Below are 55,667 nucleotides of genomic sequence, written 5' to 3'. Positions count from 1 at the left end.
GCGACCAGGCCGAAGCCAAGCCAGCCATGCGCGACACATGGCCGGCACGATGTCAGGAGCATCGCGCATGACGCCATTGCTCGCCGAGTGGCCGCGAACTCACTATGCGCCGGGCGGCAACGACCCGTTCCTGATCTACATCGTCTATGGCTGGGTGGATCTCGATCGGCCGCTGTCGAGGAGCGCCTATCGGTCGAGCGGCGTGCCTGACGGCATCGACCTGCTGTCCTACGGTCCGACCGAGCATCCCGACGTCGTGACGCGCTTTCGCACCGGCCATCCCTGGACCCGGCTCATCGCCGAAGATCCCGATCTGGCGGCGATCGTGGCCGCGCAGGACTGCTGCCTGGTGGTGAAAGGCGACATCGCCGATCCGCCGACGCTGAGCTATTTCCGCGACGTGATCGGCCTCCTGGCCTTCTGCCTGGATGTGGGCGGCGTCGCGATCTACGACCCGCAGATGCTGAAATGGTGGAGTCCGACCGAATGGCGCACGCGTGCCTTCAATGTCGGGCATTGCGCGCCGCGGCATCACGTCGTGACCCTGATCTCTCGGGACGGAGACGGCACGGAATGGATCCACACCCGCGGCATGCGCAAGTTCGGCCGTCCCGACATCAGCGTCCACCGGGTCCGCACCGAGCATCGCGAGGCCATTCTCGACCTCGTCAACCGCTTCATCGACCTGCTCGCCTTCGGCGCGCGGGTGCCGGACGGCCAGCCGATCCGGCTGGCTAGGCTGCCGGCCGGCATGACCTGCTGGCGGCGCGGCGACGAGAACGACCCCGACTTCAACAACGAGCATATCGAGATCGTATGGCCCGATCATGAGGCTGGCACGGGCGCGGCCGCCCGGTCGCCTCACGCCTCGCGATAATCGAGCAGGATCAGCCCGACCAGCACGAAGGCGACCGGCCAGACCCAGGCGGCGGCGCGGCTGATCCGCCCGTCCATGCGCAATTCCAGCCAGCGCGCCCAGCCGGCGGTGATGCCGCACAGCGCCAGCGGCGTGTGGCTCATCTCGATCAAGAGCTGATCCTTGATGTTGGCGATGGCGTGCGAATGCGTCAGCAGCAGCGCGCCGCCGGCGGCAACCGTCAGCGGAAACACCAGCGCCGCGCGCCCGGCTTGTTGCCCGCGCAGCCGCACTCGCCATTCGAACAGGCCGAACAGGATGATCAGCACCACAAACAGCCGGTGCTGCGCCACTTCGGGATCGCGCCACGAGGCCCAGAAGCCGATCGGGCCGAGCGGCCAGGCCATCTCGTCGGCGCGGAAGAACAGGAACGCCGCCATCACCAGGAACAGCAGCGGCCAATGCCGCGCCCACCGGCCCCAGGAGAAGCGCTCGATCAGCGCGAGCACGCCGATCAGCGCGACGAAGATGCCGGCCCAATGGTGGTTGTATTCCGACCAGGCAATGTCGGCGGCGCTGCGCGGCAGGATCACGCCCTCGCCCGGCACATAGGCCTGCGGCGCGGTCACGCGCTGGGCGTCGGCGGCGTCGATTTTGGCCTGCAGCTGGGAGATCGTCAGCTGGTCCACCGAGGGGCTGGAGAGCCGCGGCCATTGCGGCGTGGCGCGCTCGACGATCTCGCTCCAGCTCAGCCGGTCCTGGCTAAGGTCGATGCCCGGCGGCAGCGAGGTCAGCGATCCCGCGGTGAGCAGCACCGTGAGCCCGATGCCGAGCTCGACCTCGACGAATCGCTTCATCCGCAGCAGCGGTGCTGCGGGATCGCGGCGGCGCAGGCGCTCGACGGCGAGGAAATTGCCGGCGCCGAGCGCCAGCAGCATCAGCAGCATGGCCACCTTGGCCGAGGTCATCACGCCATAGGCGGTGCCATAGATCGCCGCGAACGAGCCGAGATAGGCGATCGCCATGATGGTGCCGCCGAGCACGATGGCGGCGACCGAGGCCATCGACATCAGCGAGTAGCGCCGCCCGATCCGGCGCTGGTCGTCATCAGACCTGCAACCGTTCAGCGCCAGCAGGAAATACGGCAGGCCGCCGATCCAGATCCCGGCGCCGAGCATGTGGAGGAAGTCGGCGGCGAGCAGCGGCCAGCGCACGTCGAGCCGGCTCGCCGCATGGGTGAGATTGAGCTGCATCGCGAGCGCGAGACCAGCGAGCGCGACCAGCATCATCGCGCGCGCTCTCCCCCAATGGCCGGTCCGAGCAAGCAGCGCGATGCCGAGCGCACAGGCCGCGACGGCGAAACCGGAGCGCGCGAAATCGGCGCCTGCGGCCTCGCCCAGCGAGAGCTCCAGCGTGCCGGTGAGCGCCGCCATGTTGACCGCAAGCGCGGCCAGCACGATGGCGAACCACCCGAACGCACTGAGGCGCAGCAGCCGCTGGCCGCGCTTGCCGACGACGAGCGCCTCGGCGGAGAGCTTGGCCTGCAGCGGCCGCATCAGCAGGAGCTGGAACGCGAGACCGCCGATGGTGAAGGATTGCGCCAGCAGCGTCAGCCCGCGCAGCACCACCGAGAGATAGCCGAAAATGTCGAGGAACAGCGCCATGGCGCGCTCAGCGCACGTTGAACGGGATGTCGCCGCGGGTGATGTGGCCGTCGACGCTCAGCACCTGCCATTGCAGGTGCCAGGCGCCGGGGCGGAGCGCCCGGGCCTCGGCATCGATCTCGTCGGCCGGCGCGTCCGCGGCCGGAATCAGCGCCTGCTCCGCGCCGTCGGGCGCGCGCAGCTTGAGCCGCGACCGGGCGTGATCGATGCGGCTGTTGAAGCGCAGCCGGATCGCGACCGCGTCCTTGTCGATGGTCGCGCCCGATGCGGGCTGCGAGGTGACGATGATGGCGTGCGCGGACGCCGTGCCGGGACAGGCCAGCAGCAGTGCGGCCATAACGGGCAGATGAAGGGATCGGATGATGCACGACATGGGATCAAGCGACTGGGCTCAAACGGGTGGTTTCAAGAGGCTGGAGTCAAACGACCGAGGCTGATGGCGGAGCTGTCCGGCTTTCCCGGCCAGGAACAGAACCGCTCCGTTCTAATGTACGGTGTGCGCGCGTTCCACAAATAGGCACAAAGTTGTGACCACGCCGCCAGCCTGTGGACGGCCGCCGCCGGACAGGCGGGCAGCGGGCCACCCGCCCTGCCCGCCCGGCATCCCCGATGCGGCGAAATTTAGGGTCGAATCGTCAAGGACTTCGCTGTATGCCTCGCGGCGTCCTTGGCCGGACGGCGGCCGTGGCCTGCTGCCCGCCTGTCCGGACCAACATTGCCTGTTCTCGAGGAACGCCTGAGGAAACCGTCATGCCCGCCTATCGCTCCCGCACCTCCACCCATGGCCGCAACATGGCCGGCGCCCGCGGCCTGTGGCGCGCCACCGGCATGACCAATGAGGATTTCGGCAAGCCGATCATCGCCGTCGTCAACTCCTTCACGCAGTTCGTGCCCGGCCACGTGCATCTGAAAGATCTCGGCCAGCTGGTCGCCCGCGAGATCGAGAAGGCCGGCGGCGTCGCCAAGGAGTTCAACACGATCGCGGTCGATGACGGCATCGCGATGGGCCATGACGGCATGCTCTACAGCCTGCCGTCGCGCGAACTGATCGCCGACAGCACCGAATACATGGTCAACGCGCATTGCGCCGACGCCATGGTCTGCATCTCCAATTGCGACAAGATCACGCCTGGCATGCTGATGGCCGCGATGCGGCTCAACATCCCCGCGGTGTTCGTCTCGGGCGGGCCGATGGAGGCCGGCAAGGTCAACATCCAGGGCAAGCTGCGCAAGGTCGACCTGATCGACGCGATGATCGTGGCCGCCGACGACAAGGTCTCGGACGCCGATGTCGAGGTGATGGAGCGCTCGGCCTGCCCGACCTGCGGCTCCTGCTCGGGCATGTTCACCGCCAACTCGATGAACTGCCTGACCGAGGCGCTCGGCCTGTCGCTGCCCGGCAACGGCTCGGTGCTGGCGACGCATGCCGACCGCCGCGGCCTGTTCGTCGAGGCCGGTCATCTGATCGTCGATCTCGCCCGCCGCTATTACGAGCAGGACGATGCGAGCGTGCTGCCGCGCAACATCGCCAACTTCAAGGCGTTCGAGAACGCGATGAGCATGGACATCGCGATGGGCGGCTCGACCAACACCGTGCTGCATCTGCTCGCCGCCGCGCATGAGGGCGAAATCCCCTTCACCATGACCGACATCGATCGCCTCTCGCGCAAGGTCCCCTGCCTGTGCAAGGTCGCGCCCGCTGTCGCCGACGTGCATATGGAGGACGTGCATCGCGCCGGCGGCGTGATGGGCATCCTCGGCGAGCTCGCCCGCGCCGGCCTGCTGCACACCGAATTGCCGAGCGTGCATGCGACCTCGCTGGAGGCTGCGCTGGAGCGCTGGGACATCCGCCGCACGGCCAGCGACAGCGTCAAGAATTTCTACATGGCCGCCCCCGGCGGCGTGCCCACGCAAGTCGCCTTCAGCCAGGACCGCCGTTACCAGGAGCTCGATCTCGACCGCGAGACAGGCTGCATCCGCGACCTCGCGCATGCCTATTCGAAGGACGGCGGCCTCGCGGTGCTGACCGGCAACATCGCGCGCGACGGCTGCATCGTGAAGACCGCGGGCGTCGATGCCTCGATCCTGAAATTCGCCGGTCCGGCGCGCGTCATGGAGAGCCAGGACGCCGCGGTGGAGGCGATCCTCACCAACAAGGTCAAGGAAGGCGACGTGGTCGTCATCATCTATGAAGGCCCGCGCGGCGGCCCCGGCATGCAGGAGATGCTGTATCCGACCAGCTATCTGAAATCGAAGGGCCTGGGCAAAGCCTGCGCGCTGATCACCGACGGCCGCTTCTCCGGCGGCACCTCGGGTCTGTCGATCGGCCACGTCTCGCCCGAAGCCGCCGAAGGCGGCCTGATCGGGCTGGTGCAGGACGGCGACCGCATCGAGATCGACATTCCCAACCGCACCATCCATCTCGCGGTGCCGGATGAGGAGCTGGCCAGGCGCCGCGCCGCGATGGAGGCCAAAGGCGACCAGGCCTGGAAGCCGAAGACGCGCGCCCGCAAGGTCTCGACCGCGCTCAAGGCCTATGCGGCCTTCGCCTCCAGCGCCGCCAAGGGCGCCGTGCGCATCGTCAAGGACTGACACGCGACTGCGTTCCGTTGCGCGCGATCTCAGTGGGGAGATGGCTCAGGCCATCTCCCCACAGGGGCCGGACGACAGTGAGAGGACGACGCCGCGCGCCTGCAGCCCGGCTTGGTCGAACAGTGAGACAACCGGCGCGATCTGGCATCACCGCCGAAACCCGCTCACAATGCGCCCCACCCAGAGGGAGGCGCGCATGCTGTTCATGGTCATCGAACGTTTCAAGGACCGCGATCCGATCCCGGTCTATCGCCGGGTGCGCGATCCCGGAATCAAATTTCCCGACGGGCTGAAATATCTCGGCAGTTGGATCGAGCCGAATTTCGACCGCTGCTTCCAGCTGATGGAATGCGACGACGCGCGGCTGTTGCAGCAATGGATTCTCGCCAATGCCCGCGACACCGGCATGACCTTCGAGATCGTGCCGGTGGTCACCAGCGCCGAGACCCGCGAGGTGGTGGCGCCGTATCTGGATGAGAGTTGAGGGCGAGCTGAGCATGCGCGATTTTCGTTAGTTGAACCCGGATGTCGCTGCGCTCATCCGGGCTACGCGCATCCCTACCCCTCATACGAAAACAGCTCGATCGGCTCGCTGAAGCCGCGCACCGGGTATTCGCCGACGCGCTCCAGCGCGAACTCGCCCTCAAGATGCTCGGCGAAGGCGCGCGACAGCAGCACGTTGCGGCCGACCTGCTTGGTCAGCGCCTCCATGCGCGAGGCCATGTTCACCGCGGGGCCGATGACCGTGAAATCGAGCCGGCTGAGCGAGCCGATATTGCCGTACATGACGTCGCCGAGATGCACGCCGATGCCGTAGTTCAGCGGCGCGCGGCCGATCTCGGCATTGCGCGCGTTCAGCGCCGCCATCGCCTTGCGCGCATCGGTCACCGCATAGAGCAGCTTGGCACAGGCCTGCGGGTCGCTGAGCGGGAAGATCGCGAGCAGGCCGTCGCCGATGAATTTCAGGATCTCGCCGCCATGCTGGGTGATCGGCTCCACCATCGCATCGAAATAGCTGTTGAGGAGATCGATGACGTCGTCGCGCGGCCAATTGTCGGAGATCCTGGTGAAGTCGCGCAGATCGCAGATCATGATCGCGGCGCGCACCGTGGTGCCGCTGCCGCGCCGCGTGGCGCCGGCGAGCACCATCTCGCCGGCATGCGGCCCGACATAGGTTTCGAGCAGGGTGCGCGCCAGCCGGTTCTTGATGCGGATCTCGCTGACCAGCGCCAGCACCGGCAGCAGCCGCTTCAACGCATCGATGTCGGCATCATCGAAACCGCCGCGGCGGTCGGTCGCGAAGGTGACGCAGTGCCGCTTGCCGAGCGTGTGGAAGATCGGCCAGGCGACATAGTCGGTCAGCCCCTGCGCCCGCATGTCGTCATAGACCGCATGCTGGCGGCCGAGCACGCGGTCGCGCGTCAGGTTCTCGCGGATCTCGTCGGCCCCGTGATAGATCTCGCTCACCGGGCTGCCGATGAATTCGGACCGCGCGCCGACGTCGTAGTCGATGCGGACGATCTCGGAGCCCTCCATGCCGTCGCTCCACAGCATGCGTGCGCCGAGCCAGAGCGGATGATTGATCTGGACGTGCAGCGAGGCGCGCTTCACCGGAATGCCGCTGCGCTGCAGCCGGATGCACATCTGGGCGAAGATATTGTCGATGAAGCGCTCGTCGCGGGTGCCGTTGGTGAGCCAGTCCACGACCTCGTCACCCCGGCGTTGGTCGGGAACCAGTTGACCGGGAACGAGATGGGCGTCTGAAACGGTCATGCGCTCTCCTGGGACTTGCGCTCGGCGGTCCAGGAGATGTCGTGCCGCAGTGCGGAAGAGTCAATCGGCGTCCGCGCATCGCGCCCCTGCCCGGATGGGCAGCCCGTCGCGGGCTGACGCCGCGGGGCAAGGGAACGCTCCAGCGCCGCTGAGGGGCGGATATGGCCATCCGCCCCTCGATCGAGCATCAGATCAGAAGTGGACCACGGTGCGCAGGCCGAGCACCACGGCATTGTTGGTCTTCACGCCGGCGCCGTTGAAGCCGCGACCGCCGGGATTGATGACATATTGCGCGTCGAACTTGATGTTCATCCAGCCGGTCGCCTGCCAGCCATACCAGGCTTCGAGCGGGATCTCGTTGCCGCCGGCATTCGGCGTCAGCGCCGCCGAGTTCACATGCGTCGTGCCCACCGCGAAGCCGACCTCGTCCTCGGGACGGAACGAGAAGGTGCCGGTGTGCTTGATGCCCCAGGCGATCTGGTAGTCCTGGTACGAGGTGCGGTGATCGGCGACGCTGGTGTTGAGGAAGGTGTACCAGCCCTGTGCCTTGGGCCCATCGACCGTCAGGCGCTGCAGGATCGATTCGTAGAAGCCGTAGCGGCCGCGCTGGCTGCTGAGGTTCTGGTCGCCGACGCCGGGGCCTCCGCGGACAACGCCGATGATGCCGGGCAGGCCACCGTCGATCGACGAGGCGCTGTCATACCAGCCGCCGAAGCGCCAGGTGCCGTTCAGCGGACCGCTCGGCTCCCACACCACTTCGACCGGCACCAGCACGCCCGCGGCCGGGTTCGAGCGCGGAATGCCCGGCGCCAGGTAGACGCCCGCATCGGACGTCGTCAGATAGTTCGGATTGGCGTCGTAGACGCCGACCGACAGCTTCCACTCCTTGGTGAAGTTGTAGTGCACGACGCCGGCCCATTGGCTGACCGGCCAGTTGTAGATGTAGCCGCCCTGGATGTTGCCGGGCTGGCCGCCGCAGAAGGTCAGGTTGATGAACTCGCACTGGCCGAAAAAGAAGTCCGAGCCGACCGGCAGCCGGCCGCGCCTTCAATTCGAGGCGATCGCCGAGCAGCTTCTGAGAGTAGTAGAACTCGGTCAGGCGCAGGATGTTGCCGCGGCCGAACACCTCGTTGGTCAGTTGCAGCGCCGGGATGCCGGCCTCGCTGTTGAGGTTCTTGCCGAAGCGGTCGACCAGCGTGATGCCGATCGTTCCGCCGGGGATGCCGGCGAGCTTGGCCATGTCGAACTTGGCCTGGAACCACAATTGCCCGGCATTGGCCGAGGTGTTGCGCGAGCCGCCGGAGAGATTGGTGACAGCTTCGTCGCCGAGGGTGAGCGCGAGCGAGATGCCCTGCTCCTTCAATTTGGTCCGGCCGAGATCGCCGAACAGATATGGCCGCGTCCAGAAATCATCGACACCGGCGTAGGGAATCGGCGCCTTGGCCGGCATATCCGCCGCATACGCCCCACACCCCACCAGAGACAAGGCAACACCCACGCCGCACATGCGTGCGGACGTCACAAACCCATTCATCTTTTCTGCTCCTCGCAGCGCCCCAGGCTCTGGTTGTTTTTATGTCGCGCCCCGGCCCCAAAGCCTTCGTCCCGGTTCGCGCTTCCCCTCGGCTCAATCCCGGCGTCGCTCATTAGCTGAGCAGATTCATCAACCTGAGATTGGACCGCGACCCTAGCAAGCGCCGAGATGCCTTTGAATAGTCATATTATATTTGGGAGTCGGTATAAAAGTAACTGTGACATCGGTGTCACATGCTGCGATGCGGAATATTTGGCAGTCAGATCCAGCGACGGGAGCATCTCCGGCCGTATGTCGCTGCACTCGTGCGCGCCACGTACGTCTCGCTTGGAAGCCCGGTGTTTCCGCGCGTCATTGCGAGCGAAGCGAAGCAATCCAGACTGCCTCTCCCGATCGACTCTGGATTGCATCGCTTCGCTCGCAATGACGCGGAGAGAGCACGTCGCCCACGTGAGTCCGACTGCGTTGAGATGCAATAGATCTGCTTGCCATCGACGACGATCTCATCGGTCGCGACACGCGCGATCAGCCAAGACATCGATCTGTCCGTCGAAATTGCGGTTGGAGTTCATCTCATCAGCTCCAATCATCAGCTCCAAGCTCCCTCACCGGCGCCGCAACCCGTCCCGCATGCGTCACGACTGCACCGCGCTGCGGAAGGCGGCCACCAGGGCATCGAGCGCCGCGCGCGCCCGGCCGTCCCGCACCCGTGTGTGCAGCAGGACCGGCAGCCGGGGCAGTTCCGGCAGTCCGAGCCTTGCGCCGACATCGACCGCGCCCGATGGCAGCATGCGTGGCGCGAGTGCGGCGACGCCGAGCCCGGCCGTAACGGCGGCCACGACCGCCGCAACGCCGCCGCCGACGAAGATTTCGGTCCAGGACATGCCGGCGGCGTCGAGATGCTGTGCGGCCATCGCACGCACGCCGCAGGGCTCCGCCATGGTCGCAACCGGCAACGGCTCGCCCGCGCGCGGCTGCCAGTCCGGGTCGGCGAACCAGCCGAACTTTTCCTCGGCCACGAGGTCGCCATCGCTGCGCCCGGCATGCAGGCGGACGATCACCGCCTCGAGCTCGCGCCGGTCGTAGCCCTGCAGCAGGTCGTCCGACGATCCGATGCGGATCTCGACCACGAGATGCGGATCAAGGTCGTTCATGCGCGCGATCAGCGCCGGCAGCTCGGGCCCGGCGACATGGTCGCTGATGCCGATGATCAGGCGCTGCCGCACGCCGGCAAACGCCGCGAGCGCGTGGTCGTGGGCTGCCAGCAGCTGACGGGCCGGATCGAGAAAGACCCTGCCCCGCTCCGACAGCTGCACATGCCGCGGCGTGCGCTCGATCAGCCGGCACCCCAGCCGGTTCTCGAGCCGCCGCAGCTTCAGGCTGATCGCGGCCTGGGTCGTCTGCATCGCCTCGGCGGCGCGGGTGAAGCTGCCGAGCTCGGCGATGCGGACGAAGGCCTGGACCTCGTCCAGGTCGAGCGGGTGTTCGGTCATTTCCAGCCATTATGACTGATATCTCGATCCCCAGCATACCCGAACCGCACGGCCGCATCTAACCTCTCAGCCGACATCACGGATGAAAGGACCAGGGATGCCGCTGCTTCACATCTCGCTGCGTGCGGGCAAGCCGGAGGCCTACCGGCAGGCGGTCTTCGATAGCCTCTACCGGGCGATGCGCGAGGCGCTCGACGTGCCGGAGGACGATCAGTTCATGACCATCACCGAGCACGATCCCTCCAACTTCCGCTATGGCAACGCCTTCGGCGTCAACCGCAGCGACGATCTCGTCTACATCCAGATCACCGTCTTCAACACCCGCACGCGAGAGCAGAAGAAAGCGCTGTTCCGGCGCATCGCCGAGCTGCTCGGGGAGAGCCCCGGCATCCGGCCCGAGGACGTGTTCATGACCATCCTCGACGCCGCCAAGGAGAACTGGTCGGTCGGCCACGGCCTCGCGCAGTTCGCATGAGGCGACGGATCACGGGCGGCTTGCCTGGAAGGACGATGTCTCCGCGCGTCATTGCGAGCGCATGCGAAGCAATCCAGAATCCCTCAGGAGAGACGGTCTGGGCTGCCTCGCTGCTGCGCTCGCGATGACAAGGAGAGCGCGTCGTTGGAACGGCGGCATGCTGGGTAAATCCTCTGGAGTCAGGGACAGCTAATTCAGTCTCCATTGAAGATGAGGAGCGGTCTTGGACTGAGGCGTCGTCCTAGCGAGGCTGCGCATCCTGAACGATGGCATTCCACTCATCGCGGACGGCGCCCCGAAGCAGACCAGGAGGAATCGCGCCGATATTTTCTGGCGCAAGATCACTGGGCGGTGGGCCGTATGTCGCGATGAAGATGCTCACGGCGTACTTCCGCTGCGGACCGAGAGGCCCGAGATGGATCAAAGCGCCCTTGGTCTCCGGGTGTGAAGCCCGCGTTTGCGACGTCCGCAGCGGATCAACAACAGAAATCGTCCAACCGCGACGCCATTGTTGCGCTCAAAAGCTGGGCCCCGCGACCCGCTGAACTCGCGACCACACGTCGTCGGCAATATCATTTTTCCGGACAGCGCCTAGCATTTTCCGGAATTGCGCGTCAGTCCTCGCCAATCGCTCAACTTCATCGAAGTACCGATGGCCATGATCGACAAGCATGTCTTCCAATGGCCCTGCTGCAAGATTCGCCAAAATCGGATCTGATGAGTCTGCTTGCCTGATCGCATGTATCAGTTCCCAACATTCGTCCGGCGACGTTCTCCGCAAACTCTCGAATTTCTCATAGGCCCAGAAGTTCGCGTCACGCGTCGCCGAGTCCCCGCTCGCGAGGCAAAGAGCAATCCACGAGGCCACGAGTCCACGCTTTTCGACTTCCCCCATTCTCGTGTGCCGCAACTCGTCCAACCATCGCTGGGCCAATTTCGGTTCGCCGGGACTGTTTGAGCCATGGCACGACCTCATCTTCAGGAGGCGCTCATGGAGTTGGAAAGGCTCAAGTCCGAACCGAGCACGCAAGCCCTCAATTTTCGAGCCCAGAGCAAGAAGCTCCTGCACGGCCGGGTCAAGGAGACGCGAGCGCAGCACCGGGCTTAGTTGCGTCGATGCGGGTTCATTGTGGGCGAACAAGCCCCAATGACCGGCGACGCATTTCTGCAATGCCGACAGGAGAAGCTCCCGATAGTCGGTTTCCAGCGTTTCGAGCTGCCGCGTTTTAGAGGCTCTCATGGGCCAGGAATACCACTCGCATTCAACCTCAGCCACAGTGACGTGATCGCGCCATTGCCTCCCTGTCTCGACTCCCCCTTTCGCAACTCGATCAGTCGGCGCGACGCAAAGCTGCTTGGCGCTCACTGCTCGCATGGCGCGTCCGAATGTCATGCAACACAATGCTCATTTCATGATTTGTCTCAAATACATCGTCCGTTTCAAGAGCCTCGCGCAAAAATAAACAATTTCCGAAAATCAGCAAGTCATGTCTATTCTTCCCACGTTCCGGTCCGGATGAGCAACTGTGGAGTTTTGGACCTGTAAGCCGGCTTGGTTCAAGGCTGGCGCTGGGCGCGCCACCGCCTTCGGCGGCTTCGGCCTTGAGCCAATCCGTTCACAGGTCCAGTCGACTTACATGCGCTCGGTCGGGAACCGAGCGCGGCAGGAGCGCGCTCGATCAGCTCGCCACGCAACGTGCCGGATCCCATTGCTGGCCGCGTGCGAGCATTGTGTTGAGGATGATGATCAGCTTGCGCATGCAGGCGATGACGGCCACTTTGGGCTTCTTGCCCTTGGCGATCAGTCGACGATAGTAGGCCTTGAGAACAGGGTTGTTGAGCGTTGCCGCGCCGAGGCAGGGCATATAGATGGCGTTGCGGACCCAGCGGCGACCTCCCTCGATATGACGCTCACCGCGGTGCTTGCCACTGTCGTCGTCATAGGGGGGCACACCGATCAAGGCAGCGGCGATCCTGTCACTGACTCGGCCGAGCTCCGGCATTCCGGCGACGAGGTTGGCGGCACTGATCTGACCAAGTCCTGGGACGCTGGCGATGATCTCCGCACGCTCAGCCAAGCTCGGGATGGACCTGACCTTGGCTGATATCTCTGCTTCGAGCTTGGCAATTTCCTTGTCAAAGCTCTCCAGGATGCGCGCCTGCGCCTTTTGGACCGTCCGCGGCGCGGCGTGTTCACTCTGGCACCCAAGGGCTATTCTGGCATTGACCAGTCTCACACGCGCCTTCACCAAGCCCTGCAGTTCCTCAAGATCTGCATCGTAGACCTGACTTGGCCCATCGCTGAATGTCTCGCCAAACCAAGCGATCATCTCCGCGTCGATCGCGTCGTTCTTGGCTAAGCGTCCGGCCGATAATGCGAAGTTGCGAACCCGCTTGGGGTCGACAACCTGCACCTCGGTGCCAGCCTGGCGCAGCAGTTTGGCCCATTCCCGCTCATAGCCTCCACTCGCCTCCATCACGACCTTGGTGACCTTGTGCTTACGCACCCAGGCGACCAACCGGCGTTGTCCTACCGCGGCGCTCAGAAAAGTTGGACGTTCGGCGACTGTCCGAACGCACGCATCCACCTTGTCCTTTGCCACATCGATGCCCGCGACAACGCTGTCAGTTTGTGCCATCTTCGACTCCCTTCCTTGCTCGGTTTGGGCTCAAAGCCCTTGCAACTGTTCGGGTTGAGGAAGACACCGGATCTGTCCCTCGCTCTGAAACAAGCTTCATCGCTTTTGGGACGTAACGGGCTCAGATCCAGCGACGGGCGGTTGGTCAGAACCGCCCGTTTGCGCATCTTGGCAGAGCTTCTCCACACAAGGGACGTACGCGTCGTCACGACACGTTGGGCCGGCAATGCGGTGGACGTGAGGGCATCAGCGCGCTTTCGGGCGCGGACGAATGATGCGCTTGCGGACGTGAAGTCGCGTGGTCCTGACACCCCGATGCCGGTGTCCCGCGATGGCGTGCGTGACGCGCGCTGTCGCTACGGTGGCCAACAAGCCGGCGCACCGAGGAGATCGCGTATAAGCGTTAAAACTGCCGCGCAGGGAATGCCGGATGTTCGGCTGAACCAGTGGTACCTGCCGCCTGCATTTTTGTTCGCAGGCGGGCCATGGGCGAGGCCTTCGCCCGGCATTCCCTGCGCCCTCATCATTGTCGAGGGCGGACGAAGCTGCATCTCCCGGACGCAACGCGCCGCGGGATCGCGCGTGCAGCCGGCTGTTTGACTGGTTGGAAGATGGGATGAGTTCGCCTGTTCCGGCGCCGCCTTGGGCTCGCGTCGAAACGCGTATCTATCCCACGGGGCGATCTGTGTCGTTTCGCGATCCAGCCGCCAAGGAGTCATGCCCGGGCTTATGTCCCGGGCATCCACGTCGCTCTCAGGACGCCGAACGACATGGATGGCCGGGACGGAGCCCGGCCATGACGGTGTGGAGGCAGCCGAACTCAAATTCGGACTCGCGCGAGCGGGGTGGGGTGAAGCCACGGACGCCGATGCGCGTGGAGAGATCACCCCCCGGCTCCCATGCGCTGCGCTCATGCGAGCCGCCACTCCCCCTCCAGGGCAGGGCGATCGCACATGACTGTGCAGCGGTTCGGGGCCTCATGGTTCGAGACGCGCCGAAGAGGCGCTCCTCACCATGAGGGTCCGGCTCCGAAGCCGGCGCTGCACATTGACCATGAGCAGCGCGCTCATGGAGAGCGGGCTCATTTCTTGTCGCAAAACAAGCCCTCATCCTGAGGGCCCGCCGGAGGCGGGTGTCTCGAAGGATGGCCGCAGAGACGATGTCAATCTGCCATATGCGATAGCCCTGTCCTCCAGGGGAGGGTCGCAGCGGACGCGTCGCGTCCCCTACCCGCCCGGCTGGTCGTCGTGCTCGACCTGCGACAGTTCGGCGATGGCGAGGTCGCCGGAATCGGCCATACGGGCTTTCGCCGTGGTGGTGACGTGGGCGGCGAGTGCCGGCATGCGCGCGATCAGCGCGTGGAAATCCTGCGCATCGAGCACCAGCAGCCGCGTCTTGCGCGTGGCCTTGACGGTGCCGGAGCGCTTGGTCCGATGCAAGAGCGCGATCTCGCCAAAGAACGTCCCGTCGGCGAGCCGCACGCATTGCGTCGGCAGCTCGATCTCGACCTCGCCCGCGGTGATGAAATACATCGACGAGGCGACATCGCCGCGGCGGACGAGGATCTCGCCGGCCTCGATGGTGCGCGCGCGCAACAGCCGCATGATGTCGGCGATCTCGGCGGCGGCGAGATGCGAGAACAGCGGCACCCGCGCCAACATGCCCCAGGTGACGACGAAGTCGCGCCGCTTCACCTCGTCAGCAAAGGCGCTGGAGATGATGGCGACCGGCAACGCGATCATGGCGAGGCCGCCGACGATGGTGAACACCGAGATCGCCTTGCCGAGCGGGGTCACCGGCACCACGTCGCCATAGCCGACGGTGCCGAGCGTCACGATCGCCCACCACATCGCGTCGGGGATGGTGCCGAACTTGTCGGGCTGCACGTTGCGCTCGACCGCGTAGAGCAGCGAGGCGAACAACAGCACGGCGCCGGCGAGGATCGCGATGCAGCCGACCAGGGTGCGGCGCTCGGCCTGGATCGCGGCCAGCAGCGATCGCATCGCCGGCGAATAGCGCACCAGCTTGAGGAAAGGCAGCACGACCAGCACCGCAAGCGTGGCGTGATCGCCGAAGGCGAGCACGAGGGCAGCCGGCAGGAAGGCGCAGAGATCGATGAGGCCGAGCACGGAAAAGGCGTATTGGAGACGGTCGCGCAACGGCGACACATGCAGCGGCGTATGGCCGGCGACGCTCCAGAGACGGGCGACATATTCGACGCCGAACACCAGCACGGCCATGACGTTCACCGTGGTGAAGGTCGGGCCGAAGCGAGCGTCGAGATGCGGCACCGAGGCCAGGACCGTCGCCAGGACGTCGGCGAAGATCACGATGACGACCGCCCGCACCAAGCGCGAGCCGACCGACAGCGGCAGATGGTCGTGCTCGAGCAGCTCGTAGAGCCGGTCCCGCAGGTCGGGATCGCGAATGCTCTGTCCCGGCCCGAGCGGCGGCACCCTCAGCCCACCCTGCCGATCGCGCTCTCGATCGCGGCCAGCGCGGCCTCCGCCTTGGCTCCATCGGGGCCGCCGGCCTGGGCCATGTCGGGACGGCCGCCGCCGCCCTTGCCGCCCAGCGCCTCGGACGCCGCGCGAACCAGCTCGACCGCGTTGAAGCGCGCGGTGAGATCGGCGGTGACACCGACGACCACGCCGGCCTTGCCGTCCTCGGCGCGGCCGACGATGGCAACGATTCCAGAGCCGAGCTGCTTCTTGGCCTCGTCGACCAGCGACTTGAGATCCTTCATCTCGACGCCCTCGACCGCACGGGCCATCAGCTTGACGCCGGCGACCTCGCGGAGGCCGGAAGCGGACCCGCCGGCCGCGGCGCCGCCGCCCATCGCGAGCTTCTTGCGCGCATCCGACAGCTCGCGATCGAGCTTCTTGCGCTCCTCCATCAGCGCCGCGATGCGCGCCGGCACCTCGTCGACGGTGGTGCGCAGCTCGGCCGCGGCGGCCTTGGCGAGCGAGAGGTTGTGGTTGGCATGGGCGCGGGCGCCGCGCGCCGTCAGCGCCTCGATGCGGCGGACGCCAGAGGACACCGCGCTCTCCGAGGTCACCGCGATCAGGCCGATATCGCCGGTGCGCTTGACGTGGGTGCCGCCGCACAGCTCGACCGACCACCCCATCGCGTTCGAGGCTTGCGCATTGGAGCCCTGGTCGCGCGCGGCGTTGCCCATCGAGACGACGCGGACCTCGTCGCCATATTTCTCGCCGAACAGCGCCCGCGCGCCCGCCTCGCGGGCGTCGTCGAGCGCCATCAGCCGGGTCGTGACCTCGGCGTTCTCCAGCACGACGTCGTTGGCGATGTCCTCGACGCGGGCGAGCTCCTCCGCCGAGATCGGCTTCGGATGGGCGAAGTCGAAGCGCAGCCGGTCGGGCGAGACCAGCGAGCCGCGCTGGGCGATGTGGTCGCCGAGCACCTGGCGCAGCGCCTCGTGCAGGATGTGGGTCGCCGAATGATTGGCGCGGATCGCGGAGCGGCGGCCATGATCGACGTCGAGCTGCAGCGCCGCGCCGAGCTTGAGCGTGCCTTGCTCTACCGTGCCGATATGCACGAACAAGTCGCCGGCCTTCTTCTGGGTGTCGGTGATACGAACGCGAACGCCGTCGCCGCTCAGCACGCCGGTGTCGCCGACCTGACCGCCGGACTCGCCATAGAACGGCGTCTGGTTCAGCACGATCGCGCCGCTGTCGCCGGCCTTGAGGCTGTCGACCTCGGCACCGTCCTTGACCAGCGCGGTGACGGCGCCCTCCGCAGTCTCGGTCTCATAGCCGAGGAACTCGGTGGCGCCGAGCTTCTCGCGCAGCGGGAACCAGACAGTCTCGGTCGCCGCCTCGCCGCTTCCGGCCCAGGCCGCGCGCGCCTTGGCGCGCTGGCGCTCCATGGCGTCAGTGAAGGAGGCCTGGTCGACGCTGATGCCGCGCGACTTCAGCGCGTCCTGGGTGAGGTCGAGCGGGAAGCCATAGGTATCATACAGGGTGAAGGCGACGTCGCCGTCGAACATGTCGCCCTTCGTGAGGGTGGCCGACTTCTCGTCGAGGATCGCAAGTCCGCGCTCCAAGGTCTTGCGGAAGCGGGTCTCCTCGAGCCGGAGCGTCTCCTTGATCAGCGCCTCGGCGCGGATCAGCTCCGGATAGGCCTGGCCCATCTCGCGGGTCAGCGCGCCGACGAGCTTATGCATCAACGGCTCGCGGGCGCCGAGCAGCTGGGCGTGGCGCATCGCGCGGCGCATGATCCGGCGCAGCACATAGCCGCGGCCCTCGTTCGATGGCAGCACGCCGTCCGAGATCAGGAACGACGAGGCGCGCAGGTGGTCGGCGATGACGCGCAGGCTGGCCTTCTGCGGCCCCTGCGGATCCGCATTGGTGAGATCGGCGATGGCGCGGATCAGCGCGACGAACAGGTCGATGTCGTAATTGTCGTGCTTGCCCTGCAGCACCGCGGCGACGCGCTCCAGCCCGGCGCCGGTGTCGATCGACGGCTTCGGCAGCGGATTGCGGGCCCCGCCCTCGAGCTGCTCGTACTGCATGAACACGAGGTTCCAGATCTCGATGAAGCGGTCGCCGTCGGCCTCCGGCGAGCCCGGGGGGCCGCCCCAGATCTTGTCGCCATGGTCGTAGAAGATCTCGGAGCACGGGCCGCACGGGCCGGTGTCGCCCATCTGCCAGAAATTGTCCGACCCGGCGATGCGGATGATGCGCGACTCGGGAAGGCCCGCGATCTTCTTCCAGAGGCCGAACGCCTCGTCGTCGTCGATGTAGACGGTCGCGGTCAGCTTGTCCTTCGGGAGACCGAACTCCTTGGTAACGAGCTTCCAGGCGAGCTCGATGGCGTTCTCCTTGAAGTAGTCGCCGAACGAGAAGTTGCCGAGCATCTCGAAGAAGGTGTGATGCCGGGCGGTGTAGCCGACATTGTCGAGGTCGTTGTGCTTGCCGCCGGCGCGGACGCATTTCTGCGAGGTGGTGGCGCGGTGATAGGGCCGCTTCTCGACGCCGGTGAAGACGTTCTTGAACTGCACCATGCCGGCGTTCGTGAACATCAAGGTCGGGTCGTTGCGCGGCACGAGCGGCGAGGACGGCACGATCTCGTGGCCGTTCGCGGCGAAGAAGTTAAGGAAGGTCGACCTGATCTCGTTGACGCCGCTCATAACAATCCAATCGAAGAAGTCCGGGAATTCGACGGCATTGCTTTTAGACAAGCGAACTTCGCCTGTCCAGAAAGTGTGCAGAAACATCATGGGCTTGCCGCACGGCTCCTAAAGCTGGTTGAAAGCCAGCGTGACGCGTTGACAGCTCCGATGAGCTGGTGTTTTGTCACCAGCACTGACGACAGTCGCGTCGGGAGAGACCGCTCTGTTGAGGTTCTGCTTGAACTTCAAGGATCGGCGCCGAAGGAGCAACCGCCCCGGAAACTCTCAGGCAAAAGGACCCTCGCGACTGCTACTGCATCTGGAAAGAGACGCTGGCCGGGCGTGATCCCGGGAAGCGTCCGCCGACGGGATAATACTCTCAGGCACAGCGACAGATGGGGCTTCGGTGGCGTTTTTCGGGACTGGTCCCGAGGAACCGCGCGAGGACCCCTGATCCATGGCTGAACCCGTTGCTACTCCTGCCTCTCCTCTCAAGCGAACGCCGCTTTATGCGCTGCATGTCAGCCTCGGCGGCAAGATGGTGCCATTCGCGGGCTATGAGATGCCCGTGCAATACGCGCCCGGTGTACTCAAGGAGCACCTCCATACCCGCGCCGCGGCTGGACTTTTCGACGTGTCCCACATGGGTCAGGTCGCTTTGGTGCCGAAATCCGGCACCGTCGCCGACGCCGCAGCTGCGCTGGAACGGCTGGTGCCGCAGGACATCATCGGCATCCCGCCCGGCCGGCAGCGTTACGCCCAGTTCACCAATGCCGAGGGCGGCATTCTCGATGACCTAATGGTGGCGAATTTCGGCGAGCATCTGGTGCTGGTCGTCAACGCCGCCTGCAAGGACGCCGACATCCAGCTGCTGCGCGACGGACTTTCGGACGTCTGCGACGTGCAGCCGCTCGCCGACCGGGCGCTGCTGGCGTTGCAAGGCCCGAAGGCGGCGTCCGTGCTGGCGAAATTCTTTGCAGACGCCGAGGCCATGCGGTTCATGGATGCGGGACCGCGCAACGTCGACGGGCTCACCTGCTACGTTTCGCGCTCCGGCTATACCGGCGAGGACGGCTACGAAATTTCGGTCCCGGCCGACAAGGCCGAGCAACTCGCCGAAGCGCTGCTGTCCGACAAGGACGTGCTGCCGATCGGGCTCGGAGCCCGCGACAGCCTGCGGCTCGAAGCCGGGCTCTGTCTCTATGGACATGACATCGACACAGCGACGACGCCCGTGGAGGCGGCGCTGGAATGGTCGGTGCAGAAGGTCCGCCGCAGCGGCGGCGCCCGTGCGGGTGGCTTCCCGGGCGCGGGCAAGATCCTGGCGCAGTTCGACAGTGGTGCGGCCTGCCGCCGCGTGGGTCTGAAGCCCGAAGGCCGCGCGCCGGTCCGCGAGGGCGCGACGTTGTTCGCGACGGCCGATTCGGCTGAGCCGATCGGCAAGGTGACCTCCGGCGGTTTCGGTCCGACGCTGAATGCACCGGTCGCGATGGGCTATGTGCCAACCGCTCTCGCCACGCTCGACACCCAGCTGTTCGCCGACGTGCGTGGCCAGCGGCTGCCGCTGCGCGTCGCCGCCACGCCGTTCGTTCCCAACACCTACAAACGTTGACCCCTGCAAAGCGCTGAAGGACGTCCATGACCACGCTCTACACTTCCGACCATGAATGGCTCAGCATCGAGGGCGATGTCGCCACCATCGGCATCACCGATTTCGCGCAGGCCCAGCTCGGCGATGTCGTCTTCGTGGAGCTGCCGCAGGTCGGTCGCGCGCTGAAGAAGACGGAAGCCGCCGCCGTGGTCGAATCGGTCAAGGCCGCCTCCGACGTCTACGCGCCGATCACCGGCGAGGTCGTCGAGGTCAACCAGGCCATCGTCGACGAGCCCGCTTTGGTCAACACCGATGCCGGCGGCAAGGCCTGGTTCTTCAAGCTCAAGATCGCCGACAGAAGCGAGCTCGGCGGCCTGATGGATGAGGCCGCCTACAAGGCGCATACGGCGTGAGACCCCTGCGGGCCACCACACCCGCCGTCATGCCCCGCGCAGGCGGGGCATCCAGTACTCACCAGCGGCAGCGGTCGACCAGAGACGCCTCGGCGTACTGGATCGTCCGCTGCAGCCTGTCCTCGGGCTCGCCGCAGGCGAGACCCGAGGACGGACGATGACACCAACTTTGGATCTTCCAGCGAGGCCCTCATGACCACGCCGCTCAAGCCGCTCGATGATGCCACCACGAGCTTCGCCCGCCGCCATATCGGTCCATCGCCCCGTGATGTCGCGGCGATGCTGGAGACCGTCGGCGTCAGGAGCGTCGCCGAGCTGATGGCGCAGACCCTGCCCGGCACGATTCGCCAGGCCACGCCGCTCACGCTCGAACCGGCGCAGAGCGAGGTCGAGGCGATCGGCCACATGCGGGCGCTGGCCGCACAGAACCAGGTGTTCACCTCGCTGATCGGCCAAGGCTATTCGGGCACCATCATGCCGGCGGTGATCCAGCGCAACATCCTGGAGAACCCGGCCTGGTACACGGCCTATACGCCGTATCAGCCCGAGATCAGCCAGGGCCGGCTGGAGGCGCTGTTCAACTTCCAGACCATGATCTGCGACCTCACCGGGCTCGACGTCGCCAACGCATCGCTGCTCGATGAGGGCACCGCGGCGGCCGAGGCGATGGCGCTCGCCGAGCGTTCGGCGCGGGCCAAGACCAAGGCATTCTTCGTCGACAAGAACGTGCATCCGCAGACGCTGGCCGTGCTGCGCACCCGCGCCGAGCCGCTGGGCTGGCAGCTGATCGTCGGCGATCCGGCCAAGGATCTGGACGGCGTCGAGGTGTTCGGCGGCCTGCTGCAATATCCGGACACGACAGGCGCGCTGCGCGATCCGCGCGCTGCGATCGCCAGGCTGCAGGACAAGGGTGCGCTGGCGATTCTCGCCGCCGACCTGCTGGCGCTGACGGTGATCGCCTCGCCCGGCGAGCTCGGCGCCGACATCGCGATCGGCTCGGCACAGCGCTTCGGCGTGCCGATGGGCTATGGCGGACCGCATGCCGCCTATATGGCAGTGCGCGACGCGCTGAAGCGGTCGCTGCCCGGCCGCATCGTCGGCCTCTCGGTCGATTCGCGCGGTGCGCCCGCCTATCGCCTGGCGCTGCAGACCCGCGAGCAGCACATCCGGCGCGAGAAGGCGACCTCGAACATCTGCACCGCGCAGGTGCTGCTCGCGGTGATCGCCGCGATGTACGCGGTCTATCATGGTCCCGACGGGCTCAAATCGATCGCCCGGACCGTGCATCGCCGAGCTGCGGTGCTGGCAGCCGGGCTACGCAAGCTCGGCCTCGCACCGGCGAGCGACAGCTTCTTCGATACGGTCCTCGTCGAGACCGGCGCCAACTGCGATGAGATCATCGCGCGTGCGGAAAGCCGGCGAATCAATCTCGGACGCGACGGCAGCCGGCTGCGGATCGCGCTCGACGAGACCACGACGGCCGATGTCGTCGAAGCCGTCTGGCGCGCCTTTGGCGGCGAGCTCTCCTACGCGGCCATCGAAGCCGAGGCGCGCGACGCTGTCCCGTCCGAGCTGAAACGGCAGCGGCCGTTCCTGACTCATCCGGTGTTCCACGCGCATCGCTCCGAAACCGAGATGCTGCGCTATCTGCGCAAGCTCGCCGACCGCGACCTCGCGCTCGACCGCGCGATGATTCCGCTCGGTTCCTGCACGATGAAGCTGAATGCGACCACCGAGATGATTCCGCTGACCTGGCCGGAATTCTCCAGCCTGCATCCGTTCGTGCCGCGCGCACAGGCAGCCGGCTATCACACGATGTTCGCCGATCTGCAGGACTGGCTGTGCCGGATCTCCGGCTATGATGCGGTGTCGCTGCAGCCGAATTCGGGCGCGCAGGGCGAATATGCCGGGCTGCTCGCGATCCGCGGCTATCACGCCGCACGCGGCGAGGGTCATCGCACGATCTGCCTGATCCCCTCCTCCGCCCACGGCACCAACCCGGCCTCTGCGCACATGGTCGGCATGGAGGTCGTCGTCGTCGGCTGTGACACCGACGGCAATGTCGATCTTGCCGATCTCAAGGCCAAGGCCGTGCTGCACAGCGCCAAGCTCGCGGCGATCATGATCACCTATCCGTCGACGCACGGCGTGTTCGAGGAGCACATCCGCGACATCTGCGACATCGTCCATGCCCATGGCGGACAGGTCTATCTTGACGGAGCCAACCTGAACGCGCAGGTCGGCCTCTCCAGGCCGGGCGATTACGGCGCCGATGTCAGCCATTTCAACCTGCACAAGACGTTCTGCATTCCGCATGGCGGCGGCGGCCCGGGCATGGGCCCGATCGGCGTCAAGGCGCATCTGGCGCCGTTCCTGCCGGGTCACCCCGCGACCGACAGCGCGACGGCGTCTACCGTCGGACCGGTCTCGGCCGCGCCCTACGGCTCGGCCTCGATCCTGACCATCTCCTACATCTACATGCTGCTGATGGGCGGCGAGGGCCTCACCCGCGCCACCGAAATCGCGATCCTCAACGCCAATTACGTGGCGGCGCGCCTCGATGCGCATTTCCCGGTGCTCTACCGCAACGAACGCGGCCGCGTCGCGCATGAATGCATCATCGATCCGCGCCCGCTCAAGCAGACCTGCGGCGTCACCGTCGACGACATCGCCAAGCGCCTGATCGATTATGGCTTCCATGCGCCGACGATGAGCTTCCCGGTGGCGGGCACCTTGATGATCGAGCCGACCGAGTCGGAATCGAAAGCCGAGCTCGACCGCTTCTGCGATGCCATGATCGCGATCCGCAAGGAGATCGCCGAGGTCGAACAGGGCCGCTTCACCATCGAGGCCTCGCCGCTGCGCCACGCGCCGCACACGGTGCACGACATCGCCGATGACGATTGGAACCGCGCTTATCGCCGCAGCGAGGGCTGCTTCCCCGAGGGCACCTCGCGCACCGACAAATATTGGTGCCCCGTCGGACGCGTCGACAATGTCTATGGCGATCGCAATCTGGTCTGCTCGTGCCCACCGATTGGCGACTACGCACAGGCCGCGGAGTAAGCCTCCTCACGCATGTTCCAAGAGATCGGGCGCCACGGCTCGCGACAATCAATGAGGTCAGGCATGCCAGGATCCGGAGCGACGAGCACCGCATGCCAACGCCAGAGATTGGCGTTGGTTAATTCGGTGCCGCCCCACCAGCGTCGGATCGGATTATGGCTGCTGAAATCGTCCTCGCCGGCGAGGATTGCCTTGCCGAGCGGTGTCAGCGACAGGGTGCTGGCCTTGTAGCGCTCGAGGCTTTCACGGCGGTCGTGTATCTCGACCGAGAATGGCCATTCGGCAAGGCCGGCAATTGCAGGCACCCGTGCCAGTGCCAGACCGTCGAGCAACGTGCCTCCTTCCCAATAGTCATAGACGCGGCGTTGAAAGCGATCCCGATGATGCGGCAACAGATCGAACGGGTGCTGATAGCCGGCTGACAGCAATTCGAGGAGTCTCAGCTCCGATGCTCCAAGGCCCGTCGCAACACCGGGAAGCTCATCGAGCATCTCCTGCACGCAGCGGCGAAGCTGCGGCAACGCACTGAGATCCTGCTTCAACAGATCGGACCAGGCTTGCGGCGTCGGCGCACGAAACGCCTGCCATGCCAGATGACCCAGGTCGAGATGCTCACGTGCAAGCTCGACCCCGGCCATCGTCCGACCAGCGCGTCGCCCGGCCGGGGCATCGAATAGCGGGACATCGACATGCCGCAATACGATCTTCGTCGCGATCTCCGTGTGATCGCGCAGATAGTCCAGGAGCCAGATCAGCACCAACTGGTCGTTCGGACGGGTCCCCATCCACAGCTCGACGCTATCGCAACGGTCGACAAGTTCGAGAAAACTGTGACTTCGGCCGCCGACCGCCATGAAGTCGCCACGCGAGGCGAAATCCAACCAATGCCCCCGCTTCCGTCGCGCGGTGCGCTGGGCGAGATAGGCCGACAAATCGGCGTCGGATGGCAACGGTCCCCACACGAAACGATGGAGAATTGGTACCACCAGATCGGCAAAGCCGCTCCTCCGAAGCGCTCCGGCGCTGGGATCATCAGCCGCTAGAAACAAACGCGTCATGCTGTTGGCTCCGGGACGACCTGATTGGCTCAAGGCGCGAGCAACACGTTCGCGATCGACTCCCGACGCACAGGATTGGCGTCGGAAATCCTGGTGCCGCCGCGCGGATCCGGTCCGCCCGCGCGCACTTTAAGTTAGTCGCGTTGAAGATCTTATCCGGCGCTCAGAAACGGATACTCGCTGCATTCGGGAATGCAGCAGCCGCAGTTTTCGATAGAGCACCACACATCTGCAAACGGGCGCCGGGACGTCGGCAACTCACGTCCACGGCCCCCGCAGCCGTCGTCCCCCTACTCCTCCGCCGGCTCCTCGCCGTCGGCATCGCGCTCGGCGTTGCCGGCCAGGATCTGCTCGGCGATCAGACCGGAGTTCTGGCGGATCGCAGCCTCGATCTTCGCCGTCATATCGGGGTTGGCCTTGAGGAAGGACTTTGAATTCTCGCGCCCCTGCCCGAGCCGCTGGCTGTCATAGGAGAACCAGGCGCCAGACTTCTCGACGATGCCGGCCTTGACGCCGAGATCGAGGATCTCCCCCATCTTCGACACGCCCTCGCCATACATGATGTCGAATTCGACCTGCTTGAACGGCGGCGCCAGCTTGTTCTTGACCACCTTGACGCGGGTGGTGTTGCCGATCACCTCGTCGCGCTCCTTGATCGCGCCGATGCGGCGGATGTCGAGGCGGATCGAGGCGTAGAATTTGAGCGCGTTGCCGCCCGTGGTGGTCTCCGGCGAGCCGTACATCACACCGATCTTCATGCGGATCTGGTTGATGAAGATCACCATGGTGTGGGACTTATTGATCGAGGCCGTGAGCTTGCGCAGCGCCTGGCTCATCAAGCGGGCCTGCAGGCCCGGCAGCGACTCGCCCATCTCGCCCTCGAGCTCGGCCTTCGGCACCAGCGCCGCCACCGAGTCGACCACCAGCACGTCGACCGCCCCCGAGCGCACCAGAGTGTCGCAGATCTCGAGCGCCTGCTCACCCGTATCGGGCTGCGAGATCAGCAGCTCGTCGATGTTGACACCCAGCTTGCGCGCATAGACCGGGTCGAGCGCGTGCTCGGCATCGATGAAGGCGCAGATGCCGCCCTTCTTCTGGGCCTCGGCCACGGTGTGCAATGCCAGGGTCGTCTTGCCCGACGATTCCGGCCCGTAGATCTCGATCACCCGCCCCTTCGGCAGACCGCCGATGCCGAGCGCAATGTCCAGCCCGAGCGAGCCGGTCGACACCGTCTCGACATCCATCGAGCGGTCGTTTTTGCCCAGCTTCATCACCGAGCCCTTGCCGAACTGACGCTCGATCTGGGACAGCGCAGCGGAGAGCGCCTTACTCTTATCCATTGAGGAACCTTCGACGATACGCAGGGCGGTGGCAGACATTGGCGCTCCTTATGGCGGGGATTCGCGGGATGGACAAATGGTTAACGAGACCGGGCAACAATCTTGAGGTGAATGTACCCGATCTGTTCTTTGTTCGCAATATGTTCTTTCTCGCGTTCGGGGGGGCATTCGCAGCTTCGGCTCATAGCGCCCCCCAGAGCCAGGTGCCTGGTCGCTGGACATCCCGTGCCTGAGCCAGACCGCGCGCGCTCGCGCCCAGCAGAACGCACCGGTCCCCGGCGCTAGTAGCGCGCCGCCCGCTGAGGCACAGCCGCCGCGCGGGGGCACGATCGGTGGGTGCTGATCAGGACAAGCCACAGGCTCGGTCCAACATCTCCCCACCGAAGCAGATCCAACGACAATCACAGATTGAGACAGTGGCGGGGAAGCTTGCAGGAGCCGTCCAGTTCTGCTTGGACGGAGACCAGATCACCCGGCCTCCCTTGAAACCACATGACCATCGCCAACCCGACGATCACACTATGGCGCCCGGTGGGCCCGAAGGAACTCGCACTTGTCGAGGCGTCGGGCATGCGTGCGTTTCCGCCGCGGCTGCCGGAGCAGCCGATCTTCTATCCCGTGCTGACCGAGGCCTACGCGGTGAAGATCGCGCGCGACTGGAACGTGCCGGCCAGCGGCAGCGGTATGTCCTGCGCTTCGAGGTGCTGCGCGCTTTCATCGATCGCTACGAGGTGCAAGAGGCCGGCGGACGCGATCATCTCGAGTACTGGATTCCGAGCGAGCACCTTGCTGAGTTCAATGCGGCCATCGTCGGCCCGATCGTGCTCGTCAAAACTTTTCCTTGAAACAACCAACTTCTGCGCGCGTGCGCTGACCGCACCTCCGTGGTTCTCCTGAGAAGAACGAAGTTCCAACCGCTCTTCTGCTTTTGTTCGGCTCGCAACGCGTGCGACAGCTTATTTCTCGTGCAATCCGATCCGTTTCTGCCTGAGCTTCATCGGTCATCCGGTCCATGCGATGCACCCAGCGCCACCGTCAGCTTGTTCCATGGCCGTGATATGATGGTCAGCAGATAAAGCGCCGCAGACCGCAAGGAGCGATCTCTTCCACGCCAGCCGAAAGGATCGCCCCGGGGCGGAACCGCGCGCTGCGCATCACTGACCCGCAAGTAGCTCTGGAGTGGACCGGACAACAAGCATTGTCATAAACTCTTGGTTGCGCTATATGGGTTCGGTTGTCGGACACGAACAGATTTTTGATCAGCCCCGAATTTGTTTGTTGCGATAATAGCTGGCCGATATCAGCACATGATGTACGGTCGCGCTTTGTCACCTCTAGGCGCACGGCCCTGAAACCATCCGCGCCAAAGGGCGAGAGAAAGCCCCGGACCCCGTCCGGGGCTTTCGACGTTTTGGATCGTCCGCCGCCGCGCACGGTGTTGTCATACAGCCGGGCGCAATCCGCGCGGAACTGATCATGCCGTTCGTGCATCATCAGAGAATGAAACGGGATGATGTCATGTGCCTCTGCTGCAGAGCCGGCTTGCAGCGCATCGAACTGCGTTCATACGCGTGCCCACCGGGTGACGTTCGCTGCCCTCTATGCGACGCGCTGCTCGAAACGCTGGATGGTTCGACCGCCGTCGCGTACCGTCTGGCGGTCGCGCCGGAGCGGATCATCGATCGCTGAGACCGGTTGATGGCCCTGAGTGTTTCGGGAAAACGCCTTGGCGGGTGTGATGTCGATCCCCTCTGCGACGAGCGTTGACCTGTCGCAAAGCATGCGCGCACGCCCTGTCATATAGGTGTAACTGTCATTGCCGAACTGCCCCGTCGGGAAGCTACGACGTTGACGCGGAGCCTCGGACCGCGGCGGTCCGAGGCTCACTTGTTTCAGTTCACAGGCCGCCCAAGATCACAGCAGATCTGGGGTGAGGCTCCACCGCGGACACGTCTCCGCTGTGCCGGCGCGGTCGTCATCGACCGTATTTTACCGGAATTGATCCGATTGGGTTTTCCGCATCCATTTACCCTGCGTTCATCAAACCCAGCGGCCTGGGGCGGTCAGGGGTCAACGGTTTTGGCAATGCCGCTCTATTTCTTTCGTATCCGTAACGGCCACTTCTCCGGCGCGTGCGCGACGACAATCAAGGTGAGAACCCAGCGACAATCAGGATGAGAGAGTGCCGGCGGGAGCGGGACGAAGGGAGGGCGTAGCCCGACCGGAGGACCGCTCCCGCCGGCGGCGCGTCCCTTTCAGGCCGTCTGGCGGCCGGGTGTGGTTAGCGCAAGCTGTTGATTCGTCTCGACAAGAGAGGATCGACGGCTTGCCTGGCCTCCACATCACCGACCACCAGATGAGGCTATACATGAGTTACCGATTGACGTTATCGGCCGAGGCCGCGGCGGCCAAAGCCGGGTTTTCGACGGCGAGTGCCTACCGGATCGAGGCCGATCCGCGGCTGCCGTCGCAGAAGCAGGAGCCGCGTGGCCGGCGGCGGCCTGATCCGCTGGCGCCCTATTGGGACGCCGAGATCGAGCCGATCCTGAAGGCCGCACCGGGTATCCGGGCGGTCGGTGTGCTGGAGGAGCTGCGCCGGCGCCATCCCGATCTCAATCCCAACATCCGCCGCACGCTGGAGCGGCGCATCACGGCCTGGCGCGCCTTCAATGGGCCCGAGCAGGACGTCATCTTCCGCCAGGAGCATGAGCCCGGGCGGCTCGGCCTGTCGGACTTCACCGATGCCGGCGTGCTGGGTATCACCATCGCGGGCGTGGCGCTCGACCACCGGCTCTATCACTTCCGGTTGGCGTTCTCCGGCTTCGCGCACGCCCATGTCGTGCTCGGTGGCGAGAGCTTCGTCGCATTGGCCGAAGGCCTGCAGAATGCGCTGTGGGCGCTCGGCGGCGTCCCCAGAGAGCATCGCAGCGACAGCCTGTCGGCAGCGTTCCGCAACCTCACGATCGATGCGCGCGAGGACATCACGCAACGCTACGACGAACTGATGCGGCATTACGGCATGGTGGCGACCCGCAACAATGCCGGCATCGCGCATGAGAACGGTTCGATCGAGAGCCCACATGGCCATCTCAAGAAGACGCTGGAGGACGCGCTGCTTTTGCGGGGGACGCGCGACTTCGCCGACCTCGATGCCTATCGCGCCTTCGTCGACATGGTCGTCGGCCGGCGCAACGCCCATCTCGTCAAGCGGATCGCAATCGAGAAGGAGACGCTGGCGCCACTGCCGAGAGGTCGCAGCAGTGACTTCGAGGAGAAGGTGATCCACGTGACCTCGTCGGGCGGCTTCATCCTGCGCCGCGTGTTCTACACGGTGCCGTCGAAGCTGATCGGTCATCGTCTGCGCGTGCGCATCTACGATGATCGCCTCGAATGCTTCATAGGCACCACGCAGGTCGCGACGCTGCGTCGTGGTCGTCCGGTGTCGGACAAAAAGGGCGGACATGTCGTCGACTATCGGCACGTCATCCACGCCCTGCGGCGCAAGCCGATGGCGCTCGCCAATCTCGTCTATCGCGATCAGCTGTTCCCACGGGCCGCCTATCGACGCGCGTTCGAGACTCTGCAGGAACGATATGACGATCGTCATGCCTGCAAGGTGACGGTCGAGCTTCTCGCCCTCGCTCACGAGCGGGCCTGCGAGGCAGAGCTTGCCGAGATCGTCGCCAGAGATCTCGATGCGGGACGGCTGCCTGACCTTGCCGCGTTGCGCATCCGCTTTCGCCCGGAGCAGGCCGCGATCCCGCACGTCGCCGTCGAGCTCGCACCGCTCGCCGCCTACGACGAACTGGCGTCCATCGGCTTCGTGCCGGCAACCTCGAATACGGGAGATGCAGCATGACCAGCACGACCACATCCATCGATGCCGCGCGTGTCGAACTCCTTCTCACAGAGTTGCGCTTGCCGAGCGTCAAGGCGATCTGGCCAAAGCTCGCCGCGCAATCTGACAAGGAAGGCTGGCCCGCGGCGCGCTTCCTCGCCACGCTCGCCGAACACGAGGTGGCCGATCGTGGCCGTCGCCGCATCGAGCGGCACATGACGGAGGCACGCCTGCCTGCGGGCAAGACGCTCGCGACATTCGACTTCGAGAGCGTGCCGACGCTGTCCAAGGCGCAGGTGATGGCACTCGCCGCAGGTGACGTCTGGCTCGAGACCGGGGCCAATCTGTTGCTGTTCGGTCCGCCCGGCGGCGGCAAGAGCCATCTCAGCGCGGCGATCGGGCTTGCCCTCGTCGAGAACGGCTGGCGCGTCCTGTTCACGCGCACGACGGACCTCGTGCAGCAGCTGCAGGTGGCGCGGCGTGAACTGGCTCTGGAATCCGCGATCGCCAAGCTTGATCGCTATGACCTGCTGATCCTCGACGACATCACCTACGTCTCCAAGGATCAGGCCGAGACCAGCGTGCTGTTCGAGCTGATAGCCACCCGCTACGAGCGGCGCTCGCTCCTGATCACCGCCAACCAGCCGTTCGGCGAGTGGGGCCGCATCTTCCCCGATCAGGCCATGACGCTCGCCGCCGTCGACCGCCTCGTCCACCACGCCACGATCATCGAGATGAACGTCGAGAGCTACCGCCGCAAGGCCGCCCTCGGCCGCAAGCGCGGCGCCAGCCGGCCACCAGTCCATGCTACGCCGAAGGAGGTTCAAAGCTCCGCTGATTGACGCTGCCGCACCGCTGATTGTCGCCCAGCGTCAATCAGCACTTGCCAAGCCGGACGTCCGCGACAATGATCCCAGGATCCCGGCCCCAATCTTCTCATCCAGATTGACGCCCAGTTCTCATCCTGATCGTCGCGCTACAGGCGCGTCCGAGTATGGCACCGAATGTGCCGATCGTAATGCAGCCTGGAAAGAGATGACCACTGTCTGCGCCGACATGGCGAGCAGCATCTCGCGAAAACTTGCCGAAAACTCCGAATGGCAGATGGAGCTGCTCGACGAAGCGAGGCAGCCCGTGTTCCGGATCAGGATCGTCGCGGAATCCCTCGATCAGGCGTGACGGCGGTCATTCACATCTCAAAGGTAGAAACAGCAATATAGATTCAATCATTGCCTGCCGTGAACGTACGACGACCGGCCATTTCTTCGTGAGACTTTGATTCAGATCAAAATGTCTGTTCCCGTCCTGGCAGACATTTAAATTTGTATGGGTAATCTGATCTTCAAATGTCCGCGAACCGGGATGAACGTGCAGCATTGGCTGGAAGAGCCGAAGCCGGGCGACCCGGCCTGCGCGTATGAAACGGTGGTCTGCAAGGCCTGTACCCGGCTTCACTTCATCAATCGCGACACGCGCAAACTGCTGGGCGAAAAGGAATGATCGCCTCCAGCGGCTCAGTCCGCGCTCGGCAGGCGCCGCATCGTAAACTCGATGGCCCCGTCGGGCAGCTCGCGCCAGCTTTCGACGGCGCTCATATAGCCCGCCTTCGGATATCGGGTGAGATAGTCGCGAGCCTTGGCGCGTGCTTCCTCGCGCGGCAACTTGAACGTGTCACGGACATAGCCGTCGCCCTTACGGCGCCGGGCCGCCATCCGGCTGGCAATGTCACGCGGACGCAATCCCATCGACGAACTCCAGCGCGTTGCCCCCCGTCAATATAGACGAGGCCGCGCGGAATCCGAGTCCAGCATGCTGCCACCCGAGCCTATCGCCGATCTTGCCTGGACGGCACGGGCGGCCGGGTGCCGGCAGCGCTCAGTTGGTCGTGGGGTTCGCCTTGGGCTTCTTGGCAGCCGTGGTCTTCACGGCCGGCGCCGCTTTCGGCTGTTCCACGGCGCGAACATTGCCCCATGGGTCAGCGGAGGTCTTGGCGTCGGGGATCTTGCGCATCGTGTCCTTGTAGGCCTTCTCGCGCGCCGCCTCAGCTTCCTTCTCCTCAGGGGTCTTGGAGGGACCGTCAGCGAGAAGATTGATGTTCGGCATCTGCGCCATGGCCGGGACAGCCCAGCCAGCAGCCACGGCGAGCGCCATCGTCACGATCAGCTTCTTCATTGGTTACTCCCGATAGTGGCGGGCCTTATACCATCGCTTCGCCATGCGCCAAGTCTTTCGCCCTGCGCCAAGTCCAAGGGCCGAGTCCAAGGACCAAGTCCAAGGGCCAACTCCATGCATCACGACATTGGCTCGCTCATCAATTGCCACGCCGCCACGCCGCCGCCGGGCATCCACTGCCGGCTGTCATCGGCCCGCCATCCATCATAGGATTCGAACTCCGGCCTTTTCAAGCCGCCAGCCTGCGGCAATCGGTCGGCCGCCCGCCCGATCAAGGCTGGCGAAATGACACGACATGGGAGGCTCCGTACGTGCCGACTGACGCCCTGAACTTCACCCTCGATGAGGCGCGCCAAATCCTGGGCGACGTGTTCGCGCCCTGGATCAAGGATCTTGCCTTGACCGTGGAGGACATTGCGCCGACGCCGCAGGGCGAGCCCGGCGCCATTCTGCGCATGCCGTTCTCGTCACGTCTGTGCCGGGACAATGGCGTCGTCTGCGGACAGGCGCTGATGGCCTTCGCCGACACTGCGATGGTGATCGCAATGGTCACGGCGAATAGCGGCTACCGGCCGATGACCACGGTCGACCAGACAACGCATTTCATGCGCGCAGTCGCCTCCTCCGATGTGCTCGCCGATGCACGCGTTGTCCGGCTCGGCCGCACCATGAGCTTCGGCCGTGTCACGCTGACGAGCGCCACTGACGGCAAACCTGTCGCGATGGTGTCGAGCGCATTCGCGATGCTCTGATCCGGGAAGCTACGGGCGTTAACGAAAGATGAAGACGGCACCCCGGTCTTCGCAACCCGCATTTATCTCGATGAAACCCGGCCCTGGTTTATTTTACGCGCATTTGAAGCGAAAGGCGGCGCCAAGCGGCATCGGGTTACGGCCATGAGCGACACAGACGAGAAACGGATCGCACCCCGGCATCGGGTGCTGAAACAAGGCAGGCTGGCATTCGACGGCGGCGGCGCCGTCGATTGCATGGTCCGCAACATGTCGGATACAGGCGCACGCGTCGAGGTCGTCAATCCGGTCGGCCTGCCAGGAGCGTTCACCCTGGTGATCCCAGTCGATAAGTTCACGCGGCGCTGCCACGCGGTGTGGAGCCACGACAAGCGGATCGGCGTCGCATTCGACTGATCGCGCGCGGCGAAGCTGGACTTCGATCATGATGTGTTCGGAGAACCGGTTTCCATCTTTCCGGATCATGCTCGAGCTAGGTGCGCCGGCGACGTCCATGCCAATGCCACCATGCCGGCAGCAGCGCAGCCAGGACGAAGCCCGCCATCATCGCGCTGCCGATCAGCCTCCCGCCCGGCCTGTCGATGGTGCGAGACCATAATGAGGGCGACTCGCCGGCCCGCGCCAGCCGAAACGCCACGACGCCGTCGCCGAGCGTCGTGCCCGCCTCGGAATGGCCGCCGGCAGCAATCACCACATATTGTTCTCCGTTCCACTGGTAGGTCATTGGATTGGCGACCCCAGGGGCCGGCAGCCGCCCCTGCCACAGCTCCTCGCCCGAGCCCGCGTCGAAGGCGCGCAGATACGCATCCATAGCGCCCGTGAAGACGAGCCCCCCGGCGGTGACGACGAGGCCGTTCACCAGCGGCGTGCCCCACCTGAAGGCCAGCCCGAGTGGCGCGCGGTCTTCCGTGGTGCCGACCGTCGATCGCCAAAGCACCTTGCCCGCCCTGAGGTCGAGCGCGACCATCTCCCCCCAGGGCGGCCGGTTGCACAACACGCCGAGCTTGGACATCGCGATCGCCCGCGTCACTGCGAATGGCGCGCCGCGCTGCAGACCCAGTTCGATCCCCGGCTGTGATCGCATGCGGTCGGCCTGGTCACGCGGGATCAGCCTGACGATGTGAATGGCCCGACTGACATTGGCGTAAAGGATCTGGCGGACGGGATCGAACGCCGCGCCACCCCAATTCACGCCGCCGCCGGTCATCGGATAGATCAACGTGCCTTGCGTGGTTGGCGGCGTGTAGAGGCCATCATTCCGTAACGGCGCGAGCTGATCCTCGCAGGAGGAATCGACGAAGCGCGGCACTACCCGGAAGATGTCCTCCGATGTGAAACGCTGCTCGAGGAGCGGCGGCAGATGGGTCGGGAATGGCTGCGTCGGCGACAGCCGTTCGCCATCGACAGCGACCTGCGGCACCGCACGCTCTTCCACCGGCCAGATCGGTGCCCCCGTGTCGCGATCGAGCACGAACACAAAACCCTGCTTGGTGGGCTGCATCACGACGTCGCGCGCGCCCTGCCCGGTCTCGAGTCTCGCCAGCGTCGGTTGCGCCGGCAAATCGTAGTCCCAGACGTCGTGATGCGTGGTCTGAAAGGACCAGACGAGCGCGCCGGTGTCGATCCGCAGCGCGACGACGGAGTCGGAGTGGTGATTGTCGCCGGGACGCGCACCACCGAAGAAATCCGGGCTTGGCGAGGACGTCGGCAGGAACACGAGGCCCCGTTCGTCATCGACCGACATCGGCGCCCACACATTGGCGTGCCCGGCCGCGATGCCGTCATGGATCAACGGATCGAAGCTCCATCGCAACGCGCCGGTGCGCGCATCGAAGCCACGCACCGTGCCCGCGGGCGCCGCGACCCGCTGATTGTCGGCGATCGACGAGCCGACCACGACCATATTGCGGCCGACCACCGGCGCCGAGGTGATCTGATGCTCGCCCGGCCAGAGCAGGTCCGTCCCAAGGTCGATGCGCACCTCTCCGCCGACGCCGAAGCCCGCGCAGGGCCGCCCCGTCCGGGCGTCCAGCGCAATCAGCCGCGCGTCGACCGTGCCCATGAACAGCCTGCTGCGGCAGACCGCGTCAGCCGGCGCCTGCGCATCGACCCAGTGAGCGACGCCTCGGCAGGCATATCGATTGGCCGGCCTGAGATCATTCGCGAGCTTCGGATCGAAGCGCCATTTCTCCACGCCCGTGCCAGGATCGAGCGCGATCACCTCGTTGAACGGCGAGCAGAACACCAGGCTGTCGTCAATCAGCAGCGGCGTCGCCTCGAATTTGGTGCGCAGGGCCGCTGCAGGCGGCCGGACCGTGCTGTCGCCGGTGTGGTAGTCCCAGGCCCGCACCAGATTGTCGACATTGGCCGGCGTGATCTGCGCCAGCGGCGAGAACCGCGTGCCGCCAGCATCGCCGCCCCATTGCGGCCACGCACCCGTGGAGGCAACCGCCGCCTGCGCCAAAAGGCCCTGCGCCACGATGACAACAATTGTGATCGCATCCCGACGTAACGCCATGTCTTTTCCCTTGTCGCGTCTTTTCCCTTGTCGAGAACAACGCCTCGAGCGGCGCGCAGCACGATGATGCTGGCGGCAAGCCGGGCGTCCACGCCAATGGGACGGGTGGCGGAGCCTGCGGGACGAGCGGAATCATTGCGGGATGGCTGGCAGATCCACCGGGATCGCTGGACGAGGCGTCTGTTGAGCCGCGCGAAAATGGCCGGCCCTTCGGACGGCCACCGCGACGGCACAGATGTCAGCTGGCATCAATATCCGTAGCCGCGCTGAGTCGGGGAGGTCACGGGACCCCGCCCGTAGCCACCGCCGCCATAGCCCCCACCGATTCCGATGCCAATGCTGATGCCGGCGGGCGGCACCACCCGCACCGGAGGTGGATAATAGTCCCGCGGCGGCGGCGCGTAGACCACGACATCATCGCCGGGATCGCGGTAGCGCGGGGCGCGGCCGGCGCGCTTGTTGGACGGATCCTCGACACGCTTCTTCGCCGGCCTCTCCTCCGCCCGCTTGGGCGTATCCAATTTGCGTGGTGACGGAGAGCAGGGACAGGTCGGCCCGAGGGCGGCATTGGTCGGCACGACCGGCGGGCTCACGGGGATGGCCGCATTGGCCGCGGCGGCGACCGGCGTCACCACCGGACGGTTGCGCAGCCGTTCAATCAGCTTGCGTGCGGTCGGCGTCAGGTCGCTGTCGGGATAACGGTCGAGAAACGTCTGATATGACGCAACCGTATTGATCAGCACCGCCTCGTTCCAGGCCGCCATCCGGTTGTGAAGGTCCAGCCATTGCCGTGCCTGCGGGCCAAAAGGCGGCGCGGTGTAGAGCGTGACGAAGGCTTCGTAAGCCTCGACGCTGCCGTCGCCGACGATCATCTCGTTCGCGGCCTCGATCGGCTTGCCCTGCAGGTTGCGCTTCCATTCGTCGACGCTGCGCTTGGCGACCACCGGCCGCGGCCCGGCATTGGCCGCGCTGGCGTCGGTTGCACCGACAAAACGAAAATCCTCGGTCAGCGACGAGGAATCCCACGGCGTCTGCCGGCCTTCGGTCGCCTTGTTGACGGCGACGCGCACCCGCTTGAAGGCCTCCTCGATCGGCAAGCCCGGTTCGCGCGCGGCCTGGAGCACGGCCGTGGTGTAAGGGCTGTTGGCGCCATTGCCGTCCTCGGCCTCTGCGCCCGGTGATGTCGAATAGGACAGAAACGTGCCGGGTGCTCCGCTCTTCGTGTCGAGCAACGCGAGACCGCGGCCGGCGCTCTGGCTGATCGACGGGAACGGATTGTTGCGGCAGGCATCGAGCAGCAGGATGCGCATCCGGCTCGGCACTGAATTGAGCGTGTTGAGAACATCGTTGAGACGCACGGCCTGCAAAGGAATGTCGGCTTCGCGCCGCGGATCGACGTCGACGGGAACCAAGTAGTTCTCGCCATCGATCTGCAGCCCATGGCCGGCATAGAAGACCAGCGCCACCGTCTCGGGCCCCTTGGTCGCGATCTTGGCCGCGAAATCACCGACCTCGCGGTTGAGATCCTTCTGCGAGAGATCGACGACGATCGTCACATCGAAACCGGCCTCTCCCAGCATCTTGGCCATGGCATTGGCGTCATTCGCCGGGTTCGGCAATGGCATCACGGACCGATACGCCGACTGTCCGATCACCAGCGCGAGCCGGCTGCTTTCGGCCAAAGCCGGCGTCAGCCCGGCAAGCAGACTGCCCGCAAGCAAGGCGGCCGCGAGAGCGTGGCGGAACATGGCGATCTCCAATCTGGGCACGATATGTCCGTTGGTCGACGTCGCTTGCGGCCCGGTTCATTGCGGCGAGCAACTCCGCCGCTTCGCCGCCGCGACATTAGACGCAAAGCGCAATGGTTCAGACGTGTTCAGACACGAGATCCCCCCATCCTTGCCGTGATCGCCGATTAGATCGCCCCGGTGATGCGGGGCGGGTTGAAAGTGAGGCGGATCACATCGCGATTGGCGCTTCTGGCTGCCCTGCTGCTCGCAGGCTGCGCCGCGGACAGCCATTCCAGTCTTCCGGCGTTCATGCGCGCCAAGGAGGCCGCCCCGTCGCCGCCCGAGAGTCCCCCCGACGTTCCGCTCCTGGTCCGCAAGAACCTCGACATGATTTTCGTCGCGACAACGCAGCCCCGCGACCTGGAAGCTTCCATAGCCCGGCGGGCCGACGAGAGTGACGCATGGACGGCCTGTGTGCGCGCCCAGATCATCTCCGCGAGCGGAGCTCCCCTCCGCCGCCAGACGTATCGGCTCACGATCAAGCAGAACGAGATCATCGACCGCCGACGCGCTGGCTCCGGCGACGACTGCATGTCGCAAAAATACAACGCCGTCCTCGCGAGCAAATAATACAACTTACAGACGAAATGCGCCAAAGACGCTCACCTGAACTGATCAGCAGCAGCGGCACGGCGGAACCAGCTACCGCTCAAAGAGAATAGTGTTAGTTCTTAGCTAACGTAAACCCGTAGCCGGAGACCGAACGAATGGCTCAAATTTAACGATTCTCGCGGAACATCAGGTCCCATTAAAGTGCAGAACGATCACTGGACCTGTTCTACATGAACGTTCACCTCGTTGGCGACGATACAGCCAAGCTCGCATTGCTTCGCGGCATGCTGGCCGAACGCTGCTCGCTCACATCTGAATTGATTGGTGACGCCGATATACGCGGCGGCGACATCGACGCGATCGTCGTATCCGCAGATTTGCGCGATGTCGACAACATCACGGCGTTGAAAGAAATTTCCGACCGGCTGGCGCGCATTCCGCGCCGCATCTTCCTGACCAACCACAAATCACGCCTGTCGACCGTGCAGGCCTATGCGCTCGGTGCCACGAGCGTCTTGTCGAGTACGCCGACCCGCAATCAGCTGCTCGGAAAACTGCTCGATGCCCGCCCGCAATCCAATGCGAAAAGCGTTGCGGCCGACGATCGCCAGGCCGCCTTTGCAGGCGCCTCATGCATCGCCTCGATGTTCGCGGCGGTGCTCGGCGGCGCCGCGATCGACGTCGACGAGACCCGACGTGCAGGCAAGCGGATCGCCGACTGCATCGCCGAGAACGGCTTGTCGGACTGGCTTGCGACGGTGCGCCGACATCATGAAGGCACCTATCAGCATTGTCTGCTGGTCACCGGCATTACCGTCGATTTTGGCCTGAGCCTTGGCGTTCATAGTACGGATCTGGAGCGGCTCTACATGGCCGCGATGTTTCACGACATCGGCAAGGCGAAGATCCCGCTGGCGATTCTCGACAAGCCGGGCCGCCTCGATACCAAGGAACGCGCGCTGGTCGAGACTCATCCGGCGGCAGGTTATGACGCCCTGAAAGGCACCCCGGCAATCACGACGGAGGTGCTCGATGCGGTCCGTCACCACCACGAGTTTCTCGATGGCAGCGGCTATCCCGATGGGCTGATGGCCGACAACATCCCGGACCTCACCCGCATTCTCACCATCTCCGACATCTTCTCGGCGCTGATCGAATATCGCAGCTACAAGCCGGTCATGGCCCGCGAGAAGGCCTATGAGATCCTGCAGAGCATGGAAGGCAAGCTCGAGAAGCCGCTGATCGGCGCGTTCCGCGACGTGGCGCTGATCCGCTGATCGCGGCTGCGCTGCGTGGTGAATGCACGGTGAAGTCGGCCGCGCAAATTCGAGCTGATCGGCAAGGCCTATCTTGGCAGCTTCGCAATTACCATTCGACCGAGCTGCGCGATGTGCGTGCAGCGAGGGGACCAGCGGGACGTGACCGAGATCATCGATCGTACGATTGCCCATGCGCCTTCGGCAGCGGAGGACCGTCGCATGGATCGCGAACGGCGCGCGCGAATCGCGCGGCCGCTTCCGCTCGACGGCGTAGCGCCGCAGGCTTGGCGGGATCTGGCCGCGCGCGCCCTGGAGCCCAACGGCTACTATCTTCCCGGTTGGGAGCTCGCGGTCAACGCCTCTGCCCGCGGCCGCACCGGCACCTCGGCGCTCTGCGCCCCCGACGAGGCTCAGCCTTCTTCTCTCGCCGGTCTTATGCCGGTCACCTCGCTATGGAATGCCTGCAAGCTGCCCCTGCCCGCCCTCGCCAGCGGCCATCCCTACGGCACATTGTGCACGCCGGTGCTCGATCGCGAGCATGCGGAACCGGCCGCTGCCCGACTGCTCGACGAGGCACGACGCATTGGCGCACGCGCGATCCTGCTCCGTGACATGTCGATCGCGGGGCCCGTGATGCAGGCGTTCACGACGGTTCTTCGTCGTGACGGCCTGTCGCCGCGCATCCTGCAATCCTATGAGCGGGCGTGCCTGGATGCGACCAGCGATGGCGAGAAGGTGCTCCAGGACGCTCTCGGCCCCAAGAAGCTGAAGGAGCTGCGCCGCCAGCGGCATCGACTGGCCGAGCACGGTCCCGTGCGGTTCGAGGTCGCGCGGTCGGCTGGCGAGGTTGCTCCTGCGCTCGAGACGTTTCTGAGGCTGGAGGCGAGCGGCTGGAAGGGACGCCGTGGCACGGCGCTTGTTCAGCACGATGGCGACGCGGCCTTCATCCGGCGCGCGGCATCAGCATTGGCTCAGGACGGCGATTGCGAGATCATCAGCCTCGTGGCCGGGGACACGACGGTGGCCGCCGGCATCGTGCTGCGCCACGCGCAGCGCGCCTTCTTCTTCAAGCTCGGCGTCGACGAGCATTTCGCGAGATATTCCCCAGGCGTGCAGCTGACGCTCGATCTGACACGGCACCTCTGCAGTGACCCGGCTATCAGCTCTGCCGATTCCACCGCCGGTCCCGACCATCCGATGATCAATCCGATCTGGCGCGGACGCCTGGCCATCGGCGACGTGCTGATTCCGCTCTACAGGCGCGATCCCGTGGCCGAGATCATCCATGCGGCGCTGGTGCTTCGCCGCGACGGCCTGGCCGCTGCACGCCGCGCTGTGCATGCGCTGCGCGGCAGCCGAAAGAACCGGGCCGCTACTCCGCAGCCGCAGCGTTGACCTCGGCGGACACCTGGCGAATCGCCCGTGCGAGCATCTGCGGATCCTGTGCGCCGGAAACCGCGTATTTCTGCGCGAACACATAGGTCGGCACGCCCGAGATACCTTTCTCTGCAGCTTCCTGGGCCTGCGCCGAGACCAGCTCCACGTCCTGGTCGGTGGCAAGCATCTTGCGGACGACGTCGGCATCCAGCCCGCAATCCGCCGCGGCCTGCACCAGGACGTTCACATCGGTGAGATCGCCGCCGTCGCGGAAATACAATTCCATCAGCCGCTGCTTCATCTCAGGCGCCTTGCCGATGTCGCCGGCCCAGCGGATCAGGCGATGACAATCGATCGTGTTGGGCTGACGGGCGACGAGATCGGGATGATAGCTCAGCCCTTCCTGCGCGGCGGCCGCGACCACCCGGCCGGCGATCCCCTTGTAGGCCTCGACCGAGCCGAACTTGGTCGTCAGATACTGCTCGCGGCTGATGCCCTCGCGCGGGACCCAGGGATTGAGGAAGAACGGGCGGAAGTTCACCTCGACCGGCACGTCCGGCACCAGCTTCAGCGCCTCTTCGATCCGCCGCTTGCCGATGTAGCACCAGGGACAGACGACGTCGGACACGACATCGATGGTCAGCGGCTTCAAGGGGCTCATGCGCGTCGCTCCGGGTTTGGCTTGCCTTCGCCCAAGATAAACCCGTGCCCCGCCAGCACAAGCCGGGTCACAGCAAGGTAACCATCTCCTTGAGCTTGCCCGCCGTGAGATCATCGGCCGGGAAGAAGGTTTCCAGGGCCAGCTCCGACAGGGTGATGTCCACGGGCGTGCCGAACACCATGGTCGTCGAGAAGAAGCTCAGCACATCATTGCCGACCCTGAGCCGCAGCGGGATCGCGATGCTGTCGGCCGCGAGCGGCCCGGATCGCGCCGGGAACGGATAGGATCGCAGTTCCTGATAGAGCGTCAGCAGATCGGCATCGGCCGTGGCTTCGCATTGCCGGTGCAGCCGCTCCAGCAGATGTCCGCTCCACTCGGCCAGGTTCACCGTCCGCGCCGCCAGGCCCTACGGATGAAGCGCCACCCGCAGCACGTTGAGCGGCGCCGCCAGCAGGTGCTCTGGGATGCCGGCGAGGAGCGGCGGGATCATGCGGTTCGCCGCGACCAGGTTCCAATGCCGATCGACCGCGAGCGCGGGATTGGGCTCGTGCGCCGTCAGCACCAGGTTCATCGCCTCGCGCGCCGGCTTCAGCGCCGGATCGTGCAGCGGGCGCTGCTGAAAGGCGGGCGCATAGCCCGCCGCGACCAGCAACACATTGCGCTCACGCAGGGGCACGTCCAACCGCTCCGCCAGTTTGAGGACCATGTCGCGCGACGGCGCCGCCCGGCCGGTCTCCACGAAGCTCAGATGCCGGGCTGAAATTTCCGCATCGAGCGCGAGATCGAGCTGGCTGAGATGCCGCCGCTGCCGCCATTGCCGCAGGTGCTCGCCGACATGAACGGGTTTGGCGCGGTCGGCGCGCGCCGAAGCGAGCTGGTTCATCATGAGCGGAGATCTATCACGCAGACGTCAGCGCCACCATGACGTGCGAGGTAATCGAAAAGCCTCCCGCGACCGATCATCGTCATGCTCACAGGAGCAGACCATGAGCAGGCAGCAAGATCCCGAGAGCACTCCATTCACGGCACACAGCAGCTGGCTGGCGGGCCTCGCGACGTTTCTGCTGGCACGTTCGCTGAACATGCCGGAGCCGCTGCTGCACGCCACGGGCAGCCTCGTCTTCGCACAGGTCCACGCCATCGAGACGCGGGCGGCCCGCTCGCTATGCCCGAGGCGCCTGCGCCGTCAGCTCCTCGCCTGGTTCCGTTGAACCATGCCGTTCCCCCAACCGAAGGAGATAAGACATGATCACCTCGTCCCCCCTGCTCCGCCGCGCCTTGCTCGCCGATGCCATCTTCAGCGGCGTTGCGGGCCTTGCCCTCACGCTCGACGCTGATCCCCTCGCGACGCTCATGCAATTGCCTGACGCGCTGCTGCGGGAGACCGGCCTGTTCCTGATCGCCTACACGATCCTCGTCGGCTGGCTCGCTTCGCGCGCAATGGCGCCCAGGCCGCTGGTGCTGCTCGTCATCGCCGGCAACGCGGCGTGGACGGTCGGCAGCATCGGCCTCCTGTTCTCGGGCCTCTTGGCCCCGAACGTGCTCGGCGAGATCTTCGTCGCAGCCCAGGCGGTGGGCACCGGCGTGTTCACCGAGTTGCAGTATATGGGCTTGCGCCGCAGTGCGGGTCCGGTCACGGCGTGAGGCAAACGCAGACGGGCGCCGGCCATGGCGATCGGATGGCCGGCGTTCCTACCCGGTTGACGGCTCCACATGGGCGGCGAAACTGTCTCCTGCAGGATCGAAAACGTAAGGGGGAGCGCAGCGATGCAGCCGCATGTGAGCGGAACGGAAGGTTACGCCGCCGAGGCCGACACTCTCCTGATCCGTTATGAAAGCATACCCGCGGAGCAGGTCCATGCGGCCGTGCGTCATCTGCTTCCGAAGACTCCTGCGCGCGTGCTCGACATCGGCGCGGGCACGGGGCGTGACGCCGCCTGGTTTGCAGGACTGGGACATCAGGTGGTTGCCGTCGAGCCGACTCGTGAGCTGCGCATCCGCGCAATTGAGCTGCATGCTTCGCCTGCCATCACCTGGATCGACGACAGCCTTCCAGACCTTGCAGGTCTAGCGGCTCGCGGTGAGCGGTTTGATGTCGTGATGTTGACCGCCGTCTTGATGCATCTCGACGACGCGCAGCGGCGACAAGCGCTTCCCAACCTCGCGGCGCGGATCGCTCCCGGCGGCCTGCTGATCATGACCTTGCGGCACGGGCCGGTGCCTCCGGGGCGCCGCATGTTCGATATCGATGCCGAGGCGATCATCGAGCCTGCGCGGAAACTCGGGATGAGCCTCGTGTTCAACCATGACGGCGCGTCGCGCGGCGCCGAGAACCGCGCTGCAGGCATCACCTGGACGACGCTGGCTTTCAGTAGCCCGCGTGACGAGGCCCCGATCGCAGGCTGACCGGCTCAGGCCGCCTTGGCGCGGCTGGTCAGCGTCTTGACGGTGGACTTGGTCTTTACGCGCTTACCGACGGTCGGCACCGGCCGCCGGCTCTTGGCCTTGCCGCGCGCCTTGGCATCGTCTCCGGCCTTGGCCTTAGCTTTGGCCCGCTGCTTGACCTTGTCCTTCGCCGTGTCCTCGGTGAGCTTCTCGGCCTTCTTCTTGGCCTTGCGCTCGTCCTTCGCTTTTTGAAGAGCGCGATCGGCCCGCGCCTCGGCCTTCTTCTTTGCCCGCTTCTTCTCGCAGGCCTCGCATTTGCAGCCGATCGGCTTCAGATAGGCTTTGAAATAGTCGGTGCCGTAATCGTAGTTGATCTCGTCGCCCGGCTCGATGTCCTTGATGGCGCGGATGAAGATCTTCTTCTTGCGCGGCTTGACGTCGGATTCGGCGTTCGGCTTGCAGGAATGATTGATATAGCGCGCGACGTTCTCGCGAATCGATCCGTCGATAGTCCAGCGCTTGTCGAGCTCGAACAGATATTTGTTCTCGATCGCGTCCTCCTCCGCCTTCTTCGAATCCAGCAGCGGACCGAAATAGCGGATGATCTTGGTGCCCTTCTTGATCGGCTTGGTGGCGAACAGGCCGAGCCCCGTCTTGGAGCGGCCGATGCGATAGGGTTTGGTCGGCGGGATGGCAGGCATGACCGAGAGCTGATAAGTGGATGGTACAAGGCGGTCGTTCTAGGACAAATTCATGGTGCTGTCAGGTGTTTCAAGCCGTCGCGCCGATCCTTCCCCAGCTTGCGCAGGCCTAACGGCGAGTTCCTGATGTCTCCTGCCCAACGACTGAGCGCCATCTCCGCGTCACAGGTCCTGGCCTTGATCGGCACAGCGCTCATGCTCACCGGTGCGTGGGGCAGCCAGGCCACAGCCGAGACGATCGGAAGCATCTACAGTTCGGCCGCCGCCAAGGATTGCCGTACCATCAGCGGCAAGCAGGACGGTGACAGTTCGACGCAGACCTGCCCCGGCAAGAACGGGCTGATCCTGCTCGTCAACGAGGGCGATCTTCGCCAGACGGTCTCGGTGGGACGTAGTGCGCGCGCCGCCGCGAGGGAGCCCGCAGCCGAAACCTGGTTCGGTCCGTTCAATTCCGCCGGCAACACCGTCGAATGGCGCGTGGCCGACGGCAGGCCGTTCGCGATCATCCAGCGCTGGCAGATCGCCGACAATAACGACCAGGGCAAGAGCGGGCCGAAGGACAAGCCGATGCTGGTGGTAACGCGGCTGCCGCCAGGGCCGGTGTGCCACGTTGCCTATGTCGATGCGACCGCCAACACGAACGCCAATGAACTGGCGCGGCAGGCCGCCGATGAGACCGCCCGGAGCTTCATCTGCGGCAAGGGCAAAGTGAGGATCGTCGGCACGCGCGGCCACGCTATCGACCTGGCGCTGCCCTAGCGCGGACAGAGGCCATCGCCTTTTCAGCGGGGGTAAGGTGCGTCGAAGCCTTGCGGGCGCGCTTGCGCGGATTGGCCTCTATCCAGGGAGCGCGCGGTGTTCGTGCGATATCCCACCAACGCGCAATCCGCCGCCCGGTTTCCGCTGCGTCGAACTACGCGCCCGGCGGCAGCTTCGGCACCGTGGCGCGCAGCATCGCCTCCAGCAGCGATTCGGCATTGGTGCCCGGCGGTGAACGGCGCAGGATGTCGGCGAGACGGCCGTCGAGCAGCAGCATCGTGTAGCCGTGTACCAACGACCAGGCGCGGGCGATCGCCGCGGCCTGATCGATCGTCAGCTCCTCATTGCCGACCTGGTCTCCGCTGCGTGCGGCCACCGAACCAGCCAGACCGGCGAAGGACGCCTCGGCCGCCTCATGCAGCGAGGGTCGCGAATAGTCGAGCCGCTCGGTGCGGAACATCAATCCATACATGCCGGGATTGGCCTGCGCATAGGTGACATAGGCATGCGCCCGCGCCATCGCGCGCTCGACCGGTGTGCCCGGCCCCTCGCCCGCCGCCTTCATTGCGGCATTGAAGCGCGTAAAGCCGATCGCGGCGAGCTCACTCACCAGACCGGTGAGATCCTTGAAATGATGCGTCGGCGCCGCGTGCGACACGCCGGCCTCCCGCGCCACGGCCCGCAATGTGAGCCCCGCCAGACCGTCACGCTCCAGCACGCGCTCGGCCGCTTCGAGCAGCGCATCGCGCAGCGCGCCGTGATGATAGGGTGCGACCGCATCGCCGGCGGTGCCGGCCCCGCGGCGCGCCCTACCGCGTGCCGTTGATGCTGCCGGGCGTCGTGTGCGCGTCCGCCCCTGTTCCGGTTTGATCGTCATGGACTCCTTATACCCGCGATTTTGACATCGTAAAGATTGAACTTGACCAGCTCAGCGAGTCTCGCTAAGCGTATCTTTACATTGTAAAGATGAACTCAAGGAAACGGCCATGACTGCCCTGACGCAGACAACTGCCACGCCCTGGACGGAACGCAGCAACCTCGCGCCAATCCCGTTCGAATGTGATGCGCCGTTCCTTGAGGTCAGCGGCGAGCTGCCGCGCGAGCTCAACGGCACGCTGTATCGCAACGGTCCGAACCCGCAATTTCCGTCGTCGGGCGCACATTGGTTCGTCGGTGACGGCATGCTGCACGCGTTCCATCTCGAAAACGGCCGCGCCTCCTATCGCAACCGTTGGGTCCGGACACCGAAATTCGAGGCCGAACGCCGCGCGGGACGCGCGCTGTTCGGGGGCTTCGGCCGCAAACTCCCGGACGCGCCGCCCGACGTCACGGATGGCGGCGTCGCCAACACCAACATCATCGCCCATGCCGGCCGCCTGCTTGCACTGGAGGAGGCGCATCTGCCGACCGAGATCGAACCGGGCACCTTGGCAACATCAGGCTATCACGATTTTGGCGGCCGTCTGCGCGGCGCCTTCACCGCGCATCCGAAGACCGATCCGGTCAGCGGCGAACTGCTGTTCTTCGGCTACAACGCCGCCGGTCCGCTGACGCCCGCATTGTCCTACGGCACCGTCGATGCCTCCGGCCGGCTGACGCGCCTCAATCGCTTCGAGGCCCCCTATGCCAGTATGGTGCATGATTTCGTTGTCACCGCTGATCATGTGCTGTTTCCGATCCTGCCGCTCACCGGCAGCCTGGAGCGCGCAATGTCCGGCAGCCCGCCTTATGCCTGGGAGCCCGACAAGGGCGCCTATGTCGGCGTCATGAAGCGCCGCGGCGACGTCAAGGACATCGTCTGGTATCGCGGCGAGGCTTGCTACGTCTTTCATGTCATGAACGCCTGGGAGGACGGCCACCACATCATTGCCGACGTGATGCAGTTCGACGAGCCGCCGCTGTTTCCGCACCCCGACGGCCGGCCGACCGATCCGGCCAAGTCGCGCGCGCGGCTCTGCCGCTGGAGCTTCGACCTCGCCGGCACCAGCGAACGCTTCACACAGACCTATCTCGACGATCTCACCGGCGAATTCCCCCGCATCGACGACCGCCGCGCCGGGCTTCCGAGCCGCCACGGCTGGTACGCCTGCGCCAATCCGGACGGCCCGCTGTTCGGCGCCCTCTCCGGCCTTGCGCAGGTCGACGGCGCCGCGGGCACGCGGCGTGCGACCTACCTGCCGCCGGATGGCGACAGCCTGTCGGAGCCGGTGTTCGTGCCGCGCCGCGCCGATGCGGCGGAAGGTGACGGCTGGCTGCTCACGGTGGTGTGGCGCGCTGCGACCAACACCTCCGACCTCGCGGTCTTGAACGCCACCGACATCGCCAGCGGACCGGTGGCGCTGGTCCATCTCGGCCATCGCGTCCCCGACGGCTTTCACGGCAATTGGGTCGGCGCCTGACGACAAGTCATTGACTGTCCACCATTAACCTGCGCCGTCACGATATTTTGACACTGTCAAGATTTGGCTTGACCGGAAGCCGTGCCGCCTCTATTCATCTTGTCGGTGTAAAGATTGGCTCGGGAGCAGCCGTCAATGACGCTTTTACTCATTCTCGCGCCCTACGGCGTCTACGCCGCGTTGCTGACGATGGTCTCTGCGACCCTCAGCCTGGCTGTGGCTACCGGGCTGTGCCTAGCCGTGGTTGCGCTCGACATGATCAACGGGCGTTCCGTCAAGATCCTTGGCCTCGGCTCGGCGATCGTGTTCGCCGGTGTAGCGGCGTACCTCAATCTCATCGACCCGAGCATGAGCGCCTCCGGGGTGCGTCTTGCGGTCGACTGCGGCATTTTCACGCTGTCGCTCGGGTCGATGCTGCTGCGCGTGCCATTCACCCTGCAATATGCGCTGGAGAAGGTCCCACCGGAAATTGCCGCCATTCCCGGTTTTATGCGCGCAAATTACGTGATCACCGGCGCCTGGACGCTGGCGGCCCTGCTGATGATGATCGGCAATCTGATGACGCTCTACGTTCCCGGACTGCCCTATTGGACTGGCCTCGCCATTGCTTTTGCCGCTCGCAACAGTGCACTTTACTTCACACGTTGGTATCCTGATTACCGTAGGACCAAGGACATGGCGGTGCAGAGTGCTGCCGCAATGTCCAGCCAAGGTTCCTGACGATTCTGCCCCAGGGGGACGTGCGTGAAAGACGTGTTTGCGAAGCTGACGGCCGACTTCCTGTCTGCCGCGGTGTTCTTCATCCTGTACATCGCAACCGACGACGTCGTGCTGGCGACAGCCGCCGCGGTCGCCGTCGCTGTGGTCCAGGTGGTCTATGCCCGCGTCCGGGGCGTCAGCCTGAGTTTCATGGCCTATGCCAGCGTCGGCCTGGTGATCGTTCTCGGCGGCGTCACGCTGCTCACCAACGATCCACGCTTCATGTTCGCTAAGCCTGCGATCGGCCATTTCGCGATCGGTCTGATCATGCTCAAGCGCGGCTGGATGCTGCGCTACGTGCCGCCGATCGTTTCCGAGACCATCCCGGAATATGTCACGGCCGCCGGCTATGCCTGGGCAGCGCTGATGTTCGCGCTCGGCCTCGGCACCGTCGCCATGGCGATGCACGGCGACATCAAGCTCTGGGTGATCTACATCACCGTGATCGCCGGCGGCGCCAAGGTCGCGGCCTTCGCGCTGCAGTTCATCGCCTTCCGCTTTGTGGTGGCCAATCGCCTGCGCGCGGCCCGCGCCTGAGGCGTCACGATCGTCGTATTGGGCTTACGCGCAAAGATGCGCTATAGGGGCGCCGCAAGGTCCCCTCGAACGCCCCCTCGATGGCGGCCTCGGGACTCGGGATGGCAACGCCAGGAGAACGATCGATGGCAGTGGACGGCAACTGGAATCTGACCTTGAACACGCCGATGGGCGAGCGCAGCGCGACCCTGAGCTTGAAGAGCTCCGGCACGGCGCTGACCGGCACCCAGGCCGCAGAGGGCGATTCCGCCGAGATTTTCGATGGCACCGTGAACGGCGACGACGTCGCGTGGAAGGTCTCCATCACCAGCCCGATGCCGCTGACCCTCGACTTCAAGGGCAAGGTGGCCGGCGACACCATCTCCGGCGAGATGGGCATCGGTTTCATGGGCAGCTTCCCGTTCACCGGCGCGCGAGGCTGAGCCCTCTTCTGCAGGGTGGGTCAAGGCGCGCCCCGCCGTCGCGGTCACGTGACGGCCGCTCGCGCGCCGTGGCCACCATTGGTCGAGCCCCGCCGACAGACGGTGGGCACGCAACCGGCCTGCGGCGGCAGCAGCAGCGCGGCTCTCAAAACCAGATCTGCATCGGCAGGCCATGCGCGTCGCATGTCGGATCCCCCTCCGGCACGCAACCGGCACAGTCGCGGGCGGCGAGTGCCACGGCACAGGCGTCGAGCACGTCGTCCGCCTTGGCGCCGGTGCCGATGCGGGCACGGCTGACCCACTCGTCGATGTCGTGGAAACCATCCGCAAACAACAGGTCGCGCCGCAGCCTGGCGCCCTCGTCCGTCTTCTTCGCCGGCAGCGGCGCGCCGTAGAGGCGCAGGAACACCAGTTCGGGATGCGCCTCGCGGATGTCGAGTTCGCGATGCCCACGCACGAAGGCGTCGACCTCCATGATCTTCCGGCCGAGATGCCAGAGCTGGCGCGAGGCGCGCGCCTGCCCGCGCCGCGAGGCCTCGGCATTGGCCTGATCAGGATCGGTGTAGTCCTCCCACAACCAGCGCCGCGCCCCGGTGAAGACGCGGGACCGATGCGGCGCGAGCCTGTTGCGCGCGAGCAGGTCGCAGGCGCGCGCGCCGTCGTCACTCATGCCGATGGGAATATCGATGGCCGCGCGCACGAAGGGCGCGGCCAATGCACCCGCGACGTCAGGACAGAATTCGATCGCCCGACGCTCGCCGTCGATCCGGACAGCGACCCAGCCGTTGCGGAAACCATCAAGCCCGAGAAACATTCTGTCTCGATGCAGCAAACGCTCCGCCGGGGCGCCGGTCAGGCCGGACGCCGCGGTACGATCGCGATCGGATTGAAGGTGTCGACGGCCTCGCCGTGCTGATTATAGGCCGTCCATCGGATGCGCGCGACGCCCTGCGGCTTGCTTTGCGAGGGCACGAGATCGACCACCTCGCCCTCGAGATGAAGCGTATCGCCGGGCCGCACCGGCTTCAGCCAGCGCAGCTCGTCGACCCCGGCACCAAACAGAGGATGCGGCCCAAATGGGCGGGCTTCCGCCGCGAGCCGCATCGCGATCGCCGCGGTGTGCCATCCGGACGCGGCCAGCCCCTTGAGAATGGTCTTCTCCGCCGCCTCCTCGTCCATATGAAACGGCTGCGGATCGAATTCGGCGGCAAAGCGCTTGATGTCCTCGCGCGACACCACCGCTTCGCCGCTCTTGAACGTCATCCCGATCGTGAGGTCATCGAACCATTCGACCATGCGGTCCTCGCATCCGTCTCGGAGAACCTCAACCCAGGTTCAGCTCCTTGAAGAAGTCGTTGCCCTTGTCATCGATGATGATGAAGGCGGGGAAATCCACGACCTCGATGCGCCAGATCGCTTCCATCCCGAGCTCGGGATATTCCACCACCTCGACCTTCTTGATGCAGTGCTCGGCGAGGTTCGCCGCGGCGCCGCCGATCGAGCCGAGGTAGAAGCCGCCGTGCTTCTTGCAGGCCTCGCGCACCGCCGGCGCGCGGTTGCCCTTGGCAACCATCACCATCGAGCCACCGGCGGCCTGGAACTGATCGACGAAGGAATCCATGCGGCCCGCGGTGGTCGGACCGAACGCGCCGGAGGCGTAGCCGTCCGGCGTCTTGGCGGGACCGGCGTAGTAGACCGGATGGTTCTTGAAGTAGTCCGGCAGCGGCTCGCCGCGATCGAGCCGCTCGCGCAGCTTGGCATGCGCGGCGTCGCGCGCCACGATCATGGTGCCGGTCAGCGACAGCCGGGTCTTGATCGGGTTCTTCGACAACGTGGCGAGGATGTCCGTCATCGGCTGGTTCAAGTCGATCTTGACGACCTCGCCGCCGAGCGCCTGCTCGACCTCCGGCAGATATTGCGCCGGATGATGCTCGAGCTCCTCGAGATAGACGCCGTCCTTGGTGATCTTGCCGAGCACCTGGCGGTCGGCCGAGCAAGACACGCCGAGGCCGATCGGCAGCGACGCGCCATGGCGCGGCATGCGGATGACGCGCACGTCGTGGCAGAAATACTTGCCGCCGAACTGGGCCCCGACGCCCAGGCTCTGCGTCATCTTATGGATTTCCTGCTCCATCTCCAGGTCGCGGAACGCATTGCCATCGGCCGAGCCTTGGGTCGGCAGCGCATCGAGATAGCGCGCAGACGCCAGCTTCACCGTCTTCATGCACAATTCGGCCGAAGTGCCGCCGATCACGATCGCCAAATGATAAGGCGGGCACGCCGCCGTGCCGAGCGTCAGGACCTTTTCCTTGAGAAAGGCCAGCAGGCGATCCTTGGTGAGCACCGAGGGTGTCGCCTGAAACAGGAAGCTTTTATTGGCCGAGCCGCCGCCCTTGGCCATGAACATGAATTTGTAGGCGTCCTCACCCTCAGCGTAGATCTCGGTCTGCGCCGGCATGTTGTTGGCGGTGTTCTTCTCCTCATACATCGACAGCGGCGCGACCTGCGAGTAGCGCAGATTGCGGCGCAGATAGGCGTCGCGGGCGCCTTCGCTCAACGCCGCCTCGTCGTCACCATCGGTGATGACGTTGCAGCCCTTCTTGCCCATGATGATCGCGGTACCGGTATCCTGGCACATCGGCAGCACGCCGCCGGCGGAGATGTTGGCGTTCTTCAGGAAGTCGAGCGCGACGAACTTGTCGTTCGGGCTGGCCTCCGGATCCTCCAGGATGCTGCGCAGCTGCTTCAGATGACCGGGACGCAGGAAGTGGTTGATCTCGCCGAAGGCCGCCTCGGACAAGATCCGCAGCGCGTCGCGCGACACCACCAGCATGTCGCGGCCCAGCACCTTTTCGACCCGCACGCCCTCGCTCGTGATCTTCTTGTAGGGCGTCGTATCCGGACCCAACGGAAACAGCGGCGTGTGCTTGTAGGGCGGGACGGGCTTGGACTGGTCAGGGAAAGCGGTGGGCGCGTTCATGGCGAGCTCGTGGGGTTCTAAAAAGGGCCGCCCAAAGCGGTCTTGACAGGTCTGATATCGACCATCTTCCAGGCGCGCAACCTATGTATCGGCATGGCGGCACCGGGGCCGAACCATGCCTACTTTGGTCTGAATTGCCGACCGCCCTGCCCGCTCAGATCACCACGTCGGCAAAGCTGCCGATCGACACCACCGGGCTGTGCGCGCCCTCCATCAGGCTCTCCTGGCGGACATCGCCCATGCGGTCGTAGCTCTGAATGTTGCCGAAATCGAGCTGGGTACGCGCGGCGAGATCGGCGATACGGAGCTGGAACGGACGGTAGGGCCCGACCACGAATTCCTCGGCCGGAAGATTGCGGATCAGGCTCTCCTGGCTCAGCACGAAGGCGACCGCGCCGGGCCTGCCATCGGCGCGCGTGAACACGATCAGCTTCCAGAACTCGCGCGGCAGTAGGATGCCGCGATAAAGCTGGTCGGTGGCGCGGAACACCGGGCCGTTGAAGATCGACAGTCGCGGCGTGTCCTTCTTCGCCTGCGCCGTCACATACATTTCGAGGTTGCCCCACAGCAGCACGCCATTGTGGCTGGCCAGGCTGCTCTGGTTGAACACCGAATGCTGCGGCGAGCAGTTGGTCAGATGGAAGGTGTCGCTGTTGGCGGCGTTGGCTTCGTCCTCGTCGGCGCCCCAGGCCGCGTCCTGGCGCCGCGTCAAATGGCCGAAGTCGAGCGGGTTGTCGGCGTAGAGCTCGGGGCCCGCCTGCGCCTCGCGCGGGATGCGGCTGTCATAGTACCATTTGTCCTTGCCGTCGCGCTTGACCTGGAATTTCGCCTTTGTGTCGAGATTGACCGCGGAGACGAAGGCGAGCCTGCGCTGGGCATTCATGATGACGCTGTAGTGGAAGTAGGTCAGCTCGATGCCGCCATTGGCGAGCTTCGCCACCGCTGCAGCTGCGGGCGGCGTGAGCTTGGGCAATGGCGCATCGAAGCCGAGGAACTTCGTATCGAACCCTGACCGCGGCGTCGAGAACGGCTCAGGCCGCGCCTGCTCCAGCAGATCCGAGCCGGCCGGCGCCGCGAGTCCTCCCGCCGGCGCGGCGGTGGTGGCGGCGCCAACCGCAGTGCCAAGGCTGATCGTGATGTTCAGCGGCACCGTGAGCGAGACCGTGCCGGCCGGCGACGCCGCCACGGGCTGTGGCGCAGGAGCCGGCAGCGGCGGTGGCGGTGGCTCGGGCGTCACGGACACGACCTCCACCCGCGGGTTGGAAGTGGGCCGAACCTGCCCGGCGCTGATGTTGACGAACTCGTCCTTGAGCTCCTTGCCACGCGCCACGCCCGCATTGGCGATGAACTTGACCAGACGCGAGGTGCGGATGCCTTCATTGGCGATCCATTCGACGCGGGTCTGGTCGCCGTCGGACGGCACCACCTTGTTGCTGGCGTCGAGCGCCTGACCGCTGCGGTTGGTCTTGGGCACGCCCGAATGATGCAGGGCGATGACCTCCCACTGATCGTTGAAGACCGGCGAGCCCGACGAGCCCGGCTCGGTGTCGGCTTCGTAATACGCATATTGATCCACCGCCGAGCCGTTCTCCGGCAGGTCGATCAGCTGGTTCTCGCGCACGACCACCTGTTTCAACCCGCCGCTCGGATGCTGCACGATGTTGACCGGCTGGCCGGTGATGATCTTGCCTTCGGCACCGATCAGCGGACAGAAGCCGAAATGCTCGAGCGGCGTGCCCTTGGCCGAGCTCGGGGCCACCGCGACCAGCGCGAAATCGAGCCCTTCGTCATTGAGGAAGAAGACGTCGGGCGCGAACGCGAAGGTCTCGACCGCGAGCGTCTCGTCGCCCCCGAGCTGATAGTTGAATTCGGCCCGGCTGCGCCGCGTCACCTCGTCATCGGTGAACACATGATGATTGGTGATCAGCAGCCGCGGTGTGACCAGGAAACCGGTGCCGAAGGCTTCGCCCTCCGGAAACGTCGTGACGATCCGGCACACCGCGCGGCTCGCCCGCGCGCCACGATCGAAGAACTGCACCGCGAGGAAGTCGCGCGTCTTGCCGATCACGCGCTCCACAAAGCGATCGTTGATGTCACTCGCCGTGACCTGGCCCGGCGACGGCAGGCCCTTCAGCGTCGGCGCCTCGCGCCGCAACGTCTCCTGCGCGCTCGCCGGATCCGGCGCGGCGGTCGAACTCGCCAGCTCGCTCAGCAGCCTGTTGACGTGATTGACCAGCCGCTCCTTGGATTCGACCTTAGTGTATTCGCCCTTGTTGGCGGCGCTCATGCGCTTGCGGCGCGGCTCGTTGCGCGACTTGAACCGCTTGGCCGCTTCAGCGGCGATCGCCGGTTCATAATGGAGCCTGATGAGGGGAGCAGCCATGTCGCAACTCCGCTGACAAATCTGTAGATGCAAACGATCTAATGAATACTTCCAGTAGAACATGCCTCGCCGGGAGTGACAAGGCCGACGAAGCTACCGGGTCAGAACGTCGCGCGCCGGTGGGCCGGCGACTTCACGCGTCATGACGGCGCGTCGCGCCACGTGATCGGCTGCGCTGCAAGCACGGCCGGTTTGCCACACCCGGCGGTTTGCTGCCGCAGCGCTCCGCCCGAACGCTTGCATGCCGGACCCGCGCACGCTTCAATGGCGCGGGGGTATTTGGAATGCATTCATATCATTGGGCATTTGGCCGGACTGCGGGTTTCGCCACGCTCGTTGCGCTGAGCATGGCGCTGACGTCGCAGCCGGCCCGCGCGGACCGTTGCGACGATCTCGCCAAGGAATTGAAGAACGCCATCGAGGGCATCAGGATCGGCCAGACGGCGGCCGGCACGGTCTATCTGGCGCATCCCAAAGCGCGCGAGATCACGCTCGGCTGCTCATCGAAGAATTTCAGCAACCAGCTGTTCGGCAAATCCGACCGCAAGCCGACGCCGGCCTTCGTCGAGCTGATGGCGAGCGCGGCGGCGATCGTGTTCACCTTGCCCAAGGACGACATGCAGCGCGGCGTCACCCGCTGCTACCGCCGGCTCGGGATCTTCCGCGGCGACGATGTCGCAAGCCGCTACCGGCGGCTCGACATGCGTTGCGCCAGGACCAAGACGGAGTCGTCGATCACCATCACACGCAGCAAGGATCAATAGGCCGGGATACGCTGATACCGCAGCCTTTCTTTACGCGTGTCAGCGCCCCGTTCACTATCGTGGCCGCCCTCCACGGTTGCAGACAAGTCGAACGATCCAATTGACGAAGTTTTCGTGCCCCATGCTCACGCTTGACCCAACACCAAGCGAGGAGCTGGACCATGTCCGTTTCGAGCGTTTCGACGTCATCACCGCCGCCCTCACCGCCGCCGGTCTCGACCGAGACGAACAAGCCGCAGACCCAACAGACGCAGAGCCAAGAGACTCAGTCCTTCAAGACCGAGAAGACCGGCGACGAAGCCGCTGCCGAGAAGCAGGCCTCTCGTCCGCCGCTTCCGCCCGGCCAGGGCACGCGCGTCGACATTCTCGCCTGACGACCCCACTCCATCAGGCCAACTTCGTATAGCGGCGGCGCGTCAAGCGTCCGCCGCTATACGTGTGGGCTTAGCGCGCCTGGCTGTCGGAATCTCTTCGATACGGGCGGCCACCTTCATCCTTGGCTCGATGAGTGCCGCGCGCCCGGCTTCACGCGTCCAGCGCCTTGTAATGGCGGAAGATGCCGTCTTCGTTGAAGGGGATGCGGCGCTCGCTGGCGAGATAGGCTGAGATGTTCGGTCGCGCCGCGACGCGGTCATGCAGCGCGACCAGGCCCGGGATGGTGCGCTCGAAGGCTGCCATCCGATTTGGGAACGCATAGCGCAGGCCGGCGATGATCTGGAACAGCGACAGGTCGACATAGGTCAGGCGACGACCGGTGACGTAGGCGCCACCGCTGTTGGCCAGGATCTGCTCGAGATAACCGAGGAATTTCGGCACCCGCTCGTTCCAGAACGCGGCGGTGCGCTTCTTGGCCGGCGCGCGCTGGTCCTCGTAGTACAAGGTCGGCCCGAGCGGGTGATGGGTGTCGTGGATCTCGACGACGAAATCGGTCACCGTCAGCTGCAGCTGGTGCACCCAGAGCTGCCCTGCCTCGGCTTTCGGCGCAAGACCATGGCGGCTGCCAAGGAAAAACAGGATGTTGGCGGTCTGGCCGA

At 65.3% G+C, this 55,667-nt stretch carries 49 protein-coding genes, 3 pseudogenes and 1 riboswitch (1 of these 53 only partly in view); of the genes and pseudogenes, 28 read left to right on the top strand and 24 right to left on the bottom strand.

The annotated features are described in order from the left end of the window. The first annotated feature begins 67 nt into the window (after positions 1-67). Entirely contained in the window at positions 68-877 is an 810-nt protein-coding gene (locus tag ACVIJ6_RS23595) for a hypothetical protein (protein WP_456774652.1), read from the top strand. Here the strand turns inward: ACVIJ6_RS23595 and ACVIJ6_RS23590 are convergent. Together ACVIJ6_RS23590 and ACVIJ6_RS23585 are read right to left on the bottom strand one after the other, a co-directional pair. Then, positions 862-2,520 carry a copper resistance D family protein gene (locus ACVIJ6_RS23590; protein WP_456774651.1) on the bottom strand — a complete coding sequence of 553 codons (1,659 nt, stop codon included), beginning with the start codon at positions 2,518-2,520 and terminating at the stop codon, positions 862-864. The two genes, ACVIJ6_RS23595 and ACVIJ6_RS23590, sit on opposite strands and share 16 nt — an antisense overlap. Positions 2,521-2,527: 7 nt before the next feature. After that, positions 2,528-2,893, bottom strand: a complete 366-nt coding sequence (locus ACVIJ6_RS23585; protein ID WP_456774650.1) for a copper resistance CopC family protein — start codon at positions 2,891-2,893, stop codon at positions 2,528-2,530. A 377-nt stretch (positions 2,894-3,270) separates the two neighbouring features. Between ACVIJ6_RS23585 and ilvD the strand changes: the two genes are divergently transcribed. Both ilvD and ACVIJ6_RS23575 read left to right on the top strand, forming a co-directional pair. Then, entirely contained in the window at positions 3,271-5,112 is a 1,842-nt protein-coding gene (gene ilvD / locus ACVIJ6_RS23580; protein ID WP_456774649.1) for a dihydroxy-acid dehydratase, read from the top strand. Positions 5,113-5,308: 196 nt separating this feature from the next. After that, a complete protein-coding gene (locus ACVIJ6_RS23575) occupies positions 5,309-5,596 on the top strand; it encodes a DUF3303 domain-containing protein (protein ID WP_012045366.1) in 288 nt (95 codons plus the stop codon). A gap of 74 nt (positions 5,597-5,670) precedes the next feature. Here ACVIJ6_RS23575 and ACVIJ6_RS23570 read toward each other — a convergent pair whose 3' ends face one another. The 3 genes and pseudogenes from ACVIJ6_RS23570 to ACVIJ6_RS23560 form a co-directional block, all read right to left on the bottom strand. Continuing rightward, entirely contained in the window at positions 5,671-6,885 is a 1,215-nt protein-coding gene (locus ACVIJ6_RS23570) for an adenylate/guanylate cyclase domain-containing protein (protein ID WP_456774648.1), read from the bottom strand. A gap of 192 nt (positions 6,886-7,077) precedes the next feature. Then, positions 7,078-8,419: pseudogene (locus ACVIJ6_RS23565) on the bottom strand (carbohydrate porin). Between the two features lie 635 nt (positions 8,420-9,054). Then, complete coding sequence (locus tag ACVIJ6_RS23560) at positions 9,055-9,912, bottom strand: LysR family transcriptional regulator (protein WP_456774647.1); 858 nt, start codon at positions 9,910-9,912, stop codon at positions 9,055-9,057. A 97-nt stretch (positions 9,913-10,009) separates the two neighbouring features. On the opposite strand from ACVIJ6_RS23560, the gene ACVIJ6_RS23555 reads away from it, so the two are divergent. Continuing rightward, the gene (locus ACVIJ6_RS23555) at positions 10,010-10,387 is read left to right on the top strand and encodes a tautomerase family protein (protein WP_456774646.1); all 378 of its coding nucleotides are present in this window, start codon (positions 10,010-10,012) and stop codon (positions 10,385-10,387) included. 517 nt (positions 10,388-10,904) lie between these two features. Here the strand turns inward: ACVIJ6_RS23555 and ACVIJ6_RS23550 are convergent. The 4 genes from ACVIJ6_RS23550 to alaS form a co-directional block, all read right to left on the bottom strand. After that, on the bottom strand, positions 10,905-11,780 hold the full coding sequence (locus tag ACVIJ6_RS23550) for a DUF6869 domain-containing protein (RefSeq protein WP_456774645.1): 876 nt from the start codon (positions 11,778-11,780) through the stop codon (positions 10,905-10,907). Positions 11,781-12,066: 286 nt separating this feature from the next. Further along, positions 12,067-13,026, bottom strand: coding sequence for an IS110 family RNA-guided transposase (locus tag ACVIJ6_RS23545; protein WP_456774644.1), 960 nt, complete (start codon positions 13,024-13,026; stop codon positions 12,067-12,069). Positions 13,027-14,252: 1,226 nt separating this feature from the next. Next, the gene (locus ACVIJ6_RS23540; protein ID WP_456774643.1) at positions 14,253-15,482 is read right to left on the bottom strand and encodes a cyclic nucleotide-gated ion channel; all 1,230 of its coding nucleotides are present in this window, start codon (positions 15,480-15,482) and stop codon (positions 14,253-14,255) included. Between the two features lie 2 nt (positions 15,483-15,484). Further along, on the bottom strand, positions 15,485-18,175 hold the full coding sequence (gene alaS, locus ACVIJ6_RS23535; protein WP_456777066.1) for an alanine--tRNA ligase: 2,691 nt from the start codon (positions 18,173-18,175) through the stop codon (positions 15,485-15,487). Between the two features lie 181 nt (positions 18,176-18,356). After that, positions 18,357-18,468, top strand: a riboswitch (glycine riboswitch). Between the two features lie 146 nt (positions 18,469-18,614). Between alaS and gcvT the strand changes: the two genes are divergently transcribed. The 3 genes from gcvT to gcvP all read left to right on the top strand — a co-directional run bounded on the left by gcvT (position 18,615) and on the right by gcvP (position 23,227). Further along, positions 18,615-19,769: a glycine cleavage system aminomethyltransferase GcvT gene (gcvT, locus tag ACVIJ6_RS23530; protein ID WP_456774642.1), complete on the top strand. Its 1,155-nt coding sequence runs from the start codon at positions 18,615-18,617 to the stop codon at positions 19,767-19,769. Positions 19,770-19,795: 26 nt separating this feature from the next. Continuing rightward, positions 19,796-20,161 (top strand): glycine cleavage system protein GcvH, encoded by a 366-nt coding sequence (gene gcvH / locus ACVIJ6_RS23525; protein ID WP_284420635.1) that lies wholly within the window; start codon positions 19,796-19,798, stop codon positions 20,159-20,161. Positions 20,162-20,353: 192 nt separating this feature from the next. Further along, positions 20,354-23,227 (top strand): aminomethyl-transferring glycine dehydrogenase, encoded by a 2,874-nt coding sequence (gene gcvP, locus ACVIJ6_RS23520; RefSeq protein ID WP_456774641.1) that lies wholly within the window; start codon positions 20,354-20,356, stop codon positions 23,225-23,227. Here the strand turns inward: gcvP and ACVIJ6_RS23515 are convergent. Both ACVIJ6_RS23515 and recA read right to left on the bottom strand, forming a co-directional pair. Next, the gene (locus ACVIJ6_RS23515) at positions 23,206-24,285 is read right to left on the bottom strand and encodes a DUF1835 domain-containing protein (protein WP_456774640.1); all 1,080 of its coding nucleotides are present in this window, start codon (positions 24,283-24,285) and stop codon (positions 23,206-23,208) included. The genes gcvP and ACVIJ6_RS23515 overlap by 22 nt on opposite strands. Before the next feature lie 290 nt (positions 24,286-24,575). Then, entirely contained in the window at positions 24,576-25,664 is a 1,089-nt protein-coding gene (recA, locus tag ACVIJ6_RS23510; RefSeq protein WP_012045380.1) for a recombinase RecA, read from the bottom strand. Positions 25,665-26,117: 453 nt separating this feature from the next. Between recA and ACVIJ6_RS23505 the strand changes: the two are divergent. The 6 genes and pseudogenes from ACVIJ6_RS23505 (at position 26,118) to ACVIJ6_RS23480 (ending at position 30,963) form a co-directional block, all read left to right on the top strand. Beyond that, positions 26,118-26,470, top strand: a pseudogene (locus ACVIJ6_RS23505) (ADP-ribosylation/crystallin J1). A gap of 631 nt (positions 26,471-27,101) precedes the next feature. Next, entirely contained in the window at positions 27,102-27,314 is a 213-nt protein-coding gene (locus ACVIJ6_RS23500) for a hypothetical protein (protein ID WP_456774639.1), read from the top strand. 637 nt (positions 27,315-27,951) lie between these two features. After that, complete coding sequence (gene istA, locus ACVIJ6_RS23495) at positions 27,952-29,484, top strand: IS21 family transposase (protein ID WP_456771791.1); 1,533 nt, start codon at positions 27,952-27,954, stop codon at positions 29,482-29,484. Next, positions 29,481-30,305 carry an IS21-like element helper ATPase IstB gene (istB, locus tag ACVIJ6_RS23490; RefSeq protein WP_456771792.1) on the top strand — a complete coding sequence of 275 codons (825 nt, stop codon included), beginning with the start codon at positions 29,481-29,483 and terminating at the stop codon, positions 30,303-30,305. The genes istA and istB overlap by 4 nt, the downstream gene beginning before the upstream one ends. A 103-nt stretch (positions 30,306-30,408) precedes the next feature. Continuing rightward, positions 30,409-30,642, top strand: coding sequence for a DUF6894 family protein (locus ACVIJ6_RS23485; protein WP_456777065.1), 234 nt, complete (start codon positions 30,409-30,411; stop codon positions 30,640-30,642). A gap of 183 nt (positions 30,643-30,825) precedes the next feature. Then, positions 30,826-30,963 (top strand): hypothetical protein, encoded by a 138-nt coding sequence (locus tag ACVIJ6_RS23480; protein WP_172238317.1) that lies wholly within the window; start codon positions 30,826-30,828, stop codon positions 30,961-30,963. 14 nt (positions 30,964-30,977) lie between these two features. Here ACVIJ6_RS23480 and ACVIJ6_RS23475 read toward each other — a convergent pair whose 3' ends face one another. Both ACVIJ6_RS23475 and ACVIJ6_RS23470 read right to left on the bottom strand, forming a co-directional pair. Further along, a complete protein-coding gene (locus tag ACVIJ6_RS23475) occupies positions 30,978-31,208 on the bottom strand; it encodes a hypothetical protein (RefSeq protein WP_172238500.1) in 231 nt (76 codons plus the stop codon). 130 nt (positions 31,209-31,338) lie between these two features. Continuing rightward, positions 31,339-31,635 carry a hypothetical protein gene (locus tag ACVIJ6_RS23470; protein ID WP_456774638.1) on the bottom strand — a complete coding sequence of 99 codons (297 nt, stop codon included), beginning with the start codon at positions 31,633-31,635 and terminating at the stop codon, positions 31,339-31,341. 311 nt (positions 31,636-31,946) lie between these two features. On the opposite strand from ACVIJ6_RS23470, the gene ACVIJ6_RS23465 reads away from it, so the two are divergent. After that, entirely contained in the window at positions 31,947-32,387 is a 441-nt protein-coding gene (locus ACVIJ6_RS23465; protein ID WP_456774637.1) for a PaaI family thioesterase, read from the top strand. Between the two features lie 144 nt (positions 32,388-32,531). Beyond that, complete coding sequence (locus ACVIJ6_RS23460) at positions 32,532-32,783, top strand: PilZ domain-containing protein (RefSeq protein ID WP_456774636.1); 252 nt, start codon at positions 32,532-32,534, stop codon at positions 32,781-32,783. A gap of 76 nt (positions 32,784-32,859) precedes the next feature. Here ACVIJ6_RS23460 and ACVIJ6_RS23455 read toward each other — a convergent pair whose 3' ends face one another. Together ACVIJ6_RS23455 and ACVIJ6_RS23450 are read right to left on the bottom strand one after the other, a co-directional pair. Further along, complete coding sequence (locus ACVIJ6_RS23455; protein WP_456774635.1) at positions 32,860-34,905, bottom strand: pyrroloquinoline quinone-dependent dehydrogenase; 2,046 nt, start codon at positions 34,903-34,905, stop codon at positions 32,860-32,862. A gap of 248 nt (positions 34,906-35,153) precedes the next feature. Beyond that, entirely contained in the window at positions 35,154-36,653 is a 1,500-nt protein-coding gene (locus tag ACVIJ6_RS23450) for a caspase family protein (RefSeq protein WP_456774634.1), read from the bottom strand. A 222-nt stretch (positions 36,654-36,875) separates the two neighbouring features. On the opposite strand from ACVIJ6_RS23450, the gene ACVIJ6_RS23445 reads away from it, so the two are divergent. The 3 genes from ACVIJ6_RS23445 (at position 36,876) to ACVIJ6_RS23435 (ending at position 39,901) form a co-directional block, all read left to right on the top strand. Beyond that, entirely contained in the window at positions 36,876-37,265 is a 390-nt protein-coding gene (locus ACVIJ6_RS23445; RefSeq protein WP_456774633.1) for a hypothetical protein, read from the top strand. 212 nt (positions 37,266-37,477) lie between these two features. Continuing rightward, a complete protein-coding gene (locus ACVIJ6_RS23440) occupies positions 37,478-38,524 on the top strand; it encodes an HD-GYP domain-containing protein (protein WP_456774632.1) in 1,047 nt (348 codons plus the stop codon). A 201-nt stretch (positions 38,525-38,725) separates the two neighbouring features. Continuing rightward, positions 38,726-39,901, top strand: a complete 1,176-nt coding sequence (locus ACVIJ6_RS23435) for a GNAT family N-acetyltransferase (protein WP_456777064.1) — start codon at positions 38,726-38,728, stop codon at positions 39,899-39,901. Here the strand turns inward: ACVIJ6_RS23435 and ACVIJ6_RS23430 are convergent. Beyond that, positions 39,879-40,544 carry a DsbA family oxidoreductase gene (locus tag ACVIJ6_RS23430; protein ID WP_456774631.1) on the bottom strand — a complete coding sequence of 222 codons (666 nt, stop codon included), beginning with the start codon at positions 40,542-40,544 and terminating at the stop codon, positions 39,879-39,881. The two genes, ACVIJ6_RS23435 and ACVIJ6_RS23430, sit on opposite strands and share 23 nt — an antisense overlap. Positions 40,545-40,611: 67 nt before the next feature. Beyond that, positions 40,612-41,427: pseudogene (locus ACVIJ6_RS23425) on the bottom strand (helix-turn-helix domain-containing protein). A 103-nt stretch (positions 41,428-41,530) separates the two neighbouring features. Between ACVIJ6_RS23425 and ACVIJ6_RS23420 the strand changes: the two are divergent. The 3 genes from ACVIJ6_RS23420 to ACVIJ6_RS23410 all read left to right on the top strand — a co-directional run bounded on the left by ACVIJ6_RS23420 (position 41,531) and on the right by ACVIJ6_RS23410 (position 42,950). Continuing rightward, positions 41,531-41,755, top strand: a complete 225-nt coding sequence (locus tag ACVIJ6_RS23420) for a hypothetical protein (RefSeq protein ID WP_456774630.1) — start codon at positions 41,531-41,533, stop codon at positions 41,753-41,755. Positions 41,756-41,789: 34 nt separating this feature from the next. After that, on the top strand, positions 41,790-42,188 hold the full coding sequence (locus ACVIJ6_RS23415; protein ID WP_456774629.1) for a hypothetical protein: 399 nt from the start codon (positions 41,790-41,792) through the stop codon (positions 42,186-42,188). 123 nt (positions 42,189-42,311) lie between these two features. Then, entirely contained in the window at positions 42,312-42,950 is a 639-nt protein-coding gene (locus tag ACVIJ6_RS23410; protein WP_456774628.1) for a class I SAM-dependent methyltransferase, read from the top strand. A gap of 5 nt (positions 42,951-42,955) precedes the next feature. Here the strand turns inward: ACVIJ6_RS23410 and ACVIJ6_RS23405 are convergent, their stop codons facing one another. After that, positions 42,956-43,630 carry an SET domain-containing protein gene (locus tag ACVIJ6_RS23405; RefSeq protein ID WP_456774627.1) on the bottom strand — a complete coding sequence of 225 codons (675 nt, stop codon included), beginning with the start codon at positions 43,628-43,630 and terminating at the stop codon, positions 42,956-42,958. 126 nt (positions 43,631-43,756) lie between these two features. Here ACVIJ6_RS23405 and ACVIJ6_RS23400 point away from each other — a divergent pair, with 126 nt between their 5' ends. Continuing rightward, the gene (locus ACVIJ6_RS23400) at positions 43,757-44,389 is read left to right on the top strand and encodes a hypothetical protein (RefSeq protein WP_456774626.1); all 633 of its coding nucleotides are present in this window, start codon (positions 43,757-43,759) and stop codon (positions 44,387-44,389) included. Between the two features lie 154 nt (positions 44,390-44,543). Here ACVIJ6_RS23400 and ACVIJ6_RS23395 read toward each other — a convergent pair whose 3' ends face one another. Continuing rightward, positions 44,544-45,266: a TetR/AcrR family transcriptional regulator gene (locus tag ACVIJ6_RS23395; RefSeq protein WP_456774625.1), complete on the bottom strand. Its 723-nt coding sequence runs from the start codon at positions 45,264-45,266 to the stop codon at positions 44,544-44,546. A 109-nt stretch (positions 45,267-45,375) separates the two neighbouring features. Between ACVIJ6_RS23395 and ACVIJ6_RS23390 the strand changes: the two genes are divergently transcribed. The 4 genes from ACVIJ6_RS23390 to ACVIJ6_RS23375 all read left to right on the top strand — a co-directional run bounded on the left by ACVIJ6_RS23390 (position 45,376) and on the right by ACVIJ6_RS23375 (position 48,506). Beyond that, a complete protein-coding gene (locus ACVIJ6_RS23390) occupies positions 45,376-46,788 on the top strand; it encodes a carotenoid oxygenase family protein (RefSeq protein ID WP_456774624.1) in 1,413 nt (470 codons plus the stop codon). 135 nt (positions 46,789-46,923) lie between these two features. Continuing rightward, positions 46,924-47,508: a hypothetical protein gene (locus tag ACVIJ6_RS23385; RefSeq protein WP_456774623.1), complete on the top strand. Its 585-nt coding sequence runs from the start codon at positions 46,924-46,926 to the stop codon at positions 47,506-47,508. Positions 47,509-47,532: 24 nt separating this feature from the next. Continuing rightward, complete coding sequence (locus ACVIJ6_RS23380) at positions 47,533-48,084, top strand: septation protein IspZ (protein WP_456774622.1); 552 nt, start codon at positions 47,533-47,535, stop codon at positions 48,082-48,084. A 125-nt stretch (positions 48,085-48,209) separates the two neighbouring features. After that, positions 48,210-48,506 (top strand): hypothetical protein, encoded by a 297-nt coding sequence (locus tag ACVIJ6_RS23375; RefSeq protein WP_456774621.1) that lies wholly within the window; start codon positions 48,210-48,212, stop codon positions 48,504-48,506. Between the two features lie 145 nt (positions 48,507-48,651). Here the strand turns inward: ACVIJ6_RS23375 and ACVIJ6_RS23370 are convergent, their stop codons facing one another. From ACVIJ6_RS23370 to ACVIJ6_RS23355, 4 genes are all read right to left on the bottom strand, one after another. Continuing rightward, positions 48,652-49,320, bottom strand: a complete 669-nt coding sequence (locus ACVIJ6_RS23370; RefSeq protein WP_456774620.1) for a DUF429 domain-containing protein — start codon at positions 49,318-49,320, stop codon at positions 48,652-48,654. A 38-nt stretch (positions 49,321-49,358) separates the two neighbouring features. Continuing rightward, positions 49,359-49,802 carry a MaoC family dehydratase gene (locus tag ACVIJ6_RS23365; protein ID WP_456774619.1) on the bottom strand — a complete coding sequence of 148 codons (444 nt, stop codon included), beginning with the start codon at positions 49,800-49,802 and terminating at the stop codon, positions 49,359-49,361. 28 nt (positions 49,803-49,830) lie between these two features. Continuing rightward, positions 49,831-51,486: a fumarate hydratase gene (locus ACVIJ6_RS23360; protein WP_456774618.1), complete on the bottom strand. Its 1,656-nt coding sequence runs from the start codon at positions 51,484-51,486 to the stop codon at positions 49,831-49,833. A 154-nt stretch (positions 51,487-51,640) separates the two neighbouring features. Continuing rightward, positions 51,641-53,869: a DNA/RNA non-specific endonuclease gene (locus tag ACVIJ6_RS23355; RefSeq protein ID WP_456774617.1), complete on the bottom strand. Its 2,229-nt coding sequence runs from the start codon at positions 53,867-53,869 to the stop codon at positions 51,641-51,643. 284 nt (positions 53,870-54,153) lie between these two features. Between ACVIJ6_RS23355 and ACVIJ6_RS23350 the strand changes: the two genes are divergently transcribed. Then, positions 54,154-54,633, top strand: a complete 480-nt coding sequence (locus ACVIJ6_RS23350; protein ID WP_456774616.1) for a hypothetical protein — start codon at positions 54,154-54,156, stop codon at positions 54,631-54,633. A gap of 161 nt (positions 54,634-54,794) precedes the next feature. Next, a complete protein-coding gene (locus ACVIJ6_RS23345) occupies positions 54,795-55,007 on the top strand; it encodes a hypothetical protein (protein WP_456774615.1) in 213 nt (70 codons plus the stop codon). Positions 55,008-55,158: 151 nt separating this feature from the next. On the opposite strand, the gene ACVIJ6_RS23340 is transcribed toward ACVIJ6_RS23345, so the two are convergent. Continuing rightward, positions 55,159-55,667, bottom strand: the 3' portion of a protein-coding gene (locus ACVIJ6_RS23340; RefSeq protein WP_456774614.1) for a glutathione S-transferase. 196 nt of this gene lie beyond the right edge of the window; only the last 509 of its 705 coding nucleotides appear in the window; its start codon lies off the right edge, out of view; it ends in the stop codon at positions 55,159-55,161.

It is taken from the genome of Bradyrhizobium sp. USDA 4369 (assembly GCF_054056435.1).
Note: the sequence above shows the minus strand (reverse complement) of the source record. Positions and strands in the feature narration are given on the sequence as shown.

What these genes read in the sequence shown, in the direction of transcription:
- ACVIJ6_RS23595 (WP_456774652.1), top strand. Translation starts at nt 68, where the DNA reads ATGACGCCATTGCTCGCCGAGTGGCCGCGAACTCACTATGCGCCGGGC.
- ACVIJ6_RS23590 (WP_456774651.1), bottom strand. Translation starts at nt 2,520, where the DNA reads ATGGCGCTGTTCCTCGACATTTTCGGCTATCTCTCGGTGGTGCTGCGC.
- ACVIJ6_RS23585 (WP_456774650.1), bottom strand. Translation starts at nt 2,893, where the DNA reads ATGTCGTGCATCATCCGATCCCTTCATCTGCCCGTTATGGCCGCACTG.
- ilvD (WP_456774649.1), top strand. Translation starts at nt 3,271, where the DNA reads ATGCCCGCCTATCGCTCCCGCACCTCCACCCATGGCCGCAACATGGCC.
- ACVIJ6_RS23575 (WP_012045366.1), top strand. Translation starts at nt 5,309, where the DNA reads ATGCTGTTCATGGTCATCGAACGTTTCAAGGACCGCGATCCGATCCCG.
- ACVIJ6_RS23570 (WP_456774648.1), bottom strand. Translation starts at nt 6,885, where the DNA reads ATGACCGTTTCAGACGCCCATCTCGTTCCCGGTCAACTGGTTCCCGAC.
- ACVIJ6_RS23560 (WP_456774647.1), bottom strand. Translation starts at nt 9,912, where the DNA reads ATGACCGAACACCCGCTCGACCTGGACGAGGTCCAGGCCTTCGTCCGC.
- ACVIJ6_RS23555 (WP_456774646.1), top strand. Translation starts at nt 10,010, where the DNA reads ATGCCGCTGCTTCACATCTCGCTGCGTGCGGGCAAGCCGGAGGCCTAC.
- ACVIJ6_RS23550 (WP_456774645.1), bottom strand. Translation starts at nt 11,780, where the DNA reads ATGACATTCGGACGCGCCATGCGAGCAGTGAGCGCCAAGCAGCTTTGC.
- ACVIJ6_RS23545 (WP_456774644.1), bottom strand. Translation starts at nt 13,026, where the DNA reads ATGGCACAAACTGACAGCGTTGTCGCGGGCATCGATGTGGCAAAGGAC.
- alaS (WP_456777066.1), bottom strand. Translation starts at nt 18,175, where the DNA reads ATGAGCGGCGTCAACGAGATCAGGTCGACCTTCCTTAACTTCTTCGCC.
- gcvT (WP_456774642.1), top strand. Translation starts at nt 18,615, where the DNA reads ATGGCTGAACCCGTTGCTACTCCTGCCTCTCCTCTCAAGCGAACGCCG.
- gcvH (WP_284420635.1), top strand. Translation starts at nt 19,796, where the DNA reads ATGACCACGCTCTACACTTCCGACCATGAATGGCTCAGCATCGAGGGC.
- gcvP (WP_456774641.1), top strand. Translation starts at nt 20,354, where the DNA reads ATGACCACGCCGCTCAAGCCGCTCGATGATGCCACCACGAGCTTCGCC.
- ACVIJ6_RS23515 (WP_456774640.1), bottom strand. Translation starts at nt 24,285, where the DNA reads ATGACGCGTTTGTTTCTAGCGGCTGATGATCCCAGCGCCGGAGCGCTT.
- recA (WP_012045380.1), bottom strand. Translation starts at nt 25,664, where the DNA reads ATGTCTGCCACCGCCCTGCGTATCGTCGAAGGTTCCTCAATGGATAAG.
- ACVIJ6_RS23500 (WP_456774639.1), top strand. Translation starts at nt 27,102, where the DNA reads ATGCCGTTCGTGCATCATCAGAGAATGAAACGGGATGATGTCATGTGC.
- istB (WP_456771792.1), top strand. Translation starts at nt 29,481, where the DNA reads ATGACCAGCACGACCACATCCATCGATGCCGCGCGTGTCGAACTCCTT.
- ACVIJ6_RS23480 (WP_172238317.1), top strand. Translation starts at nt 30,826, where the DNA reads ATGAACGTGCAGCATTGGCTGGAAGAGCCGAAGCCGGGCGACCCGGCC.
- ACVIJ6_RS23475 (WP_172238500.1), bottom strand. Translation starts at nt 31,208, where the DNA reads ATGGGATTGCGTCCGCGTGACATTGCCAGCCGGATGGCGGCCCGGCGC.
- ACVIJ6_RS23470 (WP_456774638.1), bottom strand. Translation starts at nt 31,635, where the DNA reads ATGAAGAAGCTGATCGTGACGATGGCGCTCGCCGTGGCTGCTGGCTGG.
- ACVIJ6_RS23460 (WP_456774636.1), top strand. Translation starts at nt 32,532, where the DNA reads ATGAGCGACACAGACGAGAAACGGATCGCACCCCGGCATCGGGTGCTG.
- ACVIJ6_RS23455 (WP_456774635.1), bottom strand. Translation starts at nt 34,905, where the DNA reads ATGGCGTTACGTCGGGATGCGATCACAATTGTTGTCATCGTGGCGCAG.
- ACVIJ6_RS23450 (WP_456774634.1), bottom strand. Translation starts at nt 36,653, where the DNA reads ATGTTCCGCCACGCTCTCGCGGCCGCCTTGCTTGCGGGCAGTCTGCTT.
- ACVIJ6_RS23440 (WP_456774632.1), top strand. Translation starts at nt 37,478, where the DNA reads ATGAACGTTCACCTCGTTGGCGACGATACAGCCAAGCTCGCATTGCTT.
- ACVIJ6_RS23435 (WP_456777064.1), top strand. Translation starts at nt 38,726, where the DNA reads ATGGATCGCGAACGGCGCGCGCGAATCGCGCGGCCGCTTCCGCTCGAC.
- ACVIJ6_RS23430 (WP_456774631.1), bottom strand. Translation starts at nt 40,544, where the DNA reads ATGAGCCCCTTGAAGCCGCTGACCATCGATGTCGTGTCCGACGTCGTC.
- ACVIJ6_RS23420 (WP_456774630.1), top strand. Translation starts at nt 41,531, where the DNA reads ATGAGCAGGCAGCAAGATCCCGAGAGCACTCCATTCACGGCACACAGC.
- ACVIJ6_RS23415 (WP_456774629.1), top strand. Translation starts at nt 41,790, where the DNA reads ATGATCACCTCGTCCCCCCTGCTCCGCCGCGCCTTGCTCGCCGATGCC.
- ACVIJ6_RS23410 (WP_456774628.1), top strand. Translation starts at nt 42,312, where the DNA reads ATGCAGCCGCATGTGAGCGGAACGGAAGGTTACGCCGCCGAGGCCGAC.
- ACVIJ6_RS23405 (WP_456774627.1), bottom strand. Translation starts at nt 43,630, where the DNA reads ATGCCTGCCATCCCGCCGACCAAACCCTATCGCATCGGCCGCTCCAAG.
- ACVIJ6_RS23400 (WP_456774626.1), top strand. Translation starts at nt 43,757, where the DNA reads ATGTCTCCTGCCCAACGACTGAGCGCCATCTCCGCGTCACAGGTCCTG.
- ACVIJ6_RS23395 (WP_456774625.1), bottom strand. Translation starts at nt 45,266, where the DNA reads ATGACGATCAAACCGGAACAGGGGCGGACGCGCACACGACGCCCGGCA.
- ACVIJ6_RS23390 (WP_456774624.1), top strand. Translation starts at nt 45,376, where the DNA reads ATGACTGCCCTGACGCAGACAACTGCCACGCCCTGGACGGAACGCAGC.
- ACVIJ6_RS23385 (WP_456774623.1), top strand. Translation starts at nt 46,924, where the DNA reads ATGACGCTTTTACTCATTCTCGCGCCCTACGGCGTCTACGCCGCGTTG.
- ACVIJ6_RS23375 (WP_456774621.1), top strand. Translation starts at nt 48,210, where the DNA reads ATGGCAGTGGACGGCAACTGGAATCTGACCTTGAACACGCCGATGGGC.
- ACVIJ6_RS23370 (WP_456774620.1), bottom strand. Translation starts at nt 49,320, where the DNA reads ATGTTTCTCGGGCTTGATGGTTTCCGCAACGGCTGGGTCGCTGTCCGG.
- ACVIJ6_RS23365 (WP_456774619.1), bottom strand. Translation starts at nt 49,802, where the DNA reads ATGGTCGAATGGTTCGATGACCTCACGATCGGGATGACGTTCAAGAGC.
- ACVIJ6_RS23360 (WP_456774618.1), bottom strand. Translation starts at nt 51,486, where the DNA reads ATGAACGCGCCCACCGCTTTCCCTGACCAGTCCAAGCCCGTCCCGCCC.
- ACVIJ6_RS23355 (WP_456774617.1), bottom strand. Translation starts at nt 53,869, where the DNA reads ATGGCTGCTCCCCTCATCAGGCTCCATTATGAACCGGCGATCGCCGCT.
- ACVIJ6_RS23350 (WP_456774616.1), top strand. Translation starts at nt 54,154, where the DNA reads ATGCATTCATATCATTGGGCATTTGGCCGGACTGCGGGTTTCGCCACG.
- ACVIJ6_RS23345 (WP_456774615.1), top strand. Translation starts at nt 54,795, where the DNA reads ATGTCCGTTTCGAGCGTTTCGACGTCATCACCGCCGCCCTCACCGCCG.